Source organism: Alteromonas sp. I10 (assembly GCF_003201515.1).
GTDB lineage: Bacteria > Pseudomonadota > Gammaproteobacteria > Enterobacterales > Alteromonadaceae > Alteromonas > Alteromonas macleodii.
Map to the genome: position 1 here is coordinate 173,014 of NZ_QJJN01000007.1, position 57,671 is coordinate 230,684.

Annotated in this window: 51 protein-coding genes and 1 tRNA gene (2 of these 52 only partly in view); 21 read left to right on the top strand and 31 right to left on the bottom strand. The window is 44.1% G+C overall.

The window, feature by feature from the left end; translation table 11 throughout:
- A protein-coding gene (locus tag BZA03_RS14525; protein WP_110289146.1) for a LysR family transcriptional regulator crosses the window boundary here: on the top strand, positions 1–527 show its 3' portion. The gene continues 379 nt to the left of window position 1, outside the view; the window shows 527 of its 906 coding nt (coding positions 380–906); its start codon lies beyond the left edge, outside the window; it ends in the stop codon at positions 525–527.
- Between the two features lie 251 nt (positions 528–778).
- On the opposite strand, the gene BZA03_RS14530 is transcribed toward BZA03_RS14525, so the two are convergent.
- Together BZA03_RS14530 and BZA03_RS14535 are read right to left on the bottom strand one after the other, a co-directional pair.
- Positions 779–2,245, bottom strand: a complete 1,467-nt coding sequence (locus BZA03_RS14530) for a DUF3360 family protein (protein ID WP_110289147.1) — start codon at positions 2,243–2,245, stop codon at positions 779–781.
- Between the two features lie 143 nt (positions 2,246–2,388).
- Positions 2,389–2,480 (bottom strand) — tRNA-Ser (locus BZA03_RS14535).
- Positions 2,481–2,719: 239 nt separating this feature from the next.
- Between BZA03_RS14535 and BZA03_RS14540 the strand changes: the two genes are divergently transcribed.
- Genes BZA03_RS14540 through BZA03_RS14560 form a run of 5 tightly spaced genes read left to right on the top strand, consistent with a single transcriptional unit; the run spans position 2,720 to position 4,886 of the window.
- Positions 2,720–3,385 (top strand): Bax inhibitor-1/YccA family protein, encoded by a 666-nt coding sequence (locus tag BZA03_RS14540; RefSeq protein WP_014949619.1) that lies wholly within the window; start codon positions 2,720–2,722, stop codon positions 3,383–3,385.
- A 55-nt stretch (positions 3,386–3,440) separates the two neighbouring features.
- Entirely contained in the window at positions 3,441–3,830 is a 390-nt protein-coding gene (gene tusD / locus BZA03_RS14545; RefSeq protein ID WP_110289148.1) for a sulfurtransferase complex subunit TusD, read from the top strand.
- Complete coding sequence (locus tag BZA03_RS14550; RefSeq protein WP_061485928.1) at positions 3,830–4,198, top strand: DsrE family protein; 369 nt, start codon at positions 3,830–3,832, stop codon at positions 4,196–4,198. The genes tusD and BZA03_RS14550 overlap by 1 nt, the downstream gene beginning before the upstream one ends.
- Entirely contained in the window at positions 4,198–4,542 is a 345-nt protein-coding gene (locus BZA03_RS14555; RefSeq protein ID WP_110289149.1) for a hypothetical protein, read from the top strand. The genes BZA03_RS14550 and BZA03_RS14555 overlap by 1 nt, the downstream gene beginning before the upstream one ends.
- On the top strand, positions 4,539–4,886 hold the full coding sequence (locus BZA03_RS14560) for a TusE/DsrC/DsvC family sulfur relay protein (RefSeq protein WP_014976656.1): 348 nt from the start codon (positions 4,539–4,541) through the stop codon (positions 4,884–4,886). The genes BZA03_RS14555 and BZA03_RS14560 overlap by 4 nt, the downstream gene beginning before the upstream one ends.
- 44 nt (positions 4,887–4,930) lie before the next feature.
- Here BZA03_RS14560 and BZA03_RS14565 read toward each other — a convergent pair whose 3' ends face one another.
- A complete protein-coding gene (locus tag BZA03_RS14565) occupies positions 4,931–5,707 on the bottom strand; it encodes a hypothetical protein (RefSeq protein WP_258364651.1) in 777 nt (258 codons plus the stop codon).
- 377 nt (positions 5,708–6,084) lie between these two features.
- Between BZA03_RS14565 and BZA03_RS14575 the strand changes: the two genes are divergently transcribed.
- The gene (locus tag BZA03_RS14575; RefSeq protein ID WP_110289152.1) at positions 6,085–6,522 is read left to right on the top strand and encodes a host attachment protein; all 438 of its coding nucleotides are present in this window, start codon (positions 6,085–6,087) and stop codon (positions 6,520–6,522) included.
- Between the two features lie 76 nt (positions 6,523–6,598).
- On the opposite strand, the gene BZA03_RS14580 is transcribed toward BZA03_RS14575, so the two are convergent.
- The 9 genes from BZA03_RS14580 to lrp all read right to left on the bottom strand — a co-directional run bounded on the left by BZA03_RS14580 (position 6,599) and on the right by lrp (position 20,393).
- Positions 6,599–7,312 (bottom strand): SOS response-associated peptidase family protein, encoded by a 714-nt coding sequence (locus tag BZA03_RS14580; protein WP_110289153.1) that lies wholly within the window; start codon positions 7,310–7,312, stop codon positions 6,599–6,601.
- Between the two features lie 146 nt (positions 7,313–7,458).
- A complete protein-coding gene (locus tag BZA03_RS14585; RefSeq protein ID WP_110289154.1) occupies positions 7,459–9,423 on the bottom strand; it encodes a S9 family peptidase in 1,965 nt (654 codons plus the stop codon).
- Between the two features lie 64 nt (positions 9,424–9,487).
- Positions 9,488–12,421 carry a TonB-dependent receptor domain-containing protein gene (locus BZA03_RS14590; RefSeq protein WP_014979398.1) on the bottom strand — a complete coding sequence of 978 codons (2,934 nt, stop codon included), beginning with the start codon at positions 12,419–12,421 and terminating at the stop codon, positions 9,488–9,490.
- 502 nt (positions 12,422–12,923) lie between these two features.
- On the bottom strand, positions 12,924–14,225 hold the full coding sequence (serS, locus tag BZA03_RS14595; RefSeq protein ID WP_039234657.1) for a serine--tRNA ligase: 1,302 nt from the start codon (positions 14,223–14,225) through the stop codon (positions 12,924–12,926).
- A gap of 10 nt (positions 14,226–14,235) precedes the next feature.
- On the bottom strand, positions 14,236–14,619 hold the full coding sequence (gene crcB, locus BZA03_RS14600) for a fluoride efflux transporter CrcB (protein WP_014949631.1): 384 nt from the start codon (positions 14,617–14,619) through the stop codon (positions 14,236–14,238).
- Positions 14,620–14,692: 73 nt separating this feature from the next.
- Entirely contained in the window at positions 14,693–16,000 is a 1,308-nt protein-coding gene (locus tag BZA03_RS14605; protein WP_039234654.1) for a replication-associated recombination protein A, read from the bottom strand.
- Entirely contained in the window at positions 15,987–16,811 is an 825-nt protein-coding gene (gene lolA / locus BZA03_RS14610; RefSeq protein ID WP_110289155.1) for an outer membrane lipoprotein chaperone LolA, read from the bottom strand. The genes BZA03_RS14605 and lolA overlap by 14 nt, the downstream gene beginning before the upstream one ends.
- Positions 16,812–16,827: 16 nt before the next feature.
- Positions 16,828–19,623, bottom strand: coding sequence for a DNA translocase FtsK (locus BZA03_RS14615; RefSeq protein WP_110289156.1), 2,796 nt, complete (start codon positions 19,621–19,623; stop codon positions 16,828–16,830).
- A gap of 284 nt (positions 19,624–19,907) precedes the next feature.
- A complete protein-coding gene (gene lrp / locus BZA03_RS14620; RefSeq protein ID WP_110289157.1) occupies positions 19,908–20,393 on the bottom strand; it encodes a leucine-responsive transcriptional regulator Lrp in 486 nt (161 codons plus the stop codon).
- Between the two features lie 185 nt (positions 20,394–20,578).
- Between lrp and ald the strand changes: the two genes are divergently transcribed.
- Entirely contained in the window at positions 20,579–21,712 is a 1,134-nt protein-coding gene (ald, locus tag BZA03_RS14625; RefSeq protein ID WP_110289158.1) for an alanine dehydrogenase, read from the top strand.
- 115 nt (positions 21,713–21,827) lie between these two features.
- Here the strand turns inward: ald and pyrF are convergent, their stop codons facing one another.
- The 10 genes from pyrF to gyrA form a co-directional block, all read right to left on the bottom strand.
- A complete protein-coding gene (pyrF, locus tag BZA03_RS14630; protein ID WP_014976667.1) occupies positions 21,828–22,526 on the bottom strand; it encodes an orotidine-5'-phosphate decarboxylase in 699 nt (232 codons plus the stop codon).
- 6 nt (positions 22,527–22,532) lie between these two features.
- On the bottom strand, positions 22,533–23,702 hold the full coding sequence (gene lapB, locus BZA03_RS14635) for a lipopolysaccharide assembly protein LapB (protein WP_014949638.1): 1,170 nt from the start codon (positions 23,700–23,702) through the stop codon (positions 22,533–22,535).
- On the bottom strand, positions 23,702–23,959 hold the full coding sequence (locus BZA03_RS14640; protein WP_014949639.1) for a LapA family protein: 258 nt from the start codon (positions 23,957–23,959) through the stop codon (positions 23,702–23,704). The genes lapB and BZA03_RS14640 overlap by 1 nt, the downstream gene beginning before the upstream one ends.
- A gap of 129 nt (positions 23,960–24,088) precedes the next feature.
- The gene (locus tag BZA03_RS14645; RefSeq protein WP_014949640.1) at positions 24,089–26,431 is read right to left on the bottom strand and encodes a PilZ domain-containing protein; all 2,343 of its coding nucleotides are present in this window, start codon (positions 26,429–26,431) and stop codon (positions 24,089–24,091) included.
- A 206-nt stretch (positions 26,432–26,637) separates the two neighbouring features.
- Entirely contained in the window at positions 26,638–26,925 is a 288-nt protein-coding gene (gene ihfB, locus BZA03_RS14650; RefSeq protein WP_014949641.1) for an integration host factor subunit beta, read from the bottom strand.
- 76 nt (positions 26,926–27,001) lie between these two features.
- Complete coding sequence (gene rpsA / locus BZA03_RS14655; RefSeq protein WP_014949642.1) at positions 27,002–28,672, bottom strand: 30S ribosomal protein S1; 1,671 nt, start codon at positions 28,670–28,672, stop codon at positions 27,002–27,004.
- Between the two features lie 118 nt (positions 28,673–28,790).
- Entirely contained in the window at positions 28,791–29,462 is a 672-nt protein-coding gene (cmk, locus tag BZA03_RS14660; protein WP_039227644.1) for a (d)CMP kinase, read from the bottom strand.
- 183 nt (positions 29,463–29,645) lie between these two features.
- Entirely contained in the window at positions 29,646–30,929 is a 1,284-nt protein-coding gene (gene aroA / locus BZA03_RS14665) for a 3-phosphoshikimate 1-carboxyvinyltransferase (protein ID WP_014949644.1), read from the bottom strand.
- A gap of 1 nt (position 30,930) precedes the next feature.
- A complete protein-coding gene (gene serC, locus BZA03_RS14670) occupies positions 30,931–32,016 on the bottom strand; it encodes a 3-phosphoserine/phosphohydroxythreonine transaminase (protein WP_014949645.1) in 1,086 nt (361 codons plus the stop codon).
- A 145-nt stretch (positions 32,017–32,161) separates the two neighbouring features.
- Positions 32,162–34,876 (bottom strand): DNA topoisomerase (ATP-hydrolyzing) subunit A, encoded by a 2,715-nt coding sequence (gene gyrA, locus BZA03_RS14675; protein ID WP_014949646.1) that lies wholly within the window; start codon positions 34,874–34,876, stop codon positions 32,162–32,164.
- Positions 34,877–35,178: 302 nt separating this feature from the next.
- Here gyrA and ubiG point away from each other — a divergent pair, with 302 nt between their 5' ends.
- The 5 genes from ubiG to BZA03_RS14700 all read left to right on the top strand — a co-directional run bounded on the left by ubiG (position 35,179) and on the right by BZA03_RS14700 (position 41,144).
- The gene (gene ubiG / locus BZA03_RS14680; RefSeq protein ID WP_110289159.1) at positions 35,179–35,883 is read left to right on the top strand and encodes a bifunctional 2-polyprenyl-6-hydroxyphenol methylase/3-demethylubiquinol 3-O-methyltransferase UbiG; all 705 of its coding nucleotides are present in this window, start codon (positions 35,179–35,181) and stop codon (positions 35,881–35,883) included.
- Positions 35,884–36,432: 549 nt separating this feature from the next.
- Positions 36,433–38,754: a class 1a ribonucleoside-diphosphate reductase subunit alpha gene (nrdA, locus tag BZA03_RS14685; protein WP_110289160.1), complete on the top strand. Its 2,322-nt coding sequence runs from the start codon at positions 36,433–36,435 to the stop codon at positions 38,752–38,754.
- Between the two features lie 122 nt (positions 38,755–38,876).
- Positions 38,877–40,007: a class Ia ribonucleoside-diphosphate reductase subunit beta gene (gene nrdB, locus BZA03_RS14690; RefSeq protein WP_014949649.1), complete on the top strand. Its 1,131-nt coding sequence runs from the start codon at positions 38,877–38,879 to the stop codon at positions 40,005–40,007.
- Between the two features lie 12 nt (positions 40,008–40,019).
- Positions 40,020–40,292, top strand: coding sequence for a class I ribonucleotide reductase maintenance protein YfaE (gene yfaE, locus BZA03_RS14695; RefSeq protein ID WP_110289161.1), 273 nt, complete (start codon positions 40,020–40,022; stop codon positions 40,290–40,292).
- Positions 40,293–40,406: 114 nt separating this feature from the next.
- Positions 40,407–41,144 carry an SDR family oxidoreductase gene (locus BZA03_RS14700; RefSeq protein WP_014949651.1) on the top strand — a complete coding sequence of 246 codons (738 nt, stop codon included), beginning with the start codon at positions 40,407–40,409 and terminating at the stop codon, positions 41,142–41,144.
- Between the two features lie 82 nt (positions 41,145–41,226).
- Here BZA03_RS14700 and BZA03_RS14705 read toward each other — a convergent pair whose 3' ends face one another.
- Entirely contained in the window at positions 41,227–41,469 is a 243-nt protein-coding gene (locus BZA03_RS14705) for a DUF2164 domain-containing protein (protein ID WP_014976673.1), read from the bottom strand.
- A gap of 650 nt (positions 41,470–42,119) precedes the next feature.
- Here BZA03_RS14705 and BZA03_RS14715 point away from each other — a divergent pair.
- Complete coding sequence (locus BZA03_RS14715; RefSeq protein WP_014949654.1) at positions 42,120–43,217, top strand: NADH:flavin oxidoreductase; 1,098 nt, start codon at positions 42,120–42,122, stop codon at positions 43,215–43,217.
- 37 nt (positions 43,218–43,254) lie between these two features.
- Here BZA03_RS14715 and BZA03_RS14720 read toward each other — a convergent pair whose 3' ends face one another.
- From BZA03_RS14720 to dapA, 6 genes are all read right to left on the bottom strand, one after another.
- Positions 43,255–45,588: an EAL domain-containing protein gene (locus BZA03_RS14720; protein ID WP_110289162.1), complete on the bottom strand. Its 2,334-nt coding sequence runs from the start codon at positions 45,586–45,588 to the stop codon at positions 43,255–43,257.
- Between the two features lie 65 nt (positions 45,589–45,653).
- A complete protein-coding gene (locus BZA03_RS14725) occupies positions 45,654–46,838 on the bottom strand; it encodes a diguanylate cyclase (RefSeq protein WP_110289163.1) in 1,185 nt (394 codons plus the stop codon).
- Between the two features lie 170 nt (positions 46,839–47,008).
- Positions 47,009–47,884 (bottom strand): DMT family transporter, encoded by an 876-nt coding sequence (locus BZA03_RS14730; RefSeq protein ID WP_110289164.1) that lies wholly within the window; start codon positions 47,882–47,884, stop codon positions 47,009–47,011.
- Between the two features lie 188 nt (positions 47,885–48,072).
- Entirely contained in the window at positions 48,073–48,786 is a 714-nt protein-coding gene (purC, locus tag BZA03_RS14735; RefSeq protein ID WP_014949658.1) for a phosphoribosylaminoimidazolesuccinocarboxamide synthase, read from the bottom strand.
- Positions 48,787–48,798: 12 nt separating this feature from the next.
- Positions 48,799–49,902, bottom strand: a complete 1,104-nt coding sequence (gene bamC, locus BZA03_RS14740; protein ID WP_110289165.1) for an outer membrane protein assembly factor BamC — start codon at positions 49,900–49,902, stop codon at positions 48,799–48,801.
- 12 nt (positions 49,903–49,914) lie between these two features.
- Positions 49,915–50,799, bottom strand: coding sequence for a 4-hydroxy-tetrahydrodipicolinate synthase (dapA, locus tag BZA03_RS14745; protein WP_110289166.1), 885 nt, complete (start codon positions 50,797–50,799; stop codon positions 49,915–49,917).
- A gap of 178 nt (positions 50,800–50,977) precedes the next feature.
- Here dapA and BZA03_RS14750 point away from each other — a divergent pair, with 178 nt between their 5' ends.
- Positions 50,978–51,541, top strand: coding sequence for a glycine cleavage system protein R (locus tag BZA03_RS14750; protein ID WP_014949661.1), 564 nt, complete (start codon positions 50,978–50,980; stop codon positions 51,539–51,541).
- A complete protein-coding gene (gene bcp, locus BZA03_RS14755) occupies positions 51,519–51,983 on the top strand; it encodes a thioredoxin-dependent thiol peroxidase (protein ID WP_110289167.1) in 465 nt (154 codons plus the stop codon). Before BZA03_RS14750 ends, bcp begins: the two co-directional genes overlap by 23 nt.
- 160 nt (positions 51,984–52,143) lie before the next feature.
- On the opposite strand, the gene BZA03_RS14760 is transcribed toward bcp, so the two are convergent.
- A complete protein-coding gene (locus BZA03_RS14760) occupies positions 52,144–53,217 on the bottom strand; it encodes an AI-2E family transporter (RefSeq protein ID WP_110289168.1) in 1,074 nt (357 codons plus the stop codon).
- 344 nt (positions 53,218–53,561) lie between these two features.
- On the opposite strand from BZA03_RS14760, the gene BZA03_RS14765 reads away from it, so the two are divergent.
- Positions 53,562–55,025: a M48 family metalloprotease gene (locus BZA03_RS14765; protein ID WP_014949664.1), complete on the top strand. Its 1,464-nt coding sequence runs from the start codon at positions 53,562–53,564 to the stop codon at positions 55,023–55,025.
- A 17-nt stretch (positions 55,026–55,042) separates the two neighbouring features.
- On the opposite strand, the gene BZA03_RS14770 is transcribed toward BZA03_RS14765, so the two are convergent.
- Complete coding sequence (locus tag BZA03_RS14770) at positions 55,043–55,555, bottom strand: TlpA disulfide reductase family protein (RefSeq protein ID WP_110289169.1); 513 nt, start codon at positions 55,553–55,555, stop codon at positions 55,043–55,045.
- Between the two features lie 218 nt (positions 55,556–55,773).
- Here BZA03_RS14770 and arsC point away from each other — a divergent pair, with 218 nt between their 5' ends.
- The 4 genes from arsC to BZA03_RS14790 all read left to right on the top strand — a co-directional run.
- Positions 55,774–56,127 carry an arsenate reductase (glutaredoxin) gene (gene arsC, locus BZA03_RS14775; RefSeq protein WP_110289170.1) on the top strand — a complete coding sequence of 118 codons (354 nt, stop codon included), beginning with the start codon at positions 55,774–55,776 and terminating at the stop codon, positions 56,125–56,127.
- A complete protein-coding gene (gene wrbA / locus BZA03_RS14780; RefSeq protein ID WP_075177999.1) occupies positions 56,127–56,717 on the top strand; it encodes an NAD(P)H:quinone oxidoreductase in 591 nt (196 codons plus the stop codon). Before arsC ends, wrbA begins: the two co-directional genes overlap by 1 nt.
- A gap of 76 nt (positions 56,718–56,793) precedes the next feature.
- Positions 56,794–57,216 (top strand): DUF2069 domain-containing protein, encoded by a 423-nt coding sequence (locus BZA03_RS14785; protein ID WP_039220793.1) that lies wholly within the window; start codon positions 56,794–56,796, stop codon positions 57,214–57,216.
- 43 nt (positions 57,217–57,259) lie between these two features.
- Positions 57,260–57,671 carry the beginning of a hypothetical protein gene (locus BZA03_RS14790; RefSeq protein ID WP_110289171.1) on the top strand. It continues 1,556 nt past the right edge of the window, so 412 of the gene's 1,968 nt are visible here — the first part of the coding sequence; its start codon is at positions 57,260–57,262; the stop codon falls past the right edge of the window.

A 57,671-nucleotide genomic window follows, 5' to 3' on the forward strand; every position in this document is an offset into this window, starting at 1 on the left:
TAAATGACAGAAAAATTGATGTAATAGATGAAGGGTTTGATGTAGCCATACGTGCAGGTCACCTTGCAAATTCAACGCTGGTGGCAAAGAAGATAACCACCATACAGCTTGCTCTATGTGCGTCACCCTCGTATTTGGAAAAATACGGTACACCTAAACACCCAAATGAATTAAAGCCTGAACACTATCTGGAATATTCTTACGTTAACTACGATAACGATGAATCTAAGCTTATTGCGGCACTTAAGGCTAATGCAAATAAAGTAACACCTAGGCTAACCGCCAATAACGGAGAAGTACTCACCAACGTGGCAAAACAAGGTGAAGGATATGTACTTCAACCTACATTTATTGCTGGTGAAGCACTTAAAAATGGTGAACTCGTGTCAATACTGCATGACTTCGTACCGCAAGCCATTTCTCTATATGCTGTCTATCCCCACCGAAAGCTTATCTCTAATAAGCTTCGGGTTTTTATCGACTTTTTATCGAATTATTTTGAAGATACGCCTTATTGGGATAAATAAAAAAAGTGGTACGCGTAACCCTGCCTATGCATTTTATTTGGCAACTTCATCCTATTTAAAAGTAACCAAAGAGCGTTAGCCAAATAAGAACAGCGTGAGTCAGTACGCTCACGCTGTTAATCTATTATCCATTTGCGCTCGAAATGCTCTGATGCTAACGATGTAAACTCGACTGTCTTACTCAACAACCATTAGTCGAGTTCTTTTTTCCCAGCAACTAAGCGTGAATAGACATCGTTTATCAGTTTGCATTACATTCTGAAGGTTTCCATAATCGCGGGCACACCCGGGAACATACCAATTAGTGCCATAACGGTACATAACACCAAAAACGTAATTCCTGGAATTAGCCAACGCCCTGCTTTGCCGAGCTCTCCAGCTCTATCTTTACACCCAACGAGCCCCAAATTATCCAAAAGCATGGTAAAAGACCATCCGAATACCGGATTAACTAATACAGATGAGATCACTACCAATGCGGCAGACTGGGTCGTTTTACCTTCACGCGTCATTTGCATACCGGCTTCCATCAGCGGCAGAAAGACCCCAACAATAAGCGCAACGCATAGCACTGGCGGCCAAATTGCTAAATCCATGGGGTAACCCCAAAGTGCCGCTACAACGCACAAAAACCCAGTAATTAATGCACCACCGGGTATGGGTCTGCGCGCGATTGAAGCCGGAATAATGTAGGTCCCCCACGAAGATGAGATATTCCCCCCTCCCAGTAGGCTTCCCACTGCCTGACGACTAGATGCAGCAATCATGGTGTCATCTATATTCATGTGCGCTCGTTCACTTTTTTTAGGGTAGCTAAGCTTTTGGAAGACTTGATGACCTAAGAAATCTGGCGACCACATAGACACAGCCAGCACAGCAAAAGGCAGCACAGCGATGAAATGTGACCAGTCTGGCAGGCCTAGTTTCCAACCTGTGTCTTCCCCCCACCAATAAGCAGGGTTCAAGTTAGGCATACCCGGCGACGTTGTGAATTCAAATGGCGCACCGAAGGAAAACGCAATGACCGCCGCCATCACCGCACCAAGCGGAATGGCTAGCCAGCGCTTTTGAATATGCTCTAGCCATGCATACATTAAAATAGTGGCAATGATCACCACGAAGGCTAAGTAAGCCATATCGAAGCTTTCTGCCCACGCAAAGAGTTTCTTCACCTGGCCTGTAATGCCAATAAACCCTAAGTACAACAGCAACCCACCGCATACACCGTTACTGGTTAGCCTAGCAAGCACACTGCCGCCCTTCGTTACTCCTAAAATAAAACCAAATAGTCCAATGAGCAGGCCGAGCGCCATGGGATGGCCGCCAGATGCAACAATAAGGGGTACCAAGGGCAGTAAGGGGCCGTGTGTGCCTGCTAAATTAGCTGACGGGTTTAGGAAACCGGAAATCAGAACAACGAACAAGACTGCTGCAATGAGTAATTCAAAGCGCACGTTTTCAATAACAAACTCAGGAGATAGCCCCAGCGGTGCTGCGAATGCACCTACTACGGCGGCAACCATAACGATTTTTCCTATGGTCGCCGCCATGCCTGGCACAAAGTCTTCCCACTCAACGCGGTAGTCTTTACCAGGCAGGTTCAACCGCCAACGTTTTGGAGAAAGTATTTGAAGTTCGTGATTTAAATAATCGTCTCTTGATTTAAAACTACTGCTCGGCTTGTGAAGATTTTGATAAGAAGAACTTTCTTGTGACACATAACACCTTTAGATTGCGCGAAGAAAAGCGCAAGCCTAAACATGTGAACGGAATGTAACAATGCGACTGTGGTCTTATACGAAAGTCTAGCGTGGTAGACAGGCATAAAAAAACCCGCAACAATGTGCGGGCTTTCATAATATGGCGGAGAGTGAGGGATTCGAACCCCCGGTGGGTTTGACCCCACGTCTGATTTCAAGTCAGGTGCATTAAACCGGGCTCTGCCAACTCTCCTGAAGTGCTGCGTATCTTAATGATATTTTTATGACTGTAAAGCGAAAATTTAAAAAAGTTGTCTAAGTGCCGAGATTTCAATCAAATAGACTGTTTAGCACGTATAAGAGATGTTTTTATATTCACCTGACACCATTTTCATCTGAAACTACTTGAAAATGGGAACTAAAACCCATACAACATACACTAAATAATTGTGTACCATTTTGGTCATATCATAAGTCCTGTTGGAGGAAACAATGGATCAACGTTCGATGTATTCAAGTGCATCTCAACCATCGGTATTGCAGACGAACAAGGTTCTACGCAACACCTATATGCTGCTTGCGATGACACTGGCGTTTAGTGCGGTTTGTGCTGGTATAGCAATGGCAGTAGGCATTTCTCCTATGATGTCTCTTGTTATGACTATCGGCGCTTTTATTACGTTATTTGTAGTTCAGAAAAAAGCTGATTCAGCATCTGGTATCTACTGGGTGTTTGCATTCACAGGTTTAATGGGTGCATCACTAGGTTACACGCTTAATTTCTATCTAGGCGTTGCGGGCCCAGGCTTGATCATGGAAGCGCTAGGTGCAACAGCCCTTGTGTTCTTCGCGCTTTCTGGCTACGCACTTACCACTAAGAAAGACTTCTCGTTTATGGGCGGATTCTTGGTAGTAGGTCTAGTTGTAGTGCTTGTTGCGGCAATTGCGAACATCTTTTTCGCAGTTCCAGCGGTAAGCTTAGCAATCAGTGCAGCGATTGTGTTTATTATGTCAGGTTTCATCTTGTTTGATACAAGTCGTATCATCCACGGTGGTGAAACAAACTACATTCGTGCAACAGTTTCGCTATACTTGAACATATACAACTTGTTCACGTCTATCCTTCACCTTCTAGGTGCGTTTGGTGGCGACGATTAAAACAGCGTTAAAGGTTTAAAGAGAAACACCCCTTAACCGGGGTGTTTTTATTTGTATGGCAGAATATTCAGTACTTATCACATCATCACCGTTTCAAGGCGATACAGCGTTACGCGCCCTCTCCTTTGCACAAGGTGTAATCGATAATGGTGATGTAATAAACAACGTTTTCTTTTATAGCGAAGGTGTACACCACACCAATAACTTAATGCTAAAGACGGGCGACGAGCTGTTCGTACTTGATAGCTGGAAGACTCTAGCTACTGAGCACAACGTGAAATTACTTGTATGCATTACCGCCGCCGTTAAGCGAGGTATTGTTAGTGAGTTAGAGGCGAAAGTGAATGGGTTGTCTCAGGCCAACTTAACCGCGCCTTTCGAGCAAGCTGGCTTGGGCGAATTCTTCACTGCGCTCCATGATTGCAACAGGTTGGTACAATTCTAATGGCGCAACTACTTATTAGGTTTACGCAAAGCCCTTTTTCCAATGCTAAAAGCCAAGACGGTTTAGATTTTGCGCTTGCTGCAACAAACTATGGGCACGATGTTAAAGTGCTTTTTGAAAGCCAAGGTGTACTGCAGCTTGTTAAGGCAGCGTCTACCAAAGGACTAAAAAATCACACCAAACGTTTAGCTAGCATGCCGTTTTTCGATATCGAAGAATGCTTTGTGTGTAAAGCAAGTGCAGATACCTACGACATTGAGCAGGTTCTTTCAAATAACAATTTAGTTGATGAGTTAGACTGTGAGTGGGTAACCCCAAAAGAAAAAGTCACGCTTATCCAAAGCGTAGATCATGTGGTGACATTCTAATGCTTATTACTATTTCAACGCCAATTTTGAGCACTGAATACAAACAGCTTATTGAAGCCACTTATGAGCAATCGACTTCTACTTACGTTGTATTTGTTGGTGATGGCGTTTATGCCCCTGCATTAAACACCGCGTTTTTTGAGCAGCTGGCCAATACGGTAAAAAGCACGGTAGAGAGTACGACAAAAGGCACGGCAAAAGACAAACCAACGCTTAACCTGTCGTTCTTGAGTACAGATGCGGATACCAGGGGCGCAAATCTTCCCGAACATTTTAATCCAATTTCCCACAAAGAACTTGCTGCAATATCAGCAAAAAATCAGCACTGGATACCCCTTTCATGACACAAGAAACCTATAGCTTCAATTATAAAGGGCAAGCGATCCCTACAGACAAAGCCGGGTATTTACTCGACTATACCCTTTGGGAAGAAGGTATGGTTGAGTTGCTGGCGCAAGAAGAGAACATTGAATTAACCGAAGCCCACTGGGAAGTGGTGCGCTTCGTACGCGCATTCTATGAAGAGTACGAAACCAGCCCAGCGATTCGTGCTTTGGTGAAAGCTATGGCCAATAAGTTTGGGCCAGAAAAAGGTAATAGCCGCTACCTGCAACGACTTTTTAAAAAAGGCCCGGCTAAGCAAGCCACCAAACTGGCAGGATTACCTAAACCTGCGAAATGCTTGTAAAGGCGATATTGAAAAGGCCAGGCATCGCTAAGTTCTATTTTCCGTCAATCGCACTGCTCCGGAAAAGAGTACACTGTCTCTGCACAAAGAGTCTGGCCATTACTCGCATAGCAAGTACGCATACTCGCTGTTCTTTTGCAAATTCCCGGAGAAAGGGGCTCTAAAATATTTGAAGAATCTAGACCTGGGCCAATATAAGCCCCCCAATATTGGTTTTTTGCCTGTTTTTTAGCAAGTTCTCTTCGGCACTGCTCGTCGTCAGCAATGGTATTAGTTGTCTCATCTATTTCGCCATCCATAAATGCTAGCGCATGGGTCATCCCATCAATTTTAGACATGCCTCTCTCTAGGCTTAATGCTACCGAATTTAACTTATATTTATGATTTGTAGAGAGTTCCGACAAAAAGCCAAGTCGAAAAACTAAGCGATTCTCAGCGTCACCAACAATAGCAATGCTAGACTCTCCACTTAAGTCACGATGAACATTAAGGTCTACTGAATGGCCATCAATTTCAATTTCTAGACCAGTCAATTCCTCACCTTTACCTAAATCATTGAGATTTAAATCTTTAGCGTTCACGTGGTCTATAATGCGACTTTCAATTTGGTTGCTGACCACTTTTTGCCTCCTTGCTCCTTTGTAGTATTCAGAAACAACATAGCATGTGGCTGATGTTTCAGATAATGCCTTTGTAGTTGATGTAAAAGAGGCCTTTTTCGGGCTATTAAGGGAGTTTGGCTGCTCAGATTCATTCATGGTCGAAGCATTCACTATTGCGGGTAAGAATAGAAACGCCGCTAAAATTCCTATTTTATTCATTGAAAAGTCCTTATCTCTTATTTCTTATGTCCTATTTCTTATAATGGTTAATGTAGACTGCAACCCCCTTACAATCAATATTATTGTTTAAAAACATATATTACGATTAGATAAATTACCTTAATCTTATGGATTAAGCATAACTCGCTTCTTCCTAGTTATTATTCCTACCAAGCGCTTTGCACGGGTTGAACCCCGATTCGAGGTAGCGAGCAGAGTCGCCGCCCTACAGTTATTTGTTTTAGCTTTGGTGTTGATATTGCAACTCCCCTCTTACATTAGCGTTTTATCTCGGGTTTCAGGCATATTTTTCATACTTGCCTTTTACCGAACATCATAAACGTGAATGTTTTACATAAATGGACATAGGAGGCTGTATGACAGTTCAAAAACACTACGTAATTGTGGCCAACCACGACGACGCCACAGCTTACACCTATACCAACCATGGAAGTGCGCTTGTTGAAGTAAAAAAATGGCACAATGAGTTTAGTGGCGCGAGTGACCAAGACATTTATACAGATAAACCCGGCAGACAATCGGTTCCCGCTTCGCAGGTGCCGGGCGTTGATAGCATGAATCGAAAAGATGCCGCTGAACTCGAAGATGAGCGCTTCGCTAGCGACATTGCTGACTGGCTAGATGGTGAGCGTAAACGAGGTGCGTTGGGCTCGATAGATATTATTAGTGGGCCTGGGTTCCTTGGCAAATTGAGAGGCGGAATGTCATCTCAATGTTCAGACGTCGTCGACAAAGAAGTGAAAAAGAATGTTTTAGGTGCAGACGAGGAAACCTTGCTTTCCTACCTTAAATAAAACGTTATTTAGTAGTTAGATTGTCACAGGCGGCTGTTGTCATTGCCGCCTTCTCTTACTCGCTTATAAGTAAAAGTTAGCGGTTTTCGCTAGCTTTTAACACATTAACCTCACCGATTGCCTCTGCGCTTTTAAACGTCTTTACTCGTGTGACTTCAAGATCGGTATAAACACTAGGATTATTCAAAATATATTCTACCTCATTGTTCAACGAGCCTTGTGTGTCTGCCGCTAACCACGCATTTATCGCATGTGCATTATGGGGAAGAAAGCAAGGAATGGATTTTTCATGATACTGACTAAATCCCTCTACGGGTGGGCGCGTCACTACAGCACAGGAAAATAAACCGTTACTAAACCGCCGGTATACCGCGCCAATGAGCAATGCTCCAGTAACCGGTTTCATTAGATAGTGCGCTTTTCCTTTGCCAAGTGGATTTGACTCTCCTACTGCAGTTGCTACAACCACAGCGCGTCGTTCAAGAATGAACTGGCTCCAATAAGGGCTATCGAGATTTCGAGCGTTAAATGTTGTTCTATCACCTACAGCAAGCGTGTTTCCATTAGGTTTTGCGTCGAACCACCACGTTGCATCGATGGTGCTATCACCCGATACTATTAAATTAGTAATTTGTCGTTCAGGCACTTTGCCAAACGCAGGATAAAAGTTAATGACATTGCTTGTGGAAGATTCGTTGACAAAAAGCGGTATGGTTTGTGTAAGCCCGACTTCTTCAAGTAGCGCTATAACGTCTGGTGAGTCAGTAATACGCTGTATAAATCCGCACATGTATTCCTTCTCTTTTTTATTTATTAACCTGTCTAATAGTAACCCTTAATGCTAGAAAACAAAGCTAAAAATAAAAAAAGGAAACGGTAGCTAACCGTTTCCTTTTGATTTTATTTGCAATTTCTAGTTGCAGTAAAGCATGCCGTTTACTGAGTATGTTTATCCAAAAACTTGATCATTGCATCCCAACGCTCTACGTTATTCTCAGGCTTATAGAAACCATGGCCTTCGCCTGATTTCATCATCCACTCGTAGGGCATGTTGCGCTTTTCTAACTCAGCACGCAAGGCAAATGCATGCTCTTTAGGTACACGTACGTCCTCTTCACCCTGAATAATGAAAACAGGAACTTTTATTTTGCTTACATTTTTAACTGGAGACTGTAAATCCCTTTCACCACCCGTTGGCAGCACTTGATTAAGGTAGTTAATGCCTGCTTGGTTTTCAGGGATGTCACCTTTCTCAAGCATCATGTCTAAATCGTATACACCCACGAAACCAATTGTACATTGGTAAAGATCAGGCTCACGGATTACACTTTGTAATGCAGCATAACCACCATATGAACCACCGTAAACGCACATGCGGTCTTTATCAACTATACCTTGTTTAACAAGGTGCATTGTTCCATCAGTCATGTCATCTATCATCGTGGTACCCCACTTACGGAATCCCGATTTTTCAAACGGAAGACCATAGCCACCCGATCCACGGAAGTTCGGTTGCAGTACTGCGTATCCATGTGACGCTAATACCTTGGCATCGCTGTCCATTCCACTTAATGAATCATAAGGACCGTGTGGCCCACCATGGGGAAGTAAAACAAAAGGAAGGTTTTTAGATTTTCCATCAGGAAGCGTTAGAACTGCCGAAATTTCCTGACCGTCTCTTGCTTTATAGGTGATTAGTTGTGACTTAGGGATCGTTAGATCTTTAAGCCAGGGCCTAGTATCAGCGAGTTTGACGAGTTTACGTGCTGACTTGTCAAACAAGTAAAAAACTGTGGGGTTATTCGCGTTACCAACACGAAAGATCACTTGATTTGTATCATTAGTAGAAGACGTTGCTTGAACCATTTGCCCTTTAAAGGTATTTGTTAAGCTTGCTAATATTTTTTGATCTTCACTATACTGGACACCGTCCAAAAATACAGACTCAATACCCAAATATTCAAAAGAAGCCCCTTGAACTTCTCTTACTTGGCCATTTTGAACGTGAACAATGGGTGAAACATCCACTTTGTCATGTGCGTAAAGAACAGTGTGCTTTTTTGTATCTACATTAAATGTAGCAAGTGCTTGTGTATCTGTTTCTATGGTACTTAAACCAACAAGAGTTTTGTTATCAGCTAAAAAAACTAAAGGTTGGAAAAATGGGTCGTATGCACCGGCTTCATATGCTGTATACCAATCACTTTCGGGAGACGATCTAACGATTAACGTTTGCTTATTATCTTCGTTAGGGTCAGAGTTAAACATCGCCAATACGTTGCCGTTGGTTCCAGTAATAACCCCTGCTCCACTGCCCGCATAGCGACGTAGCGGCATTCTTCCCATACCACTTTTCCGCCCATTGCTTACTTTCATCTTATAAAGATCTAGGTAAGGCTCTCTCGCGGTCAAATCAACGCTGTAAACCACAACGGCATCAGGATCTGATGGTAAATAGTCAACAATTTGAGAGAACCGCTTATCGCCACTTTCTGAACGCCAGCCAGTTAATATCGTGCTGTCACTTCCGTCAGCGTTCATAGCTATAAGTTCGCCTGTGGGCAGCGGTTGCTCAAAGGAGCCCACTTCACGAGCCATTGTTAATAAGAGACGATCATCATTTAGCCAGTTAAATGTACTGACCGACTCTTTCCCGCGCCCACGCGTAATCGACACAACCTCTTGTTTTTTGATATCTAAAACTGTCAGGGAAATTAATCCATCTTCGCTGCGGGATGTTGAAGCTAAGTAGGTACCTTCGGGGGAAATTTTAATATCCAAATATTGAGCATGCTTTGCATAACTTTCAATAATAGGTTGCTGAACGTCCGCATAAGATGTGCAAGAAAAAGCTAGGCTTCCCAGCATAATCGTTTTCAATAAAGACAAACGCGCTTTCATTTTTTAATTTTCTCCATGAAAAAAGCCTCCGATTAACGGAGGCTTACTACTTCAAGTCAAATTTTTAGAAGTTGTATTTTACGTTAGCAAATACTCTTCGACCGATAAAGTCATATTGAGAGTAAAGAGCTGAGTTACCTAACTCAAAACCACTTGCTGATAGCTGAGGTGGTTCTTCGTCAAACAAGTTGGCTACACCAACAGTAAAGTCAAAGTCTTCGTAAGCAAATGAGCTTGATACCGCGTGGTATGTCGTCCATTTAGTCTCATCGATAAACGTGACCGTTTCACCATTAAGCGTGGTCGTGTTGGTTTCACTTCCGTAGTACTCGTAGTCGTTAGTAGAATCAAAGTAGCTTGCTGTCCACGTAACGCTCCAGTCGTCTCTACCATAGGTTAGTCGTGCAACACCTACGTGCTTAGGAACACCGTTTTCACCAACTTCATTGTTATACGGAGAATCTTCAAACAGTAGGCCGAACTTTTCAATCTGCATAGTGTGTTCTACGCGGAAACGAACGTTACCCCAATCGAATTCTTCATCGTAAGTGAAGTTGTAGTCAACACCACGTACACGCTGATATGAAATGTTTACGTAACCGCCGTTAACCTGGTCAATACCAAAATCGTTTGCGTCTGAACCGTCTCTACGTGTAAACAGATCACATAGCGGCTCGTTAGCAAAATCGATAGAGTTATAACAACGGTTTACGATGTCTGCACCACCCAAGTTGTCAATCTCGTTTGAAATCTCAATGTTGAAATAGTCAATCGAGAATGCGAACGTATCTTCAGGGCTTGTTAGAACAAGACCGATACCTTCTGCAACTGAAGTTTCTGCTTCAAGACGACCTACACCGCCACTTGTAACAAGCAATGCCGAACTTCCGCCTTGCTCGTAATCCGCAGGAATACCTTCAGCTTGACAGTTTGCAAATACTGTATCGTTGATTGCACCTGAATCGAACTGATTTACGTAGTCAAGACATGGGTCGATAGCTAGCTGACCCGCGAAACCAGTCTGCTCTGCAAGGTATAGCTCGTACAGTGCTGGAGCACGGAAAGACGTACCGCGGCTCGCACGAACGCTCACGCCATCGATGATTGACCAGTTCAAGCCTAATTTAAACGTTGTGTCTGAACCATAAGTATCAACATCGTTCCAACGACCAGAGGCAGTTAGGTCTAGTCTTTCAAAGCCTGTTACGTCTTCTAGAAGTGGAACTTTAACTTCCGCGTAAATTGCTTTAGTCAACTGGTCACCAGCTGTAATGCCCGCGCCAGAAAGACCCCAGGAGTTGCCGTTAAGGGTATTCTCTCCAGGAGTATCTTCGATTTCATCTTTTTGAATTTGGAAACCGAACGCTGCGCCTACTTCACCAGCTGGTAAAGAGAACAGGTCACCTGTTACATAACCTTCAAGGGTTTGTTGGTCGTAAGTTGTTTGGCCGTAATCACGACCAAATAAGAACGCTTCTTGTGCTGGAGTTCTGTTACCGAAAAGGAACTGAGGATCAGTCCATGGGATATCTACACACGTGTTGCCGCTAAACTCTGTTACTTCACCAGAGCAGCTCACACCGTCAGCCGCATTAAACTGGGCCATTAGCATTGCGTCGTTATAGATGATGTCCTGTTCGTATTTTCCGTCGTTGTAACTGTACTGGTAAGATAAGTCCCAAGTCCAGAAGCCAATATCGCCGGTAGCACCAACAACACCACGGGTATAGTCAACTTGAATTTCTGAGCTAAAGTGGTCAGTTAACGCAACAGGGAATACAGAACCATCACCATCAAAGCCATCTAAAACATCGGTAGATAGCGTACCAACATCCGCAGTCCAGAACTGACGATAGTCATCAGTCTTTGTTGTACGACGGCTGTGAATAAATTCACCGTAAACAACTACATCATCAGTAAGATTGTATTCGCCAGTAGCATAAATTGAAGCGTTTTGCGTTTCTGGTACAACAGTTTGCTGGCCTAAGAATGGATGATTTTGATCCCACCAACCTTCACTGGCATAGTTATCGTTGAATGAAACCGGATACCAGCCTTCTGGTGTTGTAAAGCCAACGTTAGCATCGTTAATGCTTTCGTATCCGTTATTCGCGAAAAAGTTGTCGTAATCAAATGCAGCCTGCAAACTGCCGCCATAAGCTGAAGATACACCACCATATAGCCATAACCCGTAACCTGTTTCGCTACAGTGGTAATCGCCAGTACGCGGATCGATAGGATCGGTACGCGAACCATCCTCAGCAAACTGTAGACGTTCAGTACAGTTGAAGTAGTCACGGTCGCCGCGGCGAAGCATTGACACCTTGCGGTAGTCAGCAGTCACACGGAATGAGCCTTCTGCGTACTCTTCACCAAAAGAGATGTTAATACGGCGATCTTCACCGCCAGATTCCATCGGCTGGCTAATATCAACGTTTACCGTCTTCTCGTCACCTTTCTTGGTGATGATGTTAATTACACCGGCTACCGCGTCTGAACCATACAGTGCTGATGCACCGTCTTTTAAGATTTCAACACGCTCAATTGCTGAAAGTGGAATGCTGTTCAAGTCGAATGCAGATACAGCACCGCGTGTACCCGCAGGTCCAGCACGACGGCCGTTTAATAGAATAAGCGTACGGTTTGCACCTAGGCCGCGAAGACCAACAGTCTCTGCACCAGTACCGCCATCAGTTACATAACCAACCGTTAACGCTGCAGTTATTTGGCTTGAACCCGCCGCAGCTGTACTTGTACGAAGTAATTCGCCCAGTGTTTTGAGGCCTTCACCTTCAGCATCTTCTACAGAAATAATATCGATAGGTGTGTCATTCGCAAAAGAGTCGGTACGGATACGAGAGCCAACAACTGAAATCTGTTCTACTGTTTCAGCGTCTTGTTCCGCAGAATCTTGAGCGGCGACATAAGGCGTTGCGCCTAAGCCAAGCGCTATGATTATCCCCTGAGATAATCGGTTTAGTGTGTTTCGGTTTTCCATATTTGTTCCCTGGAATTCGGCTTTCTGAACAAACAGAAGTACCTGAAAGGTAAGTCCGTTTATCCATGAAGCTTTCTTTTTTTAAGTAAATGTAAATACGACCTATTTTCATTATGTTGATTGAGGCTAATCTACATTTCATTTTTGTTACGTCGAGCGCAACATTAGCCAAAAGTATAAGATATAATTGTAAGTGTCAATTACGACTTTAGCGCATGAAATATATGCGATTTATGACCAAAAAGCGCTATCCATTTACATTTAGAAACAACTTTTTTTGCTTATTTTTTTGAGCTATAAGATGTTGTTTATATATGGATTTTATTACATGCTAAGGGTTTGCTTAAATAGTATACAAACTTACTTAACAATAAGTATGAGATTCGGTGGTAGGTGGGTAAATTATAAAATCCGATACCTTTTACGGTACCGGATTTTTTTGATGTTCGTAGATAACAGACCCGATTGAATTTGCCATGAGTTATCTACTGGTAAATTTTATTTAAGCACTAGTCGCTTTGATAACTTCTTGGCCTGCCATGTAAGGCACAAGCGCCTTTGGAATCGTAACGCTTCCATCTGCCTGCTGATTGTTCTCTAAAATAGCAACAAGCGTACGCCCTACTGCTAAACCAGAACCATTCAATGTGTGAAGAAGTTCTGTTTTATTCGTTTCTGGGTTACGGAACCTAGCCTGCATGCGTCGTGCTTGGAAGTCCAACATGTTTGAACATGAAGAAATTTCACGATAGGTATTTTGCGCAGGTAGCCATACTTCAAGATCGTAGGTTTTACATGCACCAAAGCCCATATCACCAGTACAAAGCAACACTTTGCGGTACGGCAACTCTAGCTTTTGAAGAATAACTTCTGCGTGTCCTGTAAGTGCTTCTAGCGCGTCAAAGCTCTCTTCCGGCTTAACTAACTGTACAAGTTCTACCTTATCGAACTGATGCTGACGAATAAGGCCACGGGTATCACGACCGTACGAACCAGCTTCTGAGCGGAAGCAAGGCGTATGCGCAGTCATTTTCACAGGCAGCGTTTTCGCATCTAATATTTCATCGCGTGCGATATTAGTTAGCGGAACTTCTGCAGTCGGAATTAGGCTAAGCCCCTGTCCTTCTTCAGTTGCTGGCTTGGTGTGAAATAGGTCTTCACCAAATTTAGGCAACTGACCCGTGCCATAAAGGCTGTCAGCGTTAACCAAGTAAGGCACATACATCTCTTGGTAGCCATGTTCTTGTGTATGGGTATCTAGCATGAACTGAGCAATTGCACGATTTAGGCGAGCAATATCGCCGCGCATCACTACAAATCGGCTTCCCGTAAGCTTACTTGCGGTGGCGAAATCTAAGCCGTTGTTTAAGCCTTCAGCCACATCAACATGATCTTTAACTTCAAAATCAAACGTGCGTGGTTCGCCCCATCGAGAAATCTCAACATTGTCATCTTCGTCTTTACCCGCTGGTACAGACTCGTGTGGCAAATTAGGAATGCCTTGCGTAAGGGTGTTAATTTCTTCCAACAGTTCGCTAAGTTCCGCTTTAGCGGCGTCAAGCTCGTCACCAAGCTTACCCACTTCAGCCAATAGCGGTGCAATATCTTCGCCCTGCGCTTTTGCTTTACCTATGGATTTACTTCGTACGTTACGCTCGTTTTGCAGATCCTGTGTTCTGGACTGAAGTGTTTTTCTTTTTTCTTCAAGCGAACTGAAAGCTGCTACATCGAGGTTAAAACCACGGGCAGCTAATCGCTTAGCTGTTTGTTCTATATCGCTTCGCAAACACTTTGGATCTAACATGTGTTTCTAATTATCCTTTCATCAATTGAATGGCTAGCCAACCTGCTATTAGGCAAGCGCCAACGTTAAGAAATACATTTGCTGCGGCTTTGAGCCACAACCCGTTTTCTAATAAAGTTAAGGTTTCAACGGAAAATGTTGAGAATGTAGTAAAGGCACCTAATAGCCCTACACCGATAAGCGCTCGGTAAGGAGAGTCGCTTAAATCATGACGTTCGATAAAACCGTACAGTAATGCGAGTGCGAACGACCCGACCACATTCACCGTTAGTGTACCAAACGGCATGTGTTTTCCAAATAAGGAATCAACACTTGTGGTAACAAAATAGCGTAAACAGGCGCCAGTCGCACCGCCAGCGGCAATAAAACAATACAAAGCTAACCCTTGAGGCACGAAAACTCCCTAGCGCATTTTTTTATTAACTAATTCATATAATCTGAACTAGTTGAGTTACTTGTCTGCAACTTTACCTTTTATTGTTACTTCTCGCATTAAGTGAATCGAGAAATTCACGCTTGGCTTTCAAAGCTTTCTCTAAACCGCGTTCATTAGGGTTATACAAGCGAGTTCCGGTAAGGCTTTCCGGAAAGTAAGACTCACCCGCGGCAAACGCGTTCGGCTCGTTGTGTGCATAGCGGTAACCATCGCCATGACCGAGCTCTTTCATAAGCGACGTAGGCGCATTGCGTAAATGCATGGGAACAGGTGCATCAGAGGTTTTACGTGCCAATGCTTTTGCTTCGTTAAACGCCATATATACCGCGTTACTTTTTGCAGCTAACGCACAATATACCGCAGCTTGAGCAATAGCGCGCTCGCCCTCTGCAGGCCCTACTCGGTGAAACGTGTCCCAGGCATTAATACAAAGTTGCATTGCTCTTGGGTCTGCATTACCAATGTCTTCAGACGCGATAGCAAGTAGACGTCTTCCTACATACAGCGCGTCTCCCCCGCCATCAAGAATTCTTGCGTACCAGTAAAGGGCTGCGTCTGGATCTGAGCCTCTAACAGATTTATGAAACGCGGAGATTAGATCGTAGAAGGTGTCGCCTTTATTGTCGTAACTAGCAACTTTCTCGCCTACCGCATGCTCAACATCGCTTACGGTTATTTCGTTTGCTCCGGTGAAGTCGGCAGCAAGCTCTAAATAGGTGAGAAGACGACGTGCGTCGCCGCCACTTAAATCGATAAGCGCGTTTCTGGCTGTTTCTTCAATACCAAGGGCTCTGTCACCCAGACCCTTTTCGGTATCGCTTAGCGCTCTATCAATCAATTCAGACAGTGCTTCGTGTTCGAGTGTCTTTAGCACATAAACACGTACACGAGATAAAAGCGCTTTATTTAATTCGAACGAGGGATTCTCTGTCGTTGCGCCAATAAAGGTAACAACGCCAGACTCAACAAATGGAAGAAACGCGTCCTGCTGACTTTTGTTGAATCGGTGTACTTCGTCAACAAACAACAAGGTTCGCTGGTTATAACGGGCGTTTTCTTCAGCCGTATCCATGGCGGCTCTGATGTCTTTTACCCCAGAGGTAACCGCAGAAATACGCAATACAGATGCGTTGGTGTATTGAGCAATGAGTTCAGCAAGGGTAGTTTTACCGGTACCGGGCGGCCCCCACAGAATCATAGAATGACAGTGACCCGCCTCTAACATTTTACGTAGAGGCTTGCCTTCGCCAAGTAAGTGTTCTTGACCGCTGTACTGCTCTATGGTGACCGGGCGCATTCGCGCCGCGAGGGGCGCGAAATCTTGATTAACGCTGGTCATCAATTATGAAGCTGTCTGGAATATCAACTGAGAACGTATCAGCGGGCACTGGAAAACGCGTTTCAATATTACTGAACACCAAAGTGCTGATTTGCTGTTGCGCATCGAGCATATTAAGCGAAGCGAGTTCACTGTCTTGGTTAAAGGTTAATGTAAGCGTTGCGATTTGGCCGCCTTGTTCTTTAGGCGTGATTTGGTAGCTTTTTGTTACGCTCACACCATTGATGTTGTCTGCCGCGCCATTTTCAGGTGTTACGGCCGATGAACCGCTATTTAATTGACTGATAGAGAACTTTGACCACGTTGCTTCATCTGTCGATGTAAGCAAAACAATAGGGTTATCTTTAATCGCATTGTCTTGAGATAGGACTGTCACCTGCTCTACGAAGGTATCCACATTCCAAACCGCTTCGCCATCGGCAACCAAAAGGGTTTCATCAGGAAACGTTGTTTCCCAGCGAAGCTTATTGGGGCGGGTCATGGTCAGCGTGCCTTGTGCTTCGTGAACGACATTTTGCTGTGCATCGACTACTGTCTGCGCAAAGCTTGCACGAAACTGCTTCATATTGCTTAACAAAGCCTGCAGTGAAGTACTCGCAGAATCATTGATAAGCGATGAAGTTTTAGGCTGACTAGTGTTTACTGTGGCATTAGCCTGAATAGCGTCATGAACACTGACAACCTCGTGAGCATTGTTCTTGCCTATATTTGAACCTGTTGTATCTAATTCTACCGCAGCGTTAGCAGCAGTCATTGCTGTACCTGCCGTTACCAATGCACTCACAAAATAAACCGAAACTGCTTTATTCATTTATTCAATCCATTCGTTATTCTTTGTGGGGCGGCGGTGCAAGAACCTCACGGTTCCCGTTATGCCCCTGTGCACTTACGACACCACTCATTTCCATTTGTTCAACCAAGCGCGCGGCCCGATTGTAACCAATTCTAAACTTACGCTGCACACTCGACACACTAGCTCGACGTGTTTCGGTGACAAACGCCACAGCTTCATCATAGAAGGCATCAAATTCTTGATCCTCACCCTCAGGCTGTTCGCCTGGCAGTAAGACTTCAGCCGTCGCTTCGCCATTCAGGATCTCATCAATGTATTCAGGCTCACCACGTTTCTGCCAGTCTGCAACTACAGCATGTACTTCGTGATCATCCACAAATGCACCGTGAACACGGGTTGGCACAGGGCTACCAGGAGGCAGATAAAGCATGTCACCCATCCCTAGCAAAGTTTCTGCGCCTTGTTGGTCTAGAATGGTTCTTGAGTCTATTTTACTAGAAACTTGGAATGCACAACGGGTTGGAATGTTGGCCTTGATCAGACCTGTAATAACATCTACAGATGGACGCTGTGTGGCAAGGATTAGATGGATGCCCGCAGCACGTGCTTTCTGTGCGATACGTGCGATAAGCTCTTCTACTTTTTTGCCCACTATCATCATCATGTCGGCAAATTCATCGACCACTACCACGATAGCAGGAAGCTTGGCTAAGTCAGGCGCTTCAGCATCCATACTTTCTTCATTCTTCCACAGTGGGTCCTTTATTGGTGTGCCATTAGCAATAGCTTCTTCTACTTTCGCGTTATAGCCTTTTAGGTTACGCACGCCAAGAGCGCTCATTAGACGATAACGACGCTCCATCTCACCCACGCACCAACGAAGGGCATTGGCGGCTTCTTTCATGTCGGTAACCACTTCAGCAAGCAAGTGAGGTATGCCTTCATAAACGGAAAGCTCAAGCATTTTCGGGTCAATCATGATCATGCGAACATCTTCTGGCGTGCTCTTATAAAGCAAACTAAGAATCATAACGTTCACACCTACAGATTTACCTGAACCTGTAGTACCCGCAACCAAAAGGTGAGGCATTTTGGCTAAATCGACCACCACTGGCTGACCTGAAATATCAGCGCCCAACACCATGGTTAATGGTGATTTATTAGACTGAAAAGTATCGCAGCTAATAACTTCGCTCAGCCGCACCATTTCACGTTTTTTATTCGGCAGTTCTAAGCCAATTACTGACTTACCCGGAATAACTTCCACTACACGCACCGAGATAGCTGACATAGCGCGGGCTAAGTCTTTCGACAGCCCTGAGATCTTGCTCACTTTTACCCCAGGTGCTAAATCAAGCTCAAACCGGGTAATAACAGGGCCTGGGAACACGCCAACCACCGTCGCTTCAATGTTAAAGTCAGCCAGTTTTTCCTCTACCAAACGAGAAATACCTTCAATCTCTTCTGGCGTAAGCGGGTTTTCATGTTTGTCGGCACGTTCAAGTAAATCAAAGGACGGCATAGGTGGTAAATCAGGATCTAACTCACCTGCCCTCGCCTTCACGGGTTTGGCACCTAGTGCAGCAGGCGTAAATGCTTGGTTAGCACCTTGACTCGCTCCCTGAGTTTCAACAGTTTGCGACTGTAGCGTTTCCGTATTTGGTTCGCTACCTTCAACAGATGGCGCGCTGTTATTTGCAGAAGTTATTGGCTTGCTTCCAGTTTCGTAAGGCAAGTCTTCATCAAACTCTTCTAAGTCGTCAAAGTTAATATGCGGACTTTGCTGTGCTTGGTGTTTATGCTCATGTTGACTGCTATCATCTTCTGACTGAGCTGAGTCATCTTGGCTCGATTTACCCAAACCCACTTTGTCTTTAAAGCTACCAGTAACCGCACTACGCATACCTGACAATGAGAACGACGACTTTTTCGTCTCAGCTGCATCTACATCTGTACTTGATGTCGCATCGTCTTCCTCGGCGTTGACAGTATCGTTGGGATTAGATTGAACAGACTTGTCTCCGTCATAGGTATAAAACGGCGGCTCATCATCTACATCGTCAATGCTAAAGGTAGGCTCACTGCGTGATGGCGTAGTTTTCTGTGTCTGTGATGGTTTTGTCTGTGCAGTAGAAGCCAAAGGTTCAGCGCGCATACTGGTAATATCTAGCTCTGCACCTTCGTCGCCACTTTGATTAGACGATTTGTTAGCTAGGGCTAGTCGCGGCATTTCAAATGCTAACAAACTCTGAGGCGCTGAAAGGGTCTTACGTCCTAACCACAGCGTACCTTCACCTAACCTGTCGATAATAGTGAGCCAGCTAATACCCGTTAGTAAGGTAAAGCCCGTACAGAAGAAACAAAGAAGTAGCAAAATTGTGCCAGCGGTATTGAAGTAAGGCACTAGCGCTGAACTAATTACGTCGCCAACAAATCCGCCGGCTGAAAAGTTGTAAATGTCGTCAAAATTTATACTGGCGATGCCCGTTGCACCGAGGGCCATCAAAAGCCCACCGATAATTCTTAATCCAATAGTAAGGTAATCGAATTCATCGAGTTCTTTAATGTGTTGGAATAGAAACCACCCTAAGAAGGCGGAGCCGAAAGGCAGCAAATACGCTAAAAAACCAAATGAGAATAGCAGAAGATCAGCGACCCATGCCCCTGTTGCTCCAACCCAGTTGTGAACGTCGAGTTGTAATCCAGCCTGACTCCAACCTGGGTCTCCTGGATGAAAAGATGCTAGTGCCAGCAATAAGAAGAAGGCGAAAACACAGGCGATAATCATACCTGCTTCCCACACTCGCTGAACCCCTGTTAATCGCGCCATAACCCTAAAAAACCTTCAATTTCCATCGCATGTATTACCGCAGATAGCTTTTTACGCTATGCGGTAACCGCAGTACTAACCGCAACAAAGAGCTTAGCGAACTCTTTGCTATTCCTACATAATTATTATTGATTTACTCTCTGGTAAGTTACTGAGCGCACAACTGAATTAATACACCCATCCCCTACCCTGTGCTTTAGCGTGCTGTTAATCCTTTGGTAAAACACAAACACTGTATTTTTGCACAGCCTACCACAAAACCACGCTATTGAGCCACGCTTTCATTACTTCAAATTAATGCGCAGCGACGATGTACTTTTTACTTCTTCCATCACAACGTACGTCCGCGACTCACTTACTCCGGGCAAGCGCAGTAAAGTATCACCTAATAATTTCCTATAACTTCCCATATCTGCAACGCGTGCTTTAAGGAGGAAGTCAAAATCTCCGGACACCAGGTGACATTCTTGTATATCGTCATGCAGTTTTACTGCAGCAGAAAATTCTGCAAAGATATCTACCGATGTTTTCGTTAACGTAATCTCTACGAACACAAGCATAGCTGCGCCGAGCTTTTCTGGGTCAACGACAGCATGATATCCTTTTATGTAGCCCTGAGCCTCCAGCCTCTTAACTCTCTCAAGACAAGGGCTGGGGCTTAATCCCACTTCTTTAGCAAGTTCGACGTTTGATATACGCCCGTTTTTCTGTAACTGAGCCAGAATATTCCTGTCTATTCGGTCTAGGTGTTTTGGTGTCTTTACCAGCATATAAAATATCTTAAAAGCATCTTTTAGGAGAATTATATGCTACAAACGCCCATTCTTCAGCAGATAGTTCGTTTTTTTATCACGTATACTCCGCAAATATGTTCACGTGCTTCAAAGCCGAACACTATTAATCAAAAGTTCAACCAGAGCCGCTTAGAAGCTCACTATAAGATTGAGGACTATACATGTTAGTTGGTGTACCAAAAGAAATTAAGAACCACGAATACCGTGTTGGCTTGACGCCAGCAGCTGTAAAAGAGTTTGTTAGCCACGGTCACAGCGTTTTAGTAGAAACGAACGCAGGTGAAGCAATAGGTTTCACTAACGAAATGTATGTCGAAGCAGGCGCAGCCATTGCATCAACGGCTGAGCAAGTGTTTGCTGAAGCAGAAATGATCGTAAAAGTTAAAGAGCCTCAGCCTAACGAGTGTAAAATGCTTCGTAAAGGCCAGACACTATACACCTACCTACATTTAGCGCCTGATCCTACGCAAACAAAGCTGCTTGTTGAGTCTGGTGCAACTTGTATCGCATATGAAACAGTGACTGACGACCGCGGTGGGCTTCCACTACTAGCACCAATGAGTGAAGTAGCTGGCCGTATGTCGGTTCAAGCTGGCGCGCACTACCTTGAAAAAGCACACGGCGGTAGCGGTACACTTCTTGGTGGCGTTCCGGGTGTAGCACCAGGTAAAGTACTGGTTATCGGTGGTGGTGTTGTTGGTACTAACGCAGCAAAAATGGCACTAGGCCTTGGTGCTGACGTTACTATTCTTGACCGCTCGCTTCCTCGTCTTCGTCAAATCGATGATATCTTTAACGGACAAGTAAAAACGGTTTACTCTACCGTTGACGCTATTGAGCACTACTCTTCAAAAGCTGATCTTGTTGTTGGTGCGGTACTTATTCCTGGCGCAGCAGCTCCGAAGCTTCTTACTCGCGAACAGATTAAGGCAATGAAGCCTGGTTCAGTACTTGTTGACGTTGCTATCGACCAAGGCGGATGCTTTGAAACATCGAAAGCAACAACACACCAAGACCCAGTTTATATTGTTGATGACGTGGTTCACTACTGTGTTGCAAACATGCCAGGTGGCGTTGCGCGTACTTCTACAATGGCACTTAACAATGCCACATTGCCATTCGGCTTAGCCCTTGCAAACAAAGGCCCTGCGAAAGCGATGCTAGAAGACAAGCACTTGCTTAACGGTCTAAACGTGCACGAAGGTAAGGTAACGTACAAAGCTGTGGTTGACGCGCTAGGTGAAGAACTAGGCCTTACCTATACACCAGCTGAAATAGCGCTTAAAGGCGAATAATTTCTAAAGATTAGTCTCGGGTAGAGCTGTGGCCATACCCTTGAATAAGAATATCGGAATAAAAAAGCTCGGTATGTGAACATCACATCCGAGCTTTTTTGTATTTGAAATAAGTCTAACCGTTTATTGATGCGTTTACTGCTTTCAGTACGGCAATAGGGTCTTCCGCTTTAGTGATAGGTCTTCCCATAACTAAATAGCTCACGCCAGCTTTCATAGCATCGGGAGGCGTCATGACGCGCTTTTGATCACCAGCATCTGCGCCTACTGGGCGAATACCTGGTGTAACTAGCAGAAAATCGTCGCTGTGTTTTTCGCGTAATGCGCTGGCTTCCTGTGCCGAGCAGACAATGCCGTCTAATCCTGCTTTTTCTGTTAGTGCCGCCAGACGCAGCACTTGTTGCTCTGGTGTAACACCGCTTACTACATCTGCCAACTGCGCTTCATCCATGCTGGTAAGAACGGTAACCGCAATAAGTTTAGTTTGAGGATTGCTGCTTGTTGCAACCGCCTCTTTAGCTGCTTGCATCATAGGTAGGCCGCCCGATGCATGTACGTTCACCATCCATACACCAAGCTCCGCCGCTGCTTTACACGCTTTCGCTACAGTATTTGGAATGTCATGGAATTTAAGATCCAAGAAAACGTCAAAGCCTTTAGCGATTAGCGCTTTTACGAATTCCGGTCCAAATAAGGTGAACATCTCCTTGCCCACTTTTAGCTTGCACAAGCTTGAATCTAATTTATCAACAAACGCCAATGCAGTGTCTTTATTGTCATAGTCTAATGCAACAATAACGCGTGGGTCATGCATGTTCTTTTATTCTCCGTCTAGCCCTTTGATAGGTTTTACTACGCCCCACTTTTTACAGCTAGGGCATAACCAATATAATTTTCGACCGGAAAAGCCACAGCTGCCACAGCGGTATTTAGGGCGCTGCAACATTTGCTTTTCCACCAATTCTTTAAGTAAGCGTAAGCTATCAGCCGTGGTTTTATCTGAAAGCTGGTCAATGTAAAGCCCCATAAGGGTTTTAAAGCCGCGCATAGTCGGGCGTTTGCGAAGTTGCTCAAGTAAGTATTCAGCCGCCTGTGCCGTTTCACCGCGTTTCATAAGCACATCAACCATGGCTAAATAGGATGTAGCACACTCTTGCCAGTGTGCTTCTAAGTTCTTCTGAAAACTTTCCCAGTCGTCAGTTTCTTCAGCAATTTTTTCCAAACTAGGTACGGCTTCGCTAAACCAATTGATATCGCGTTCGGCCACTTGCGTAAAGTACGCGTTGGCATCAGTAAAGCGTTTTTGATCAAGCGCTATATCACCTAACATAAGCCACGGCCTAACCGCATGTTCGTCGGCGTTTACCGCTTTTTGTAATAAGGTCAATGCCGCACCTTGGCTATCGTTCTTCAACTCAACCGATGCTTGTTCACAATAAAAGTGTGCAAGGCGTTCGCACAAATCATCATTGTCACCATGACACTGCACCATACGTTCGGCTAATTCTATGGCTCTTTCCCACTCTTTCGTGGTCTGGTAGATACTGAAAAGTTGCTGTTGAGCTACAAGGTAGTGTTTATCGCTGTTAAGCAGTTGAAGAAAAGCATTTTCAGCACGCTCTAGAAAGCCTGCTTGTGTGTAGTCGTGACCAAGCTCCCTCAGTGCATTTTCTCGTTGGGCAGGCTGAAGCTCATCGCGGCTAACTAAATTCTGGTGGACTTTAATTGCGCGGTCTATTTCACCTCGGTGACGGAAAAAACTCCCCATCGCGATATGCGTCTCTACTGTATCGCTATTCACGTTAATCATTTTGATTAGCGTATCGACTGCTTTATCAGGTTGGTCTGAAAGAAGGAAGTTTAGCCCCTTGTAATAATGCTTAGATAGAATGCTAGACTGCTTTCGCTGCGCTTGACGGACACTATTTCGGCCCATTATCCAGCCGTAACCTGCCGCAACAGGCAAAAGGAGAAACAGCAGTTCGAGCATTAGTGTTCTTGTTCCAGACTCTGTATTTTAGACTGCGCAGACATCAGCTGAACACGTAATTTTAGCCAGCTCATTAGCATTACCAAAATTCCGATACCAACGCCAATTGAAAGTGTTATCGCTATTAACGTCGATAAGCGAAGATTCGCCTGAGCAATTAAATAATTAACTGTTACTTGTGCTTCATTTTGTGAGCCAATGACAAACGCGATCGCGAGCAGCACCAAAATGATAAGAAACGTTAGGATCCCTTTCAACACTCAACCCTTTTTTGTTGATTTATTTACAAGAATAGCAAAATGCGAAAAGAGATAACACTAAAAGCGTAAGTGAAATGATGTTATACCAATCCGCATAGATAATTGCCCACTCAGAGGGCTCTGGCATTAAGCCGCACCTTCGCTTTCTAGATCCTGTCGTTGGGGTTTGGCAATAAGATTGTCTACCACTAAATCGTGGTGAAGGGCTGACATATTAGTAATAAAAATACAGTGTGTATAACCCGCCTGCATCGTTTCGAGCTTGTCATACATGGCTTTGTCTAGCTTTGATAGCTGGGCAAGACGCTTCTTAGTTAACGGTGTTATCGCACCGTGACACCGGATAGCGGTGACATCTGTGGCACTGAGATGTATTTTTTCTTCATCTAACTGAGTTTTTATCTGTGTTCGCAACTTAGAAAAAAGGAAGTCGCGTTCTTTTATATACACTAAGCGGCTATCGCTCTTTCTAACGCAGTGAACCACTAACGCTTGTTCAGATGTTTCTTTAAACATCGCCTCTAGAATTTGTGACTTGGGCTTAGCCTGCCCTTTGTCTGCAAAAAAGCCGTGCAGTGGGATAATATTTTGAGTGCGCGAAAAAGGATAAAGGTCGTCAGATGCGTCACTTTGATACACCGTTTTGAGCCTGTCTAACGTAAAGCGGTTCATCACACATAGTACCGATAAAGACGGCATATGCCTAACCGCCAATTCCCAGATATAACGGTGAGTTGAGCGTTGAATACGCGCAATATCTCTTACTTTGAAATATGCGGTATTTTCTTCAACCATATGATCGACGCTCGAGCTCACTTTAGCCTTACGTGTATCTTCAACAAGACACAACCTCACCACGCCCGTTTCCGCTTGGTAGTGCACAACCTTATATTTTTCACCTTTAATTTTCAGTTCCGGTACTGAAACACGAATTTCCTTTTGTAGCTCACTTTTCGGTGCAACGATTAACTTCATCCCGCTTGCACTTAGATCAGCAACCCGCGCATCAATCGATGTCAGCAGTCCAACTTTAATAGAGGCAGGTTTATCAATAACGTAACGTGTCTCACTGCGTCTATCTAAATCCTCTTCCATTACATAATCAATTCGCCAATTATTGCCGCTAGCCCTCAAGGTTTTTGACAAGGGTTTGAAATCGCATTTTGCTGAAAGAGTCAGATTAGTAAGATAAGCAGACACGTCTTTACAGTAAAGAACATGGGAGATCTGCGCCAGTTGCTCAAATTCTTTACTGGCAATATCGTGAATAGCAAACGCTTTTTGTTTATCTTCTCGCGTCACGCTATCAAGTCGACAATGGGTACAGATGAAGTCGCCACTTTTGGCAAGAAGATAAACCAACGCGTTAAGCTGTTTTAATGCCAGCAGTTGTCTATGCGTCGCTGTTATTTGAACGTTACCATTTTTGGTTTTGATGTTGCCATGAAAGACATACGCTTCATTGTACTTGCGCAGCTCATCAACTAACGTCGCGAAGATAGGCTTATCTTGTAGGCTAGCCAATAGTTTTTCGGCGTCGTTATGCTCGACATTGGCTTTGGTAAACAGGGCAATAATTGGCTTAAGCGACTTCTTCTCCGGCGCGAGAAACACGGGCAACCACGGGCTATTTTCAAGTATTCGGTCGCGTTCTAGTTCTTGCATGGCGCGTTCTATTTCTAAATCACGCTGCAAAGGCTGTTTATACGCAGTAATCGCTACATATCGTTTAAGGGTTGCAAGAAAGCCTTTATCCACGTCGTCTTGAAAAACAAACGATGTCTCATACTTCCCTAAGTGCTTGTTGTATTTTACCGACTCTAGTTCAAGCGTTATTTCAGTCGGTTCTTTAGTAAGTCCTTTAACTTCAGGAATAGTGAACGTAATAATGTCACCAGTAGAAGCGTTCGGTGGCCTTTTCGTTTCAAGAGCAATGCCTTTGTGTGACATCGAACTGATTGAACAATGACGGCCTTTCTCAAAATCGGGGGAAGAAATAGTAAAATTTGGGCGAATAGCGATGTCATCGCCGAAATCTATATCAGTAAACGATTGGCTTTCAACATTAAAAGCATCGACAATTTTTTTGAACTGTTCTTTTTTTATTTGGTTTTGGTAGAAGTCTGAGTTCATTACTGACTCAAACACGCCTACCGTATATCTGTCTTGATAAAGCGATGTTTCGTTTTTGAGTATCTGCGCGCCGACTTTATCAAGGCGCATTTGAACCCCGAAGTGCTTGAATTTCATGACGGGGAATTGAGCAAAGGCAGAGTTATCAGCAGGTGCGTCGGTTAACGACGTTAATCGAACAACCTCCTCTTTTACTACTTTTCGAACACTACTAGGTAGACGCTTCGAAAACTTGTTAATTCCTTCTAACAGCTTGTTTTGTTGTTCATAAGGAATTAACGCGCGAATGAGCGGCTGGTATTGTTTTATTATTGCTTGTTCGTCGCCGGCTGACATTACTTCTATGAATACCGTTTATTATTATTTGAACAATATATAACCCTATTCGAGTTGGGGTCAATAGGTATCAAAAATTAAACGAAAGTATATCAGCAATAACGAGTGCCTTATTTTAGCTAAGGCAAATAGACTATAGAATTTTGCTAAATAACAATAAGGCAGCAGACACAAAAAAGCCGCTTTTCAGCGGCTTTTAAAATGCATTATGCAATTGAGGCGTCTACCCTTTCGCGAAGCTCTTTACCAGGCTTAAAGTGCGGTACATATTTACCGTCAAGTTTCACTGTCTCACCCGTTTTTGGGTTTCTACCTACGCGTGGAGCGCGGTAGTGAAGAGAGAAACTGCCAAAACCTCTAATTTCAATACGCTCACCCTTTTGGAGAGTTTGCGCCATTTGCTCTAGAAGTTCTTTTATCGCCAGCTCAAGTTCCTTCGCCGGAATATGACGCGCTTGATCCGCGAGCCGTTCAATTAATTCAGACTTGGTCATGCTTAACCTCATTGTCAATATTATTGTTTAAACAGCTATCGCGAATTGGGTGTGCATCTGCACACCCACAAAAGCATTATTCGCCTTTAGCAGCTTTAAATGCTTCTGCCATCGCGTTAGCGAAACCAACATCTTCTTGCTGGTTAACTTTATCGATAGCTTCTTTTTCGTCAGCCTGATCTTTCGCTTTAACAGATAGGTTAACAGTGCGGTTCTTACGGTCAACGCCCATGAACTTCGCTTCGATGCTATCACCAACGCTTGCTACTTCTGTTGCGTCTTCAACACGCTCTACAGCAAGATCTGCAACGCGGATGTAGCCGTCAACTTCTTCAGCTAGGTTTACAGTAACGCCTTTCGCATCAACTGCTGTTACTGTACCAGTAACGATAGCACCTTTCTTGTTATCTGTCAGATACTTGTTGAAAGGATCTTCTTCGATTTGCTTAACGCCAAGAGAGATACGCTCACGCTCTGGGTCGACTTGAAGTACAACTGCAGAGATTTCGTCGCCTTTCTTGTAGTCGCGAACCGCGTCTTCACCAGACTTGTTCCAGCTGATGTCAGAAAGGTGAACTAGACCGTCGATGCCGCCGTCAAGACCGATGAAGATACCGAAGTCAGTGATTGACTTGATCTTACCAGACACTTTGTCACCTTTTTCGTGTGACTCAGCAAATGTTTCCCAAGGGTTAGCAATGCACTGCTTAAGACCTAGAGAAATACGACGACGCTCTTCGTCAATTTCAAGAACCATTACATCTACAGTGTCACCTAGGTTAACAACTTTAGATGGGTGGATGTTCTTGTTAGTCCAATCCATTTCAGAAACGTGTACAAGACCTTCAACGCCGTCTTCGATTTCAACGAAGCAGCCGTAGTCAGTAAGGTTAGTAACCTGACCGTTGATCTTAGTACCTTCTGGGTAACGAGAAGCAATTTCTTGCCATGGATCGTTGCCCATTTGCTTCATGCCAAGAGAAACACGCTGCTTCTCTTTGTCGAACTTAAGTACTTTAACGTTGATTTCGTCACCAACATTCACGATTTCACTTGGGTGCTTAACGCGCTTCCAAGCCATATCAGTGATGTGTAGAAGACCGTCTACGCCACCAAGGTCAACGAACGCACCGTAATCGGTAAGGTTCTTAACGATACCCTTGATTTCATGACCTTCTTCAAGGTTAGCAAGAAGCGTTTCGCGCTCTGCGCTGCTTTCTGCTTCGATAACTGCACGACGAGAAACAACAACGTTGTTACGCTTAGCGTCAAGCTTGATAACTTTAAATTCAAGCTCTTTGCCTTCAAGGTGCGTAGTGTCACGTACTGGACGTACGTCTACAAGAGAACCAGGAAGGAACGCGCGTACACTGTTAACTTCAACAGTGAAACCGCCTTTAACTTTACCGTTGATAACGCCTTTGATAGTAGCTTTATCTTCGTAAGCTTTTTCCAGCTCAACCCACGCTTCGTGACGCTTCGCTTTTTCGCGAGAAAGGATAGTTTCACCGAAACCATCTTCAACTGCATCTAGTGCTACGTCTACTTGGTCACCGATAGCGATTTCTAGTTCGCCTTCAGCGTTTTTGAATTGGTCAGCTGGGATAGCACTTTCTGATTTCAAGCCTGCATCAACAAGAACGATGTCTTTGTCGATAGAAACAACAGTACCTTTTACAATTGAACCAGGACGTGTTTCTAGTTCTTGTAAGCTTTCTTCAAAAAGTTGTGCAAAATTTTCAGTCATAAGTCTCAAATAACTTTTAAGTTGATATCCACGCTTCTTATCCGGATAACGCGGGGTTATTAAAATTAGTCGCCACTTCCTGTAGCAACACTGCTTTGGATGCGATCAGCTCTCGTCATTAAAGGCGTGAGGAAATAATATCCATCGCTTTTTCAAAGACTTGGTCAATATCCAAGTCCGTTGAATCTATAATTACTGCATCTTGAGCCGGTACCAAAGGAGCCACTGCACGCTGTGTATCGCGCTCGTCTCTTGCCTTGATATCGGTTAAAAGGCGCGCAATATTAACATCCATGCCCTTTGCTTTCAACTGGCTATAGCGGCGTTCTGCACGGGCTTCTGCGCTTGCTGTAAGGAAAATCTTTACAGGCGCTTCGGGAAATACCACTGTACCCATGTCGCGACCGTCGGCAACAAGACCAGGATCTTGTTGGAAAGCACGCTGTCTGCGAAGTAGTGCTTCGCGAACCCGGGGTAATGCCGCAACTTTTGACGCCACGGCGCCAACTTCTTCGGTGCGAATATCGTCAGTAACGTCTTCGCCTTCTAAGATTATGCGAGTGCTATCGCCATTCGTCTCGAAACTAACATCAAGACCGGTTGCTAGAGGAACAACACATTCTTCATCATCACACGGAAGGTCGTGGTGAAGTGCAGCAACTGCTAATACGCGGTAAATTGCGCCGCTATCTAGAAAGTGCCACCCTAATTTCTTTGCCAGCAAGCTACTTAACGTACCTTTACCAGCACCACTAGGACCGTCAACCGTGACTACGGGTGTGGAATGCATACCTGCTCCATCGTTTAAATTACTAAAAATCGCGCGCAATTATACGCTTTAGTGAGAGATAAGCAATGCCGCCTCTAATTGGCGGCATTGAACATCAGGTTAAACCTGATTCAGATCAATGGGGCAAGTAAGGCGATTACCGGCATTGCCTACCATTATTTATGAGGAATATTTTTTGAGCCTTTACGCGCTATACAGTGTTTTAAAGCGGGTAAAGTAGTCTGGGAACGTTTTGCGCGTGCAGCCCGGATCGTTTATTGTTACCGGAGTATCGCTTAACGCAACAAGCGAGAAGCACATGGCAATGCGATGGTCGTTATACGTGTCTATCTCAGCATGTTTTAGCGAGTCAGTCGGCCACACTTTAATATAGTCATGCCCTTCTTCCACTTTCGCACCCAACTTTTGAAGCTCGGTGGCCATAGCCGCAAGACGATCTGTTTCCTTAACACGCCAGTTATAAATATTGGTCATGGTCGTTGGACCTTCAGCAAACAATGCCGTAGTCGCGATGGTCATGGCCGCATCTGGAATATGGTTCATATCCATGTTCACGCCTTTAAGCGGCGCACCCGTTATTTCAACATACTCATCGTTCCAAACCACCGTTGCACCCATGGCCTCAAGTACATCAGCAAAACGAATGTCACCTTGAATGCTGTTCTGGCCAATTCCGGTTACGCGTACCGTTCCACCTTTAATGGCACCGGCTGCAAGGAAGTAAGATGCTGACGATGCATCGCCTTCAACCATAAATTTACCCGGCGCAATATACTTAGCGTCACCAGAAACCGTGAACGTTTGGTAGTTATCATTTTCAACAGTAACGCCAAACTTCGCCATGGTATCTAACGTGATATCGATATAAGGCTTAGAAACCAATTCGCCCTTAATGCGAATAGTCACATCACCAGAAAATAACGGCGCAGCCATTAAAAGGGCTGTTAAAAACTGGCTAGATACACTGCCGTCCACCGACATTTCGCCACCGTTTAAAGTTTTACCTTTAATTTGAAGCGGCGGGAAACCTTCGTTTTTGAGATAGGTTACTTCAGCATCAGCTTCGCGCAGCGCATCCACTAAATCACCAATTGGACGCTCTTCCATGCGTGGTTCACCAGTAAGTACTGTGTCGACATTACTAGCAGCAAGTGCCGCGCATAAAGGACGCATTGCGGTACCGGCATTACCTAAGAAAAGCTCAAGAGGCTCAGCTACGTTGAATGCGCCTCCGTTACCTTGTACAACGCATTGCGTTTTGTCTTCGCTCAAGCGATAGTTAATGCCTAATTTAGTGAGTGCATTAAGCATATGCTCAATATCTTCGCTATCAAGCAAGTTAGTTAATTCAGTTTCACCTTCAGCTAACGCGGCTAGTAGTAGTGCGCGGTTAGACAGACTTTTTGAGCCAGGTACATTGACCTCTCCCGATACTTTTGCAATCGGGTCTAATGTTAACTGCTCCATTTTATCCATTCACTCTTTCAAATTCGCGCATAAATTCAACTAGCGCAACAATGCCCTCTACTGGCATTGCATTATAAATACTGGCACGCATGCCCCCTACTGAACGATGCCCTTTAAGAGCAAGTAACCCTGCTTCTTGTGACTGTTTAAGGAACAATCCGTCAAGTTCAGCATTGGCTAAATGAAACGGCACGTTCATTTTTGAACGGTTGTCAGGGTGAACTTTACTTGAATAGAAGTCAGAGCTGTCGATAGCTGAATACAATAACGCCGCTTTTTCAGCATTGCGTTTAGCCATAGCGTCAACGCCGCCCATATCTTTAAGCCATTCAAATACAAGCCCCGCTAAGTACCAAGAGAACGTTGGCGGTGTGTTGTACATAGAGTCAGACTTTGCCGCTAGTGCATAATCGAAGATAGAGGGCGTTTCTTTACGTGCTTTGCCAACCAGGTCTTCGCGAACAATAACAACTGATAAGCCGCTTGGGCCGATATTCTTTTGTGCGCCAGCGTATATAACGCCATGTTTTGCTACATCTAACGGCTGAGACAATATAGTCGAAGACATATCAGAAACAAGCGGAACCTTGCCCGACTCTGGTAGCCAATCAAAAGCTATTCCGTCAACGGTTTCATTTGGACAGAAATGGTAATACGCGGCAGATTGATCAATATCGCTCAACTGAGGCTGCGCAACGTAGTGACAGCCGTCTTTTTCAGACACTTCACCCACCACTTTGGCGTGGTTGTATTTGTTTGCTTCGTCAACGGCACCTTTAGACCAAGAACCGCTGACTAAGTGAAGACTGGTATCGTTAGCGTTTGATAAGTTGAGCGGTACAGCGGCAAATTGCCCACGCCCACCACCGTGTGTGAACAGCACATGATAGTTGGAAGGAATGGACAACAAATCTCGCAAATCTTGCTCAGCTTTTGCCGCTATTTCAATGAAGTCTTTACCACGATGGCTTACTTCCATTACAGAGCAGCCTAGGTCGCGCCAATTTGTAAATTCTGATTGTGCTTTTTCCATGACTTCTTTTGGAAGCATAGCCGGGCCAGCACTAAAATTAAAAACCTCTTTCATCGCGTTTTTCAACACCTGTAGATAATTACCGTTTAACTCGCTTTGTTTTGAACGTTTTGCGGGTCTATTAGGTAAACAAGCGGCTTAAGCCGCTTGTTTGAAAGAACACTGATAATGCGCAAGTATGAATACCTGCGCCCTATCCCTACTCTTCTGTCGTTGAGCCGTCACCGTCTTCTGCGGTGTTCTCTTGCTCTTGAACAGCAGTTTCTGCTTGTTCTGGCGCATCGTCTGAAATGATTAGGTTACCGTCTTCGTCGAATTCTTGTAACTCTTCCACTTCTTCAATGCGTTGTAACCCTACAACGTGCTCACCTTCTACTGTACGTATTAAGCGAACGCCTTGTGTGTTACGACCTACTACTGACACTTCGCCTACACGGGTACGAACCAGTGTGCCTTGGTCACTAATAAGCATAATTTCATTGGTTTCGTCTACTTGAACCGCGCCAACCACTTTACCATTACGCTCAGACACCTTAATTGATACAACACCTTGTGTCGCACGGCTCTTCGCAGGGTAATCTTCAAGCGGAGTACGCTTACCGAAACCATTCTCTGTTGCTGTCAGGATTGGGCCGTCGCCTTTAGGAACAATAAGTGATACCACTTTTTGACCATCTTGCAGACGAATACCGCGAACACCTGTGGCTGTTCTTCCCATAGGACGAAGTGCCAGAAGCTCTTCACCCGTCTCTGGGTCACGCTTAACTTCACCGGTTTCGCTGTCGCGAAGCTTCTCGTTGAAGCGAACCACTTTACCTGCATCAGAGAACAACATTATGTCGTCATCACCGTGAGTGATATCAACACCAATCAGCTCATCACCTTCGTTCAGGTTAACGGCGATAATACCGCTTGAACGTGGGCGAGAATATAGGCTCAGGTCAGTCTTTTTAACCGTACCGTTTGCCGTCGCCATCAGTACAAACTTGCCTTCCTCAAACTCTTTAATAGGAAGAATAGCAGTAATACGTTCGTTTTCTTCAAGCGGTAGGATGTTAACAATTGGGCGTCCGCGTGCGTTACGGCTAGCAAACGGCAACTGATATACTTTCAACCAGTACAAACGACCACGGGTTGAGAAGCAAAGTATGTGATCGTGGGTATTCGCTACCAATAATCTTTCGATGAAATCTTCATCTTTCATCTTGGTTGCTGATTTACCACGGCCACCACGACGCTGTGCTTCGTAGTCTGTAAGTTTTTGATATTTCACATAACCTTCGCGAGAAAGCGTTACAACAACATCTTCTTGCTCTATAAGATCTTCAATATCAATATCGTGACTTGCTGCCGTAATTTCAGTTCGACGCTCATCACCAAATTCATCACGTACTTTCTCAAGTTCTTCTTGAATCACTTCCATCAAACGCTCTGGGCTGTTTAGAATGTGAAGAAGTTCTGCGATGATCTCTAGAAGTTGCTTATACTCTTCTAGAATTTTCTCGTGCTCAAGACCTGTTAGCTTGTGTAAGCGAAGGTCAAGAATAGCTTGCGCTTGCTGCTCAGTAAGGTAGTACTTGCCGTCGCGAATACCAAATTCTGGCATTAACCAGTCAGGGCGTGCAGCGTCATCGCCTGCGCGCTCAAGCATTTGCGCTACATCACCTAAGTCCCAACCTTGTGCTACAAGCGATTTCTTGGCGTCTGCTGGGCTTTGTGACGCTTTAATCAACTCGATAATTGGGTCGATGTTCGCAAGCGCTATCGCCAAACCTTCAAGAATGTGAGCGCGGTCACGGGCTTTACGTAATTCAAAAACAGTACGACGTGTTACTACTTCACGGCGGTGAAGAATAAAGCATTCTAGCGTTTCTTTAAGGTTGAATACCTTAGGCTGACCGTTATCAAGCGCAACCATGTTAATACCGAATACCGTTTGAAGCTGGGTATTCGCGTATAAATGATTAAGTAGGACTTCGGCAGATTCGTTGCGTTTAACTTCGATAACAATGCGCATACCATCTTTATCAGACTCGTCTCGCAGTGCAGAAACGCCTTCGATGCGCTTTTCTTTTACCAGTTCAGCAATCTTTTCAATAAGACGCGCTTTGTTAACCTGGTAAGGGATCTCGTTAACAACAATGGTTTCTTTACCGTTGCTGTCAGTTTCAATTTCCGCCTTAGCACGAAGATAAATTTTACCGCGACCTGTGCGATACGCATCTTCAATTCCCTTGCGCCCACTGATCATAGCTGCCGTTGGGAAATCTGGACCTGGGATGTGTGTCATCAAGTCGTCGATGGTAATAGACGGATCTTGAATTAACGCTACGCAGCCGTTGATCACTTCGGTGAGGTTATGTGGCGGAATATTCGTCGCCATACCAACCGCGATACCCGATGAGCCGTTAACAAGAAGGTTAGGCACCTTCGTTGGTAATACTTCAGGAATATGCTCTGTACCATCGTAGTTAGGTACGAAATCTACGGTCTCTTTATCTAAATCGGCAAGTAACTCGTGCGCAATTTTAGCCATGCGAACTTCGGTATAACGCATCGCAGCAGCAGAGTCGCCGTCTACCGATCCGAAGTTACCTTGACCGTCTACTAGCATATAGCGAAGTGAGAACGGTTGGGCCATACGAACAATAGTGTCGTAAACTGCAGAGTCACCGTGAGGGTGATATTTACCAATTACGTCACCTACCACACGGGCAGATTTTTTGTATGGCTTGTTAAAGTCGTTTTTCAGTTCGTTCATTGCGAACAGCACACGACGGTGCACTGGCTTCAAGCCATCTCTTACGTCAGGCAAGGCTCGCCCGACAATAACGCTCATCGCGTAATCAAGGTAAGAGTTCTTTAACTCTTCCTCAATATTAACGGGGAGGATTTCTTTAGCGTTATCAGACATAAACTGCTTAATCCCTTTATCTTGGTTTGTTCTGCGTTATCCAGCACTTCGCTTCACATCATTGTGAAAACAAGGCGTGGGAGCGCACTGTTATTATTATGTGGGTCATAATCGTGCTTCGAGTGTACCACTTGATGACAGAATTATGTAGCGCTTAATTACGCTTATTAATCAACTAAAAGGCAAGCGATTATTTTTCGTTCGACCCTTCTTATAATTTGTCTATTTCTGTTTAAAAACAGTGAAACACAACCTCGATTTACGATATCTTAAAAAGAGATAGATTAAGGATTGTTTTACTCATGACGAACGTCGATCAACAAGAAATCAATAAGTTCTCTGAACTCGCTTCACGCTGGTGGGATCCAGAAGGCGAATTTAAGCCATTGCACCTTATTAACCCACTTCGCTTAGACTTCATTAATCAACACAGTGAAGGCCTGTTTGACAAAAAGGTCGTCGATATTGGCTGTGGTGGCGGTATTTTAGCAGAGTCTATGGCGCGTGCAGGCGCGACGGTAACCGGCTTGGATATGGCTGAAGCGTCGTTAGAAGTAGCGAAGCTGCACGGTTTAGAATCAGGTGTAAAAGTGGACTACGTATGTTCAACTGCCGAAGCATTCGCAGAAGCAAGTGCGGGACAGTTCGACGTGGTAACCTGTATGGAAATGTTAGAGCATGTACCCGACCCGGCTTCTGTTGTATTGGCCTGTGCTAAGTTGGTTAAGCCTGGTGGCCATGTTTTCTTTTCTACGCTTAACCGAAACCTAAAGTCGTATCTGATGGGGATCGTAGGAGCGGAATATATCCTTAAACTGGTTCCAAAAGGCACCCACGATCACAGTAAGTTCATCAAACCATCTGAACTTATGGCGATGACCGATCATGCTGGTTTGCTGCCTCGAGATATGACAGGTCTACACATGGACCCAATTTCTCAAGGCTTTTATCTCTCTGCGAATAATGTCGACGTTAACTACTTACTATATACAGTAGCGCAAAATTAATTTAACACTATATATTGGGTTGCGGCGATATTTTAAACACCATATATCGTGTTTATATAAAAACTATTTTCTAAGAATAAATTAATTTTTATGTCGAAGAAATTATTAAAAATGCTTGCAATCCAGATATTTTACGCTTGTAGAACGCTCAAAAGTTAGTTGTTACTAACATAAATTTCATGCCAGATTGAGTGCTTGAAATACCACCAGATATTGGGTTGCATTAAGACTAAAACCTCACTATCTTGTGTTTAATTCAGCACGTGATCCCAATGCAGATTTTCTGGGATCGCACAGATCGCTAACGAGATTATGGCAATGCCATATGCAGTGTGTGACATCAACCTCGCTGAAAATATAAATGCAGTGAAAAAATTAAATGAGCAGTCTCTACTTTGTACTTTCAGTATTGGTTTAGGCCGCTTTCGTGTGTGTTGTTATCTGGCGTGAGCCAATGGTGATAATGTCACTCACACTCAATAAATTAAAAATGAAAATGGGCATTACATAGCCCACGCATCAAGCGCTAACAGACAAACGGCCAGTAACATGAACAACAACTTATTAGTCACCAAACGCAACGGTGAAAAAGAGTCCATCGACTTAGAGAAAATCCACAAAGTCGTGACATGGGCAGCCAAAGGACTTAGAAACGTTTCAGTTTCACAAGTTGAAATCAAGGCACAAATCCAGTTTTATGACGGTATCAATACTAGCGAGATCCATGAAACCCTGATCAAATCAGCGGCAGATCTTATTTCTACCGATGCGCCAGATTATCAATACCTGGCTGCGCGCTTGGCCATTTTCCACCTTCGCAAAAAAGCCTATGGTCAATTTGAGCCGCCTGCCCTACTTGAGCATGTAGGAAAAATGGTTGATATGGGCAAATACGATAAGCACCTGCTTGAAGACTACACGCCTGAAGAATTCGCTGAAATGGACTCGTATATCGACCATTGGCGAGACATGAACTTCAGCTACGCTGCAGTTAAACAGCTCGAAGGTAAATACCTGGTTCAAAACCGAGTTACAGGTGAAATCTACGAAAGTGCACAGTTCCTATATATCTTAGTGGCGGCATGCCTTTTCGCAAATTACGATAAAGCGACGCGTATGGACTACATCCGCCGCTTCTATGATGCCGCTTCAACATTCAAGCTGTCATTGCCTACACCTATTATGGCTGGCGTACGTACGCCCACTCGCCAGTTTAGCTCATGTGTACTTATCGAAACCGGCGATAGCTTAGACTCAATCAATGCAACGGCAAGTGCCATTGTTAAATACGTAAGCCAGCGCGCTGGTATCGGTGTAAATGCAGGCCGTATACGCGCACTAGGTAGCCCTATTCGCGGCGGTGAAGCATTCCATACGGGTTGTATTCCGTTCTACAAATACTTCCAAACAGCCGTTAAAAGCTGTTCACAAGGTGGTGTTCGTGGTGGCGCTGCTACGCTGTTCTACCCTATCTGGCATATGGAAGTTGAATCACTGTTAGTGCTTAAGAACAACCGTGGTGTTGAAGAAAACCGTGTACGTCACCTAGATTACGGCGTTCAGTTCAACAAACTAATGTACCAGCGCATGATGAAAGACGGCTATATCTCACTATTTAGCCCGTCTGACGTTCCAGGTCTTTACGATGCCTTCTTCGCTGACCAAGAGAAGTTTGAAGAGCTATACGTTAAATACGAAAACGACGACAGCATCCGTAAGAAGCAAATTAAAGCGATGGAGCTATTCAGCTTGTTCATGCAAGAGCGTGCAAGCACAGGTCGTATTTACCTACAAAACGTTGACCACTGTAATACGCACAGCCCGTTTAACCCAGAAGTTGCGCCAGTTCGTCAGAGCAACCTGTGCCTTGAAATTGCGCTACCTACTAAGCCGCTTCAGCACGTTAATGATGAGAATGGTGAAATTGCACTATGTACGCTGTCAGCGTTTAACTTAGGTGCGATTAAGTCACTGGACGAGTTTGAAGAGCTGTCTGACCTTGCAGTACGTGCGCTAGATAACCTGCTTGACTACCAGGACTACCCCGTTCCTGCTGCATATAACGCAACGATGGGACGTCGTACGCTGGGTGTTGGTGTTATCAACTTTGCATACTACCTTGCTAAAAATGGCGTTAAATATTCTGATCACAGCGCGAACGGTCTAGTTCACCGCACGTTCGAAGCAATGCAGTATTACCTATTAAAAGCGTCGAACAATCTTGCTAAAGAAAAAGGTGCGTGTCCTAAGTTTAACGAAACCACTTATTCTCAAGGCATCATGCCAATTGATAGCTATAAGAAAGATCTTGATAGCGTATGTAATGAACCACTTCACTACGACTGGGATGCACTTCGTGAAGAAATCAAAACTCACGGTTTGCGTAACTCTACGCTGTCAGCATTAATGCCGTCAGAGACGTCTTCTCAGATTTCTAACGCGACAAACGGCATTGAGCCACCGCGTGGTTTTATCAGCATTAAGTCGAGCAAAGATGGTGTTCTTAAGCAAGTTGTACCTGAGTACGAAACGCTAAGAGACCAATACGAGCTACTTTGGGATATTCCTTCAAACGATGGTTACCTACAACTTGTTGGTATCATGCAGAAGTTTATCGACCAAACTATCTCAGCGAATACCAACTACGATCCAAGCCGTTACGAAGGTAACAAGGTACCAATGAAGCTTCTTCTTAAGGATCTTCTTACTACGTATAAACTGGGCGTTAAAACACTTTACTATCATAACACTCGCGACGGCGCGTCAGACACATCTGCTCTCGATGCTAAAGCGAGCGAGCCTATGCCACGTCAAGAAGAAGTGGTTGTAGAGGAAGATGATGATTGTGCAGGTGGTGCGTGTAAGATTTAGAACACGCCCCCTGTTTAAATGGCAAATGCATAAAAGGAGTTAACTGCATTTGCCATTAACGTTTCGCAGCAAGAACACAAACAATAATACGCGTTAATCATTAAGTTTTTAGTTAGGCCATCATGAAATACACTACGTTTAATCAGCAAAGTACTAATCCATTGATCGAGCCGATGTTTTTCGGTAACCCCGTAAACGTTGCACGCTACGACCAGCAAAAGCATGCCATATTCGAAAAGCTTATTGAGAAGCAAATTAGCTTTTTTTGGCGCCCTGAAGAAGTTGACGTTTCTCGCGACCGTGTTGATTTCCAAAAATTGACCGACCCAGAAAAGCACATCTTTATTTCAAACCTTAAGTACCAAACCCTGTTAGATTCGGTGCAAGGCCGTAGCCCGAACATCGCGTTCTTGCCTATTATTTCACTACCAGAGTTAGAAACTTGGGTTGAAACATGGTCTTTCTTCGAGACTATTCACTCACGTTCGTATACCCATATTTTGAGAAACTTGTTCTCAGACCCAAGCGAAATATTCGAAGATATCGTAGTGAATGACGAAATTAAGCGACGTGCTGCTGATATTTCTAAATATTACGATGATCTCATTTTCGCCACTCAGCTTTGGCAGACACAGGGTGAAGGCGTACATACAGTGAATGGTGTTGCACACACTATCAACATGTATGAGCTTAAGAAGAAGCTTTACCTATGCATGAACTCGGTGAACGCACTGGAAGCAATCCGTTTCTACGTGTCTTTTGCCTGCACGTTCGCTTTCGCTGAGCGGAAGCTGATGGAAGGTAATTCTAAGATTATTCGTTTGATTGCCCGTGACGAGAATCTGCACTTATCTTCAACACAGCATATCCTTAATTTGTGGGCTAAGGGTAAAGATGACCCTGAAATGGCGCAAATTGCAGAAGAATGTAAAGAAGAAGCACGCGCTATCTTCATGAACGCTGTTGAGCAAGAAAAGCAGTGGGCTGACTACTTGTTCCAAAACGGCTCAATGATTGGTTTGAATAAAGAAATTCTTTGCCAGTACGTTGAGTACATTGCGAATCAACGTATGTCTGCTATTGGTCTAGACACCCCGTTCGAGATAAGCAGTAATCCACTTCCATGGATGAATAACTATTTGAATTCAGACAACGTGCAAGTGGCACCTCAAGAGTCTGAAATCAGCTCTTATCTTGTTGGTCAAATCGACTCTGCCGTGAGCGAAGACGACTTTGCTGATTTTGAGCTGTAAAACTACAGCTTAATGAGCAGCAACGATAAATCACTCCGCATCGACGTTGTCGATGTGGGGGCGATTATTTCCCCTTCTGATTCCACTATCTTAAACGCCCTTGAAGCAGCGGACGTTCATATTCACTACCATTGTCGTGAAGGCTTTTGTGGTGCATGCCGCACAAAGCTAATTGAAGGCGAAGTTGAGTACACCACAGATCCCCTCGCCTTCATTGACGACGATGAAATTCTTCCTTGTTGTTGCGTGGCTAAATGCCCGCTAAAAATAAAAGTAACGCTGTAAAATCTTCATTCATCGTTCTCACTATCACTCTCACAGTGTTTCTGCGCGTTAGAGTAATCCACTTCAATAGTTTTACGTAGCAACTTAACACTAATCAAACGTAAGGAAAATGTTATGAGCGAAGTTTCTGGAAAAGTTGTCATCATTACAGGTGCAAGTAGCGGGCTTGGAGAAGCAACGGCGAAAATGCTTGCGGATAAAGGTGCTAAATTAGTGTTGGGCGCCCGCCGTGAAGATCGTCTTAAAAAACTTGTAGATGAAATTGAATCTTCAGGTGGCCAAGCTACTTATCAAACGGTAGATGTCACGAAAAAGGATGAAGTCAAGGCGCTTGCGAAAGCGGCCATAGATGCCTATGGGCGTATTGACGTGCTCGTCAACAATGCTGGTCTTATGCCACTCGCTCCGCTTGACGAGATGAAAGTTGACGAGTGGGATCAGATGATAGATGTAAATATAAAAGGCGTTATGTATGGAGTAGCAGCGGTATTAGGACAAATGCGAGAGCAAAAAAGCGGGCATATTATCAATCTTTCCTCTGTGGCAGGTCATGTTGTGTTCCCTGGAGCAACGGTTTATTGCGCAACTAAATTCGCTGTTAAAGCAATAAGTGAAGGCATTCGCAGGGAGTCAAATGGTGAAATTCGCTCTACCAACATCTCACCTGGTGCAGTGGCGACAGAACTTACTGACCACATTTCTCACAAAGACTCAAAGCAAATGGCAGATGATATGTATGACGATGCTATCGATGCAGATGCTATTGCACGTGCAGTAACGTTTGCCATAGAGCAGCCTGGCGACGTAGACATAAACGAAATGATCATCAGACCTACCCGTCAGGAACTCTAATACAGCTCATTTCTAACGTAATGGTATAGATTGGCCATCTAATAATTAAGCCTGCAAATGCAGGCTTAATTTATTTCTGAATCTAAAGTACTTTTTCGATGGCATACAATTCTTCATCAATGACCTGTAAGCGAGATGCAACAACGGCTCTCGCGTCGTTTACGCCTTTATTATAAAACGATGCGCCCATTTCTTTACTAATGAAGTCCAGAAGAAATTCTCCGTCAAATTGACCAAGTTCCACGCTTAATTCATCATCAAAATATCGTTGCAGTTTAGAGACTAGCGCGTCTTTTTCCTCACGGGTAAATGCAATATCACTCATTGTCATCCTTCATTTGTCACTTATAAAATATCACGTTCTTTGTTCTACCTTACGGTAGTTTACCTGCTTGCGCCAACCCTAACCCTCATAAAGATAAATCACTCCCTCCGGGTATAGAGAAGAAGTATGAACGAACAGGTGAATTACCGCCGGGTTGGGAAAAAAAGCTAGCCGTTGGAAATCGTTTAGATCGTGATATTTACAACCATGCCCGCATCATTGCGCCTTTGGGAGAAGACGGGTTAGTAACAGTTCGTATTGAAAACAAAGTGGTACGCCTCATTCAAGCCACAAGGGAAATTGTAGAGATTTTAGATTAAGCCTGCTCATATCTGAAAGAGAGCTTCTGATATGGAGCTCTTTGCTCACTTTTACTTATGGCTTACTATCAACATTTGAAAATTGACTTGCCCTCACTCGACAGTAGTATCTGGAATCAACCATAGTTTTTTAGTTGGGTAGCCATCATGTTATTCCTGCAACACATCACGCAGGATATACTAGAGCCAGTTATTCTTTGTTGTACATCAAGACTCAACAATCCCCAACTTAATGACTTGTTTAACACTTCTATAATAATGGCGGCGTTTCATTTTCTATGATGAAAATACAAACTGCCCCCATTGCAATAAAGAAATCAGGAACAAAAAATGGCAGCTAACGCACTGTTTAAGCCTTACTCAAAGGGCAACTTATCGTTAACCAACCGAATTGTTATGGCCCCCATGACTCGTCAATTTTCGCCTAACGGCGTACCTACCAACGATGTAGCTGGTTACTATAAACGCCGAGCTCAAGGTGGCACAGGTTTGATTATCACCGAGGGCACTACAGTAAACGATAAAGTAGCTACGATGGATGCAAATATCCCTCAATTCCATGGCGATGAAGCGCTAGCCGGTTGGAAAAATGTGGTAGATGAAGTTCACAGTGTCGGTGGGAAAATTATGCCTCAACTATGGCACGTGGGTATGGCGAGGGTAGCGGAAAAAGCGCCTTATCCTGAACTTCCAAGTGCAGGGCCTTCAGGTTTATTCAAACCAGGAAAACAGGGCGCTGAACCTATGACCGTTGAACACATTGAATCCGTGATTACTGCCTTTGCACAAGCAGCAGCAGATGCCAAAACTATTGGTATGGATGGAATTGAGATTCACGGTGCTCATGGTTATCTAATCGACCAGTTCTTCTGGGAAGGCACAAACCAGCGAACTGACAGTTGGGGCGGTAACATGGAAAATCGTGGACGATTTGCGGTTGAAATAATTAAAGCCATACGTGATGCAACCGGTCCCGATTTTCCGATCGTACTGCGCTATTCGCAGTGGAAACAACAAGATTACACCGCTCGTTTAGCGCACACGCCCCAAGAACTAGAACAGTTTCTTCTGCCGCTAAGTGAAGCTGGAGTAGATGTTTTTCATTGTTCTCAGCGCCGCTATTGGGAAAACGAATTTGAAGGCAGTGATTTAAACCTTGCAGGCTGGACGAAAAAATTAACTGGCAAGCCCACCATAACGGTAGGGTCAGTTGGGCTCAATGACGACTTCTTCGGCGCATTCAAAGGGCAAGATTCCAGCACTCGCTCAGTCGATGATTTACTTGAACGTTTAGACGCTGGCGAATTTGATCTGGTTGCTGTAGGAAGAGCGCTACTACAAGATCCGAACTGGGCAAACAAAATAAAAGAAAACCGCACCAACGAACTAGAGCAATACTCTGGTAAAGCGTTAGCAACGCTGTCTTAAGCCCTATTAAATTAAGCACTAGCGCGGCAAAGTTGCGCTAGTGCCTCTCCCAAAAGGACTCAAAGTCTGATTTGCTGAGCGGTTTTGCAATGAAATAACCCTGCGCATAATCACAGCCCATGCTTTTTAGAATATCGTATTGTTCTTGTGTCTCGACACCTTCCGCTACTACCTTTATTCCGAGTTTATTCGCCATCACAATAATGGCTTCGCACAGCACCTTATCATTGCTAACGTCAGTCATCGACTTCACAAAGCTCCTGTCAATCTTGATAAAGTCTGTAGGAAAGCGCTTTAAATAAGAAATAGAGCTGTAACCTGTACCAAAATCATCCAACGCGATATCAACGCCTGCTTGCCTAAACTGGAAAAGCTTCTTGGACACCATCTCATTGGCTTCCATTAATAAGTTTTCCGTGACTTCAAGAAGTATAGAACGCGCAGAGATCTTCTGGTCTAAAAGCAGGTTTAACCATTGAGTTATATTAGATTCTAAATTGAAGTAGTGGCTAGGTGACGTATTAATACTCACCTGCAGCTCTTGACGGTTTTGAGCTTTCCATTGTTTGATATTGGCACAGACTTCATTAAATACCCAATTACTGATATCAATGATGAGTCCAGATTCTTCCGCAAGTGGAATAAATTCATCTGGTGTAATTCTCCCCTTCGTGGGATGCTGCCATCGAAGTAACGCTTCAGCTTTCATCACTTTCTGGCTGCTGAAACATGCAATTGGCTGGTACTCAATAAACAATTCTTTGTTCTTAACTGCATAGCGCAAATCATTCAACAAGGTCATTCTCTTGATTGCTGCAGTTTGCATGTCGTGGGTATAATACTGATAGTTGTTTTTACCGAGATCTTTAGCACCGTACATCGCTTGGTCGGCATTCTTTAACAGGCCTTTGACATCTTTTGCGTCGTCCGGGTATAAGGTGACACCTAGGCTCGCGCTAGTATGCACACGTTCCAGCTCTAAACTATAAGGTTTTACGATCTCGCCAAGTAGCTTTTGTACGACCAGTTCTATAGAACTTAGGCCTTTAATGCCGTTTAGGATAATGACAAATTCGTCACCGCCTAATCGGGAAACGGTGTCATCTGAACGCAAACACTGCTTTATTCTTCTGGCGCACTCAATTAAAAGCTTATCACCTATATCGTGACCAAGCGTGTCATTAATATCTTTGAAATTATCAAGGTCCAAGAATATCACCGCTACCTTATCGCTCTCTCTATCGGCAGCCTTAATGGCTAACTGTAAGTGATCCAACATAAGGTTTCGGTTAGGAAGTCCTGTCAAAGAATCAAAGTTGGCTTGCTTCCATATAAGTTGATTCGCCAGCTCTCTTTCAATAGCGATGCTAGCGATATGCGCGAACTGTTCGATTAAGCGCATTTCGTCCGCTGTCGGTACTGCTCTTTCTCTATGATAAATTGCAAAAGTACCAATAGCGTCACCATTAGCTCCTTGTATTGGCTGTGACCAACAAGAACATACACCAGCGCGCAATGCTAAATCTTTCCAATCGGTCCAAAAGGGGTGCGTACTGATATCTTCAACAATGGTCGGTAAGTTCGTCGCGGCTGTATTTCCACATGATCCCCTACCTACACCAAACTCAACGCCATCGATAGCGTCGTTATAAAAGTCGGGTAAAGAAGGCGCAGCACCCATTTTCAGCTTGCCATCTTCTAATAGCAGGATACTGCAAATTTGATCTGTGTATTCGGCCTCTATAGCATTCACAATGTCGTGGAGTACGGTATGCAATGACTCTGCATTTACCACTTTCTCTAAAATAGCGCTCCTCACACGGGTGATTTTTTGTGTTTGAGCTAGCTTAAATTGGTACTCTTCCAACTGAGTAGAGAGATCATTGAATTCTTGTCGCTGTAGTTCCGACTCTACAAGTTTTGCAAGCTGCTCTAATTGCTGTATTTGAACGCAATTGAATATTTTTGGATTATTATCCGACACACATAGCGTTCCTACCGCAAACCCCTCTATCATCAGCCTAACACCCGCGTAAAAACGAATGTGAGGATGACCAACCACAAAAGGATTGCTTTTGAAGCGAGGGTCCTCTTGAGTATCTGGAACGACTAAGGTTTTGTCCTGCGCTATAGCATGGGCACAAAAGGCGACATCCCTTTCTGTTTCAGTCATATCGAGATTAATAGCCGACTTAAACCACTGCCTACTGTCATCGACAAATGTGACCGATGCGAATCTACAATCAAAAATGCTACTCGCTAGTCGAGTAATACGGTCAAAGCGCTCTTCTGGTGGGGTATCGAGCACTCTCAGTTTGTTGAGTGCGGCTAGCCTCTCATGTTCATTTACAATAGTCGGGGGTGTGCGCACAACTCACTCCTAAATCCAACACGGTCGAATTGCGCACATTGTGCAACACGCTTTCAATAGCGTGGTTAAGCCAGTTGGACATTATTTCTGCCGCTCTCTTTGGCTTTATATAATGCGTCATCGGCTTCCGATAGTGCTGACTCAATAGTGTCATGATGTTCTTTTACATAAGATACACCCGCACTAACAGTGATATCAATAAACTTCCCGTTCACATCTAGAGGGTTTTTACTTATTCGATCTCTTAACTTTTCAGCTAACTTGAAGGCGCCTGCTCGGTCGGTATCAGGCAATAAAAGTACGAATTCCTCACCGCCAATGCGCGCTACGCAATCTGCATTACGCGAAGACATTTTTAAAATTTTTGCTACGTGTTTAATCGCTTTATCACCCATGTCGTGGCCGTGAGTGTCGTTGATACGTTTAAAAAAATCGATATCGATCATCACCACTGACAGCGATCGCTTGTAGCGGTGACTAGCCGCTATTGCTTGTTGGGAAACAATCTGAAATGCCCGTCGATTTAGTAAACCAGATAGGTAATCAAAATTAGCGTCTCGCTGGAGCTTAGTGGCAAAACGACTTACCTTTGCCACCATTGGACGAAATATGAAAAACGCTTCAACTAATATGGTGAGAATAATGATGCCCAACACTACGTTTTGTGCATTTCTAAGGTCGTTTACTTTTTCCAAACTCTCTTTTTCATATTGCCCAACAATGTTGTGTAACGGTGTTAGCAGGTCGCTTTCTGCGAGTTGTAAAAACATCAAACTTCCGTTAGAAAACTGGACAGCGCCAACATTACCATTTTCTGAAAGTGCGGCCCTTATCTCGCCTTCAAATAACTTTATTTTCTTATCTACATCAGAGGGAGGCATAAAATAGAGGTTATACAGTTCTTCAGAAAGTGGGCTGGGTTGACCTTTTGATAATGCTTCAAAATGTGGTGCTAGCAGAAACTGATGGTTTTGCTTCATTTTCTCAATCGCAGCTATAGAGAGTCTTTTTGATTTTTGAGCGCCAGTTTGCAAGTAATCGACCGCAAACATACTGGCTCTTTGCGAAAGCATGCGTTGCTGACCACTTACGTTAACAATTTTGCCAGTATTGTTCTGCTCTGAAATGACTTCATCTAACATGAAGTGAACAACCAGAGACAGTACCGCGATCACTGAAAGCGAAATAACATAAGTTAACGTTAACAATTTGCCTGGATTTCTTATCGTTATTGGATCTTCTGCGTTCATTACTGCGTTCCCATTATTTGGTGATCTACTACGTTAGCACTGTTGGAAAATTCAAATATTGCTCTTTAGTCTAGAAATATGCGTTAACGCTCCCCCATTAAACTCTATAGAACTATTTCGCCACGGCGGAAAATAACGCTTTTGCTGTTTTAAACGTAGCGTATAAAACGCTATTTTTTTATAACCAAGTAGATGCCACCCAACGTAGCTATTGAAGCAACCAGGATCTGCATTGTGAGTGGCTCACCAAGCGCTATCCACCCCATCAGCGATGCTATGACAGGCACGCTCAGTTGCACTGTCGCGGCGGTGGTTGATTTGATATGGGGAAGCGCGCTGTACCAAATAGCGTATCCGCAACCCGATGCAAACACCCCTGATGCAAGCGCGTAATAAACACCCTCGCTATCTAAGACAAAATTATCTGCGCCCACGAAGCAAACCACACCAACCAAAGGAACACAGAAAAACGCGGCATAGACGAAATTACCCGATGTAGATAAAAGGGCTGAGCTACTTTTTTTACCCAAAAGCGAATAGACGCCCCAAGCCATACCCGCCAAAACCATAACCGCGCCTGCTAAAAGAGGCGGTGCTGCCGCGCTAGGCAACAGTAAGATAACAAGGCCTAAAAATGCCAACACAAACCCCAACCACTGCCATTTTTTAAATCGCTCGCCATTGAACAACCCTACGGAAATCATAGTGAGTTGCACGGCACCAAATAATAAAAGTGCCCCCGTTCCCGTGGACATTGAAATATAGGCATATGAAAAGCAGATAGCGTAAACGAACAACGAAATGCCACCGAGTACGCTGGCGTTGGTTTTTAGGCCATGAAAAAGGCCTTGAGAAGGCACGCTCTCACTTTTGCGACGTTGGAAATAAGAAGACAAAAGTAACAACGCTATCGCCCCGCTCGCTAAGCGTAAGATAGTAAAACTAGCAGGGTCTATATCGGTGTTAGCAAGAGCCATGCGGCAAAGTAGCGAATTAGCAGCAAATGCAATCATGGCAATAGCGACCAATACAAAGGTTTTCAACAAACCGAATCTCCCTAGTTTTAAACGCAAAAATGCTCAGCAGTACACTAACTTATCCCGTAATGCATCGAAAAGTAAATGCTAAAACGCAAGAGACAATATTTTACAACGACGTAGACAGGTCAAACTGCCAAAAACGAAAAAGAGGACCGAAAGGTCCTCTTTAAATTAGTTATTGCTTTATGAGAGTTTTAAAGCGATAAGCCTAAGCGCTCAGCCACTTCAATATAGGTCTCGACTACAGAGCCCAAACCTTGTCTAAAGCGGTCTTTGTCCATCTTTTTACGTGTTTCTTTATCCCACAAGCGACAGCCATCTGGTGTGAACTCATCACCTAGTACGATATTGCCATCTTTGTCGACACCAAACTCTAGTTTATAGTCTACAAGCAACATACCCGCGTCATCAAAGAGTGCTTTCAAAACACTGTTAACCTTGAAGGTCAATGCTTTCATTTCAGCAATTTGCGCTTCGGTTGCCCAACCAAATGATAAAATATGGTAGTCATTTACCATTGGGTCGTGAAGTGCATCATTCTTTAAGAAAAACTCGAAAATAGGTGGGTTAAGCTCTTTGCCCTCTTCCACACCCAGTCTGCGAACTAAAGAGCCAGCAGACAAGTTTCTCACCACACACTCAACAGGGATCATGTCGAGCTTCTTAACCAAAGACTCAGTGTCAGAAACCAGCGCCTCAACTTGCGTTGCAATGCCTGCTTCTTCAAGCTTTGTCATAATAAAGTGATTAAACTTGTTGTTTACTTCACCTTTGCGTTCTAGCTGTTCAATCTTCTCACCATCAAACGCCGATGTGTCGTTTCTAAAGTGAAGAATAAGTTTATCGCTATCATCAGTGTAATAAACAGTTTTTGCTTTACCGCGGTAAAGCTCGTCGCGTTTTTCCATTCTCAGTCTCAGTTATATATCAAGGTTATCTTCTGACATGACCTCAGCAAATGCACTGTAAAGGTCGGAAACCTGATTTGCTTCAAACGGTACACTTTCATTATTCATGAAGGTAACTGACGTGCGATCTGCACCCGCTCTTGCAACTTTCAAACGATAGTCACCTTTCTTTAGCAACTCTTTATCGCTTGAGAATAAACCATCCCACCAACTACCTTGATCACCATTGTAAGTGACAAATAATAGGCCGTTTGATTTATCTAAATCTTTAACGTCAAAACCAAGCTTACGCAGTACTAACAGCATTCTTGGCCACGCTACATCATACTTAGCTTCTACGATATACGCCGCATCACCATCGGCATTAAAGCCCATCTCGGTATTGATCCCCTGACGTATACGAGCAATTCTTCGTGTCTCTGCTAGCTGAATTTGGTACTCATAGTGACCAACAACTTGGTTCAACACCTCAACTTCTTCGCGACGCTCTTCCATTGAAGAGACTTCTGCAACCACATCGTTGCCCAATGTTTGCATATAGTCCTTTAATTCAACAGTAAGCGCAGCACTACGGCCGTGAGGTTTAACGTCTAAGCTGAATTCAAAACGTCGACCGATTTCGCTTTCTTCATCTGTAAAGCTATACCATGGGCCTTCGAATTCTTTAGTTATCACCATCCAGTCAGTAACCAGCACTTTCTCTTCTGGGCTAAAGCTATCTACACCGATACCTTGTTCATCTAAGAAGCTTAAAAGCGAGTTCCAAATTGCTCTACTCAACGGTTGGCTATCGTCAACCTGGTCAAACCAGATAGTCGCTGAGCTTTTACCCTCTTCAATGTGGGAGCCAGTTACTAATGGTAAAACAAGCGCAGGCGAACGAATCATCAAAGATTTGCCCACTAGCTTCGGGTCGGCCTCTTGGCCTAATTCAGGTAATGCAAAATCACGAGAAAAAGCAGGTGCATCTAAATCAGAAGGTACTTTTAGCGATTCTTGTTCTTTAGTTTTTAAGTATTCGTAGCTGCCAGACGCGGTCTTTCTATCTATTTGGCTTGAACAACCTGCAAGTGCAACCATTGCTACTGAACTTGCTATAGCCAGCGTTCTTTTCATCTGTGTTCCTTATTAACCAGAAATCAATGCGTATTTTTTTAGTAGTTCTTCGATACGTTTTTGGCTTGATAGTTCCGGTAAAACCATAGGTAATCGCATAACTGCGCTTTCCATCATGCCCATTTTATACAATGCCCACTTCGGCATTACTGGATTTGGTTCAATAAATAGCTCGCTATGAAGCAACTTAATGGTTTCATCGATATCGCGACATTTATCAAAATTATTTTCTAGCGCAGCTTCACACATTTGTGCGATTGCTTTAGGCACTATGTTAGCCGTTACGGAGATAACGCCATGACCGCCTTCACACATAAACTCGCAGCTTGAACCGTCATCGCCGCTAAGTAAAACGAAGTCATCGGGAACCAATGGCTGAGTAGCCTTAAGGCGTGCAATATTGCCAGTCGCGTCTTTAAGACCAACGATATTTTTGTGCGTTGCTAATTTAGCCACCGTTTCAGGCAGCATGTCGGCTACGGTGCGGCCTGGCACATTGTAAAGAATAACAGGTAAGTCACTAGCGTCTGCAATTGCATTAAAGTGCGCGAACATACCCGCCTGTTGAGGCTTATTGTAATAAGGTACTACGCTTAGGAAACCGTCTATACCTGTAGAGCCTAATTGCTCTGTAAGAAAAATAGCCTCTGCCGTAGAGTTTGCGCCACTGCCGGCAATAACCGGAATCGCTCCCGATGCCATAGCAACGGTTTCTTTGACCACATTGATGTGTTCATCAAAAGGTAGCGTTGCTGACTCACCAGTAGTTCCAACCGACACTATACCGTGGGTGCCCTGCTCTACATGAAACTTCACAAGTTTCTCTAAAGACTTGTAATCAATATCGCCGTTTTCGAACATCGGCGTGACGAGTGCTACGTAACTACCAGTAAACATAATCTCTCCGAAAAATGTGAGCGCACATGGTAAATATGTCGGTGCTTAAACACAAGTAATAGCGCAAGTAAAATGACAAGAATTTGACAATATCTTATTCAAAGGCAAGAAAAAGGCGCTGACTTATAAAAAAACTCTGTGCTAACATCCCGACATTATTAACATTGAAGTGAAGTAGATGTCGAAACACCAACTTATCGTCACCATCTTGGGGACAGACAAAAGTGGCATTTTAAGCGAAATTGCAACGACGGTATCAGAAGCTCAGTGCAATATTCTAGATAGCAGGCAAGCCATTTACGGCAAAGAGTTCTCGCTGACCATGATCATAGAAGGAACGCAAAGCGCTATCACAAAAGCTGAATGTATTTTACCTGCGCTATTTCAGCGCCTTGACCTGCTTTCTATGATGAAGCGCACTAGCCATCACGAAAAGCAAAACCTTGCCCATCTTTTTAATGTCGAGTTTAGTGGCGAAGATGCAGCTGGCTTGATTAAAGCGGTGACCGGCTTTTTTGCCGAGCGTCATGCAATGATAAGCGCATTTAGACAACGCACATTTAAAGACAAAACATCGGGTAAAGACAACATGCGCTGCAAATTTGTTGTTTCTCTTCCCTCTAATGAAAATGTAGACGCACTAGAATCTGATCTAATGTCCCTGTTCACTTCGTTAAATGTGACAGGCAAAGTTGTAGACAAACAGAAAAAGGATCCCAATGAAAACGTTACAAGCTGGTGATAAAGCCCCACAATTCTCATTGCAGAACCAAAATGATGAAACCGTATCTTTAGCTGATTTCGCAGGTAAAAAAGTACTGGTTTATTTTTACCCTAAAGCGATGACGCCAGGTTGCACAGTACAAGCCCAGGGCTTACGCGACGTAAACGAAGAACTAACGGCGAACAATGTGGTTGTGATAGGAATTAGCCCAGATGCAGTTAAACGCCTGCCTAAATTCATCGAAAAAGAAAACCTAAACTTTACATTGCTTTCTGATGAAGACCACGCCGTTGCCGACGCTTTTGGTGTGTGGGGACCTAAAAAGTTTATGGGTAAAGAGTATGATGGCATTCATCGCCAAACATTCCTCGTGGATGAAAACGGTGTTATTGAGCACGTTTTCAACAAGTTCAAAACAAAAGAACACCACACCGTAGTACTTGATTATCTAAACAGCTAAACCGGTATAGAATTTAAAAAGCCCCGATAACATTATGTTTTCGGGGCTTTTTTATACTTACTCAATTCGTATCAGTGTTTACCTATAACGCCTATTTGAATCAGTACTCGTTTTGAATCTCGTACTGGATGGCGCTGACTGGTTCGCCAAATGGGAATAACTACTTTGCCTCTTCGGGTACAATAGCGGGGTTACTAGACCACGCTGTAATTACCGCCTTCACTAGGGTAGCGAGAGGAATAGCGAAAAATACGCCCCAGAAACCCCAAAGACCTCCAAACACTAATACTGCAACGATTATATAAAGCGGATGCAAGCTAACCGCCTCCGAGAATAGCAGCGGTACCAACAAGTTACCGTCTAACGCCTGAATAATGCCGTACGCTATCATTAAATACCAAAATTCTGGTGAAATACCCCACTGAAACATAGCGACAACGGCCACGGGTATAGTAACCACTGCTGCACCGATGTACGGAATGAGTACTGAAAATCCCACCAATACGCCAAGCAAAATAGCATAACGTAAGTCCATCAATACAAACGTTACGCAGCTCACCGCGCCCACAATTATAATCTCGATCACTTTGCCGCGAATATAGTTGGCAATTTGAGAGTTCATTTCGTGACCAACTTGCGTAATTAAGCGTCGCTCCTTAGGCAGCAAGCGAGATATGCTGTCTAAAAAGAAAAGCTTATCTTTTAGCATGAAAAACACCATAAGCGGTACGAGGATCACGTAAACGAGCAACGCAGCTAAGTTGGCGATATTACTAAACGAAGCAGAAATAAGGGTTTCGCCCACCTCAACCAATTTGTCATTTAAACCTTCCATCATTTGATGGATTTGATATACCTGAACGTAATCTGGATATTTGTCCGGAAGCGTTAATATCCATTCTTGTGCTTTCTGCCATATTAGCGGCGTTTCTTGAATCAAGTTAACGCTTTGCTTTGATATAATTGGAACAAGGCCAATTAAGGTTAATATGGTTATAGTGATAAAGCCGAGCATTACAACGACGCAGGCGAGCGTTCTACTTACGCCGACATTTACCAAGCGACAGACTGGCCAATCGAGTAAATACGCAATCACTGCTGCAACCAACACAGGCATAATTAGCCCGCCCCACAATAGCAACACTGCCGTGGTCAAAAGGATCAAGATAAGCAACATTGCTGCATCAGGATCAGAAAATTTGCGTCGGTACCAACGACCAAAAACGCTAATCATATAAACGCCTAGAAATTACTAAGAATAGGACACGCATCATAGTTGATAGCGCTAGCACTTAGCAATAAGTAGCACTTAAGAATCTTTCAAAATCAAACTGGTATGATGTTTTTACAGTATAAGCATTAATGTGTAGAGTGGTTGTTACAAGAGTAAAAGAATAAACTGGATGCGTTTGTGTCGCATTGGTATAACTGACGTGTCATAAACGAGATGGCATAGGCGATATTGCCTTGTGTCTTCGAAAATGATGCATATAAGAAAAAAATAAAATTTGAAACTGTTTAGCAACTTAGCGCTCTAAGGATTAAGCAGTATTAACCGTATACAATGATTGTAGGTTCATGAGAAAAAAGTTTTCAGCATCTTTGGTTGCCCTTTCCTTCGTGCTCACATCGAGCCTAACGGCTGTTGCACAAGATGCCAATTACAGCAATAAAAATGCGTTACCTGAAATAGGTGTTGTTGCGTCAGACGCCATATCGCTTGATAAAGAGATGATTGTAGGCGATGCCGTAATGCGGCAAATGCGCGGTCAAAGTCCTGTAATCTCAGATCCGGTGCTGGATGAATATTTACAGGATGTTGGCAACCGATTGGTTGTCCATGCTGACAACGCCAAATTTCCTTTTGAATTTTTCTGGGTAAATAATGATGCCATTAACGCATTTGCGTTTTTTGGCGGTCACATTGGTGTTCACACGGGTTTAATGCGTCGTGCTGAAAATGAAAGTGAACTGGCTTCGGTGCTAGCGCACGAAATTTCTCACGTAACTCAACGCCACATAGCGCGACGTATGCAGGCGCAGCAGCGCTCATCTCCCCTAGCCTTAGCGTCACTTATCGGCGGGGTGCTAATTGCTATGGCCAACCCAGAAGCGGGAATTGCGGCCATGCAGGCGGGAACCGCAGCCTCTGCACAATTGCAAATCGACTATACCCGTTCAAATGAACAAGAAGCCGATAGAATTGGTATCGCAATGCTTGCTCGTGCGGGCTTCGATCCGAGTGCGGCTGCTTCATTCTTTTCTACCATGGCGGAAGAGTACCGCATGGTTTCTCGTCCACCCGCAAGGCTGCTCACTCACCCTTTAACCGAAACCCGTATTGCTGATGCGAGAAATCGCGCTGGTGACTATCCTAGACGCTACTTACCCATTAACAAGCAATTCGAGTTGGCTAAAGCACGTATAAAGGCACGCTACTCGTTTAAAGCTGATTACGCTGTAGAATATTTCGAAGCGGCCGTGGCTCAAGACGTACAGCGCAGTAAAGAAGCGTCATTATATGGTTTAGCGCTTGCTTATATGCGCGCCGAAAAAATCGAAAAAGCCAAAGACATTATGGATGAGTTAATAGCAAAAGATAGAGGAAACCTCTTTTATCTCGACGCTATGACAGATATCTATATTTCTCAAGGTGAGCCTTTAAAAGCCGTTGAAATGCTAAGACCTCACGTTACGCATAACCCTAGAAATCAAGTATTGGCGCTGAACCAGGCCAATGCTTACATAAGCGCAAACAAATATGAAGAAGCGGTGTCTCTACTTAAAGATTTCCTGCTGGTTAAAAAAGATTATCAACTGGCACATCAGTTGATGAGTGAGGCGTATCAAAAGTCGAAACGTTTCTCGCAAATGCATCAGAGCAAAGCGGAAGTATATGCATTGTATGGTGCTTATAACCGCGCGGTTGACGAACTTCAATATGCGTATAATTTCGCAGGCGATGATCACCTTGAAAAACAAAGAATCAGAGCGAGAATAAAACAATTTCGCGACCAAGAAGAGCGTTTACAACGACTCTAGACCATCGCACTTCCCTGCTATTCGTCAGCGCCTTTCAATTCAGCTAGGCGCTGACGCAGATGCGCTGCCGTAATTTCTCCCATTATCGTATCTTTTATTTTCCCATCAGGTCCAAGAATAAAGGTCGCTGGCAAATAAGGGGGTTTTTGCATGGGCAGTTTAGTGTCTGGCGAACTTACAATAACAGGCAATTCAATATCAAACTTCTTAGCCATGGCTTTGAGTTCAGGCTTCGTTTTAAGGTCGTAGTTAATAGCAAAAAGACGGGTATCGTCAGGTAGCGACTGATTAAATGTGACGAGCTCAGGCATTTCTCGTAGACATGGTGCACACCATGGCGCAAAGTAATTTACCACAACCCACTTCCCCTCAAGATCTTGCCAAAGGTAAGCAGTTCCATCTAATGTTTCAAAGTCATGTTGAAGACGCTGATACGTATATGCACCGGCAAACGCAACAAGCGCTAACAGCACTAGAAAGAGTATAGGCTTTATTTTTCCTGCATTGCTTTTTAGCTGTGACAACAACATATAACCTTCTAATTTTGACTATTTTTTCATAGTGCCAGATTCTAACTTCGCGCACTAACATAAATTCAACCACGCTTTTTAAACACCGTTTTCCAGAAACGATGCTGTAAATAAAGAATAGTACGAATTTATTACCCGTTATCGGTAAACTGCTTGATATTCTATGGCAAAAACGCAATAGTTCGCGCCAATCCATATAATCATGAACAAGAGTATTTATGACAGACATTACCATTATTCACAATCCTCGCTGTTCAAAGAGCAGACAAACCCTAGCATTACTTGAAGAGCAAGGTATAGCGCCTGTTATTGTTGAGTACCTAAAGCACCCTCTTGACGCAAAAGAACTGAAAGAGATATTTAAAAAACTTAACCTTGGATCGGTTAGAGATATGATGCGTACTAAAGAAGCAGAATATAAAGATGCTAACTTAGGTGACAGCGCACTGTCTGATAATTCGCTTTTTGAAGCTATGGCTCACACGCCCAAGTTGATAGAGCGTCCCATTGTTATAAATGGCGAGAAAGCCAGAATTGGTCGTCCGCCAGAATCTGTATTGGAAATTGTATAGTGCAACCTGTTCTCGTACTTTATTACAGCCGCAACGGCAGCACAAAGCGATTAGCTGATGCCATCGCCCAAGGAGTATCGTCATTAGATGTTCCTGTGATAGTACGTACAGTCAAGAGTATCAGCGATGCAGCTAATGACGCGGCATCTACTGTTGTACCCGAGGTTTCCCTTCAGGAACTCGAACAGTGCAGTGCCCTAGCGTTAGGTAGTCCTACGCGTTTCGGCAATATGGCAGCGCCAGTAAAACACTTTCTGGATTCTACAAGCAGTCAATGGTTAAAAGGCGCGTTGATTGACAAGCCTGCGTGTGTATTTACATCTTCTTCTTCCATGCACGGCGGCCAGGAATCCACATTACTTTCCATGATGGTTCCGCTTATCCATCACGGCATGGTGATTTGCGGTTTACCTTACAGTGAGCCTGCGCTACACAACACCACAATGGGTGGCAGCCCTTACGGTGTAACACACGTCGCTCATCACAGTTTGAGCGCACCAGAGCAATTGAGTGCAGATGAAAAAGCGCTATGCATTGCTCAGGGTAAGCGACTTGCAATGTTCGCTAAAAAGCTAGCTGACAACGCCTAACAGTTACGTTATTTGGCGCATAAAACGTAGACCTTATAAAGAACATTAAAAAACAAATTGTTTCGGAGACATTACCATGGCACCAGATACGCGTTTTTATCGCTATCTCGCACTTATAAGCCACACCGGGTTAATCGTATGGATAACACTGTGGCAATTTACATTTACTAAAGAGCATACTTACTCTCCTTTGTTTATTGCCTTGTTTTATATTTTACCTTTATTGTTACCTTACTGGGGTATTTTAAAAGGCAAGCCTTATACTCACGCGTGGGCCAATTTTGTCGTTTTGTTTTACCTCATTCACGGATGCACTGTGGCATACGCTGTACCTGATGAACGTTGGTATGCAGTGGTAGAGATTATTCTATGCACGGGTATGTTTGTCGGCTGTAGTGCGTTTGCTAGAAAACGTGGTCGTGAATTGGGTTTGGGCCTTAAAAAGCTTAAAGAAGAGATGCAAGAAGAAAAAGCACGCTTTGAGCAAGGTCAACAATGATCATGTAATACACAGCGAAAACACATGCTGCCAAGGGGTTAATATGACACGCCATTTGCCTGAACTTACATTAGTAATCGCATCATTACCGTTACTTGCAGCATGTGGAGGCTCTGGTTCAGGCGATAGTTCAGCCCCAAGTACTCCTTCCATTCCTCCAAGCATTAGCATTTCAGGCCCTACAAACGCCGTTGTAGGCGATGCGGTCGACTTTGCTGTCGCCTCGCCTACTGGCCACGCTATTGTAGATATCGATTGGCAAGTCTCAGGCGTATCACAGCAGCCTCTCAGTGCTCACACGCAGGCTATCGGCTTTGATGTTACCTCTTCAGGTAGCTTTGATATCGCCGTAAACGTTAGCTTAGAAAATGGCACAACGCTTACAGACACCATAACGTTACAAACGAACGAAAGTACCGCGCCGATTGCCGCATTACGATTGGGTCATGAGGCAT

Coding starts and splice junctions, on each gene's coding strand:
- gyrA (WP_014949646.1), bottom strand. CDS start 34,876: ATGTCTGATAACGCTAAAGAAATCCTCCCCGTTAATATTGAGGAAGAG.
- BZA03_RS14585 (WP_110289154.1), bottom strand. CDS start 9,423: ATGAAAGCGCGTTTGTCTTTATTGAAAACGATTATGCTGGGAAGCCTA.
- BZA03_RS14565 (WP_258364651.1), bottom strand. CDS start 5,707: ATGAATAAAATAGGAATTTTAGCGGCGTTTCTATTCTTACCCGCAATA.
- aroA (WP_014949644.1), bottom strand. CDS start 30,929: ATGGAGCAGTTAACATTAGACCCGATTGCAAAAGTATCGGGAGAGGTC.
- BZA03_RS14575 (WP_110289152.1), top strand. CDS start 6,085: ATGACAGTTCAAAAACACTACGTAATTGTGGCCAACCACGACGACGCC.
- BZA03_RS14645 (WP_014949640.1), bottom strand. CDS start 26,431: ATGTCAGCCGGCGACGAACAAGCAATAATAAAACAATACCAGCCGCTC.
- BZA03_RS14550 (WP_061485928.1), top strand. CDS start 3,830: ATGGCGCAACTACTTATTAGGTTTACGCAAAGCCCTTTTTCCAATGCT.
- BZA03_RS14725 (WP_110289163.1), bottom strand. CDS start 46,838: ATGAACGCAGAAGATCCAATAACGATAAGAAATCCAGGCAAATTGTTA.
- BZA03_RS14590 (WP_014979398.1), bottom strand. CDS start 12,421: ATGGAAAACCGAAACACACTAAACCGATTATCTCAGGGGATAATCATA.
- arsC (WP_110289170.1), top strand. CDS start 55,774: ATGACAGACATTACCATTATTCACAATCCTCGCTGTTCAAAGAGCAGA.
- BZA03_RS14615 (WP_110289156.1), bottom strand. CDS start 19,623: ATGGCGCGATTAACAGGGGTTCAGCGAGTGTGGGAAGCAGGTATGATT.
- BZA03_RS14785 (WP_039220793.1), top strand. CDS start 56,794: ATGGCACCAGATACGCGTTTTTATCGCTATCTCGCACTTATAAGCCAC.
- BZA03_RS14760 (WP_110289168.1), bottom strand. CDS start 53,217: ATGATTAGCGTTTTTGGTCGTTGGTACCGACGCAAATTTTCTGATCCT.
- BZA03_RS14560 (WP_014976656.1), top strand. CDS start 4,539: ATGACACAAGAAACCTATAGCTTCAATTATAAAGGGCAAGCGATCCCT.
- BZA03_RS14700 (WP_014949651.1), top strand. CDS start 40,407: ATGAGCGAAGTTTCTGGAAAAGTTGTCATCATTACAGGTGCAAGTAGC.
- BZA03_RS14765 (WP_014949664.1), top strand. CDS start 53,562: ATGAGAAAAAAGTTTTCAGCATCTTTGGTTGCCCTTTCCTTCGTGCTC.
- bcp (WP_110289167.1), top strand. CDS start 51,519: ATGAAAACGTTACAAGCTGGTGATAAAGCCCCACAATTCTCATTGCAG.
- lrp (WP_110289157.1), bottom strand. CDS start 20,393: ATGCTGGTAAAGACACCAAAACACCTAGACCGAATAGACAGGAATATT.
- BZA03_RS14705 (WP_014976673.1), bottom strand. CDS start 41,469: ATGAGTGATATTGCATTTACCCGTGAGGAAAAAGACGCGCTAGTCTCT.
- nrdB (WP_014949649.1), top strand. CDS start 38,877: ATGAAATACACTACGTTTAATCAGCAAAGTACTAATCCATTGATCGAG.
- BZA03_RS14770 (WP_110289169.1), bottom strand. CDS start 55,555: ATGTTGTTGTCACAGCTAAAAAGCAATGCAGGAAAAATAAAGCCTATA.
- rpsA (WP_014949642.1), bottom strand. CDS start 28,672: ATGACTGAAAATTTTGCACAACTTTTTGAAGAAAGCTTACAAGAACTA.
- ihfB (WP_014949641.1), bottom strand. CDS start 26,925: ATGACCAAGTCTGAATTAATTGAACGGCTCGCGGATCAAGCGCGTCAT.
- pyrF (WP_014976667.1), bottom strand. CDS start 22,526: ATGCATGACCCACGCGTTATTGTTGCATTAGACTATGACAATAAAGAC.
- ubiG (WP_110289159.1), top strand. CDS start 35,179: ATGACGAACGTCGATCAACAAGAAATCAATAAGTTCTCTGAACTCGCT.
- BZA03_RS14605 (WP_039234654.1), bottom strand. CDS start 16,000: ATGACCAGCGTTAATCAAGATTTCGCGCCCCTCGCGGCGCGAATGCGC.
- yfaE (WP_110289161.1), top strand. CDS start 40,020: ATGAGCAGCAACGATAAATCACTCCGCATCGACGTTGTCGATGTGGGG.
- BZA03_RS14555 (WP_110289149.1), top strand. CDS start 4,198: ATGCTTATTACTATTTCAACGCCAATTTTGAGCACTGAATACAAACAG.
- BZA03_RS14580 (WP_110289153.1), bottom strand. CDS start 7,312: ATGTGCGGATTTATACAGCGTATTACTGACTCACCAGACGTTATAGCG.
- ald (WP_110289158.1), top strand. CDS start 20,579: ATGTTAGTTGGTGTACCAAAAGAAATTAAGAACCACGAATACCGTGTT.
- cmk (WP_039227644.1), bottom strand. CDS start 29,462: ATGCATTCCACACCCGTAGTCACGGTTGACGGTCCTAGTGGTGCTGGT.
- serS (WP_039234657.1), bottom strand. CDS start 14,225: ATGTTAGATCCAAAGTGTTTGCGAAGCGATATAGAACAAACAGCTAAG.
- tusD (WP_110289148.1), top strand. CDS start 3,441: ATGGCAGAATATTCAGTACTTATCACATCATCACCGTTTCAAGGCGAT.
- dapA (WP_110289166.1), bottom strand. CDS start 50,799: ATGTTTACTGGTAGTTACGTAGCACTCGTCACGCCGATGTTCGAAAAC.
- BZA03_RS14540 (WP_014949619.1), top strand. CDS start 2,720: ATGGATCAACGTTCGATGTATTCAAGTGCATCTCAACCATCGGTATTG.
- nrdA (WP_110289160.1), top strand. CDS start 36,433: ATGAACAACAACTTATTAGTCACCAAACGCAACGGTGAAAAAGAGTCC.
- serC (WP_014949645.1), bottom strand. CDS start 32,016: ATGAAAGAGGTTTTTAATTTTAGTGCTGGCCCGGCTATGCTTCCAAAA.
- BZA03_RS14715 (WP_014949654.1), top strand. CDS start 42,120: ATGGCAGCTAACGCACTGTTTAAGCCTTACTCAAAGGGCAACTTATCG.
- lapB (WP_014949638.1), bottom strand. CDS start 23,702: ATGCTCGAACTGCTGTTTCTCCTTTTGCCTGTTGCGGCAGGTTACGGC.
- bamC (WP_110289165.1), bottom strand. CDS start 49,902: ATGAAAAGAACGCTGGCTATAGCAAGTTCAGTAGCAATGGTTGCACTT.
- purC (WP_014949658.1), bottom strand. CDS start 48,786: ATGGAAAAACGCGACGAGCTTTACCGCGGTAAAGCAAAAACTGTTTAT.
- lolA (WP_110289155.1), bottom strand. CDS start 16,811: ATGAATAAAGCAGTTTCGGTTTATTTTGTGAGTGCATTGGTAACGGCA.
- BZA03_RS14750 (WP_014949661.1), top strand. CDS start 50,978: ATGTCGAAACACCAACTTATCGTCACCATCTTGGGGACAGACAAAAGT.